This is a genomic window from Bradyrhizobium sp. Ken51, assembly GCF_055807435.1.
In genome coordinates, this window is record NZ_JBVVPB010000024.1 from 57,672 (window position 1) to 112,238 (window position 54,567).

54 protein-coding genes (1 of these 54 cut by a window edge) are annotated in these 54,567 nt (G+C 64.2%); 34 read left to right on the forward strand and 20 right to left on the reverse strand.

Features of this window, described 5'->3' with window-relative positions:
- Positions 1 to 1,125 carry the 3' portion of a glycosyltransferase family 39 protein gene (locus tag AC0L27_RS30595; RefSeq protein ID WP_354209160.1) on the forward strand. 306 nt of this gene lie to the left of the window's left edge, so only the last 1,125 of its 1,431 coding nucleotides appear in the window; the start codon falls outside the window, past its left edge; its stop codon occupies positions 1,123 to 1,125.
- 55 nt (positions 1,126 to 1,180) lie between these two features.
- On the opposite strand, the gene AC0L27_RS30600 is transcribed toward AC0L27_RS30595, so the two are convergent.
- On the reverse strand, positions 1,181 to 1,822 hold the full coding sequence (locus tag AC0L27_RS30600; protein ID WP_354209159.1) for an OmpA family protein: 642 nt from the start codon (positions 1,820 to 1,822) through the stop codon (positions 1,181 to 1,183).
- Between the two features lie 506 nt (positions 1,823 to 2,328).
- Between AC0L27_RS30600 and AC0L27_RS30605 the strand changes: the two genes are divergently transcribed.
- The 3 genes from AC0L27_RS30605 (at position 2,329) to AC0L27_RS30615 (ending at position 4,224) form a co-directional block, all read left to right on the forward strand.
- Entirely contained in the window at positions 2,329 to 2,574 is a 246-nt protein-coding gene (locus tag AC0L27_RS30605; RefSeq protein WP_354209189.1) for a hypothetical protein, read from the forward strand.
- 121 nt (positions 2,575 to 2,695) lie between these two features.
- Positions 2,696 to 2,944 carry a hypothetical protein gene (locus AC0L27_RS30610; protein WP_354209188.1) on the forward strand — a complete coding sequence of 83 codons (249 nt, stop codon included), beginning with the start codon at positions 2,696 to 2,698 and terminating at the stop codon, positions 2,942 to 2,944.
- 116 nt (positions 2,945 to 3,060) lie between these two features.
- Positions 3,061 to 4,224 (forward strand): winged helix-turn-helix domain-containing protein, encoded by a 1,164-nt coding sequence (locus AC0L27_RS30615; RefSeq protein ID WP_354209158.1) that lies wholly within the window; start codon positions 3,061 to 3,063, stop codon positions 4,222 to 4,224.
- Positions 4,225 to 4,316: 92 nt separating this feature from the next.
- On the opposite strand, the gene AC0L27_RS30620 is transcribed toward AC0L27_RS30615, so the two are convergent.
- Positions 4,317 to 4,745 (reverse strand): ribosomal maturation YjgA family protein, encoded by a 429-nt coding sequence (locus tag AC0L27_RS30620; protein ID WP_354209187.1) that lies wholly within the window; start codon positions 4,743 to 4,745, stop codon positions 4,317 to 4,319.
- A gap of 79 nt (positions 4,746 to 4,824) precedes the next feature.
- Here AC0L27_RS30620 and AC0L27_RS30625 point away from each other — a divergent pair, with 79 nt between their 5' ends.
- Positions 4,825 to 6,156, forward strand: coding sequence for an MFS transporter (locus tag AC0L27_RS30625; protein WP_354209156.1), 1,332 nt, complete (start codon positions 4,825 to 4,827; stop codon positions 6,154 to 6,156).
- Between the two features lie 12 nt (positions 6,157 to 6,168).
- Here AC0L27_RS30625 and AC0L27_RS30630 read toward each other — a convergent pair whose 3' ends face one another.
- Positions 6,169 to 6,522, reverse strand: coding sequence for a type II toxin-antitoxin system PemK/MazF family toxin (locus AC0L27_RS30630; RefSeq protein WP_354209155.1), 354 nt, complete (start codon positions 6,520 to 6,522; stop codon positions 6,169 to 6,171).
- Entirely contained in the window at positions 6,519 to 6,758 is a 240-nt protein-coding gene (locus AC0L27_RS30635; protein WP_354209154.1) for an antitoxin MazE family protein, read from the reverse strand. The genes AC0L27_RS30630 and AC0L27_RS30635 overlap by 4 nt, the downstream gene beginning before the upstream one ends.
- Positions 6,759 to 6,960: 202 nt before the next feature.
- Here AC0L27_RS30635 and AC0L27_RS30640 point away from each other — a divergent pair, with 202 nt between their 5' ends.
- Positions 6,961 to 8,067 carry an efflux RND transporter periplasmic adaptor subunit gene (locus AC0L27_RS30640; RefSeq protein ID WP_354209153.1) on the forward strand — a complete coding sequence of 369 codons (1,107 nt, stop codon included), beginning with the start codon at positions 6,961 to 6,963 and terminating at the stop codon, positions 8,065 to 8,067.
- Here the strand turns inward: AC0L27_RS30640 and AC0L27_RS30645 are convergent.
- Positions 8,053 to 8,259, reverse strand: a complete 207-nt coding sequence (locus AC0L27_RS30645) for a hypothetical protein (RefSeq protein ID WP_354209152.1) — start codon at positions 8,257 to 8,259, stop codon at positions 8,053 to 8,055. The two genes, AC0L27_RS30640 and AC0L27_RS30645, sit on opposite strands and share 15 nt — an antisense overlap.
- On the opposite strand from AC0L27_RS30645, the gene AC0L27_RS30650 reads away from it, so the two are divergent.
- The 8 genes from AC0L27_RS30650 to AC0L27_RS30685 all read left to right on the forward strand — a co-directional run bounded on the left by AC0L27_RS30650 (position 8,246) and on the right by AC0L27_RS30685 (position 19,470).
- Positions 8,246 to 11,383 carry an efflux RND transporter permease subunit gene (locus AC0L27_RS30650; RefSeq protein WP_275171470.1) on the forward strand — a complete coding sequence of 1,046 codons (3,138 nt, stop codon included), beginning with the start codon at positions 8,246 to 8,248 and terminating at the stop codon, positions 11,381 to 11,383. The two genes, AC0L27_RS30645 and AC0L27_RS30650, sit on opposite strands and share 14 nt — an antisense overlap.
- A gap of 35 nt (positions 11,384 to 11,418) precedes the next feature.
- Complete coding sequence (locus AC0L27_RS30655) at positions 11,419 to 12,018, forward strand: TetR/AcrR family transcriptional regulator (protein WP_027516353.1); 600 nt, start codon at positions 11,419 to 11,421, stop codon at positions 12,016 to 12,018.
- A 135-nt stretch (positions 12,019 to 12,153) separates the two neighbouring features.
- On the forward strand, positions 12,154 to 12,777 hold the full coding sequence (locus AC0L27_RS30660; RefSeq protein ID WP_027516354.1) for a flavin reductase family protein: 624 nt from the start codon (positions 12,154 to 12,156) through the stop codon (positions 12,775 to 12,777).
- 168 nt (positions 12,778 to 12,945) lie between these two features.
- The gene (locus AC0L27_RS30665; RefSeq protein WP_354256354.1) at positions 12,946 to 15,213 is read left to right on the forward strand and encodes an acyl-CoA dehydrogenase; all 2,268 of its coding nucleotides are present in this window, start codon (positions 12,946 to 12,948) and stop codon (positions 15,211 to 15,213) included.
- Positions 15,213 to 16,496 (forward strand): acetyl-CoA C-acetyltransferase, encoded by a 1,284-nt coding sequence (locus AC0L27_RS30670; RefSeq protein ID WP_354209150.1) that lies wholly within the window; start codon positions 15,213 to 15,215, stop codon positions 16,494 to 16,496. Before AC0L27_RS30665 ends, AC0L27_RS30670 begins: the two co-directional genes overlap by 1 nt.
- A 2-nt stretch (positions 16,497 to 16,498) precedes the next feature.
- Positions 16,499 to 18,595 (forward strand): 3-hydroxyacyl-CoA dehydrogenase NAD-binding domain-containing protein, encoded by a 2,097-nt coding sequence (locus AC0L27_RS30675; RefSeq protein WP_354209149.1) that lies wholly within the window; start codon positions 16,499 to 16,501, stop codon positions 18,593 to 18,595.
- A 50-nt stretch (positions 18,596 to 18,645) separates the two neighbouring features.
- Entirely contained in the window at positions 18,646 to 19,056 is a 411-nt protein-coding gene (locus AC0L27_RS30680) for an acyl-CoA thioesterase (protein WP_247372636.1), read from the forward strand.
- Positions 19,057 to 19,278: 222 nt separating this feature from the next.
- Positions 19,279 to 19,470, forward strand: coding sequence for a hypothetical protein (locus tag AC0L27_RS30685; protein WP_008137732.1), 192 nt, complete (start codon positions 19,279 to 19,281; stop codon positions 19,468 to 19,470).
- A gap of 139 nt (positions 19,471 to 19,609) precedes the next feature.
- Here the strand turns inward: AC0L27_RS30685 and AC0L27_RS30690 are convergent, their stop codons facing one another.
- Positions 19,610 to 20,086 (reverse strand): nuclear transport factor 2 family protein, encoded by a 477-nt coding sequence (locus AC0L27_RS30690; protein WP_354209147.1) that lies wholly within the window; start codon positions 20,084 to 20,086, stop codon positions 19,610 to 19,612.
- A gap of 154 nt (positions 20,087 to 20,240) precedes the next feature.
- Between AC0L27_RS30690 and AC0L27_RS30695 the strand changes: the two genes are divergently transcribed.
- Positions 20,241 to 20,915: an HAD family hydrolase gene (locus tag AC0L27_RS30695; protein WP_354209146.1), complete on the forward strand. Its 675-nt coding sequence runs from the start codon at positions 20,241 to 20,243 to the stop codon at positions 20,913 to 20,915.
- Positions 20,916 to 21,005: 90 nt separating this feature from the next.
- Positions 21,006 to 21,848 (forward strand): DeoR/GlpR family DNA-binding transcription regulator, encoded by an 843-nt coding sequence (locus tag AC0L27_RS30700; RefSeq protein WP_275171480.1) that lies wholly within the window; start codon positions 21,006 to 21,008, stop codon positions 21,846 to 21,848.
- Between the two features lie 3 nt (positions 21,849 to 21,851).
- Here the strand turns inward: AC0L27_RS30700 and AC0L27_RS30705 are convergent, their stop codons facing one another.
- Both AC0L27_RS30705 and AC0L27_RS30710 read right to left on the reverse strand, forming a co-directional pair.
- Positions 21,852 to 22,268 carry a type II toxin-antitoxin system VapC family toxin gene (locus AC0L27_RS30705; RefSeq protein WP_354209145.1) on the reverse strand — a complete coding sequence of 139 codons (417 nt, stop codon included), beginning with the start codon at positions 22,266 to 22,268 and terminating at the stop codon, positions 21,852 to 21,854.
- Positions 22,268 to 22,516 (reverse strand): type II toxin-antitoxin system prevent-host-death family antitoxin, encoded by a 249-nt coding sequence (locus AC0L27_RS30710; protein ID WP_354057328.1) that lies wholly within the window; start codon positions 22,514 to 22,516, stop codon positions 22,268 to 22,270. The genes AC0L27_RS30705 and AC0L27_RS30710 overlap by 1 nt, the downstream gene beginning before the upstream one ends.
- 289 nt (positions 22,517 to 22,805) lie before the next feature.
- On the opposite strand from AC0L27_RS30710, the gene glpD reads away from it, so the two are divergent.
- From glpD to AC0L27_RS30745, 7 genes are all read left to right on the forward strand, one after another.
- On the forward strand, positions 22,806 to 24,356 hold the full coding sequence (gene glpD, locus AC0L27_RS30715; protein WP_354209144.1) for a glycerol-3-phosphate dehydrogenase: 1,551 nt from the start codon (positions 22,806 to 22,808) through the stop codon (positions 24,354 to 24,356).
- Entirely contained in the window at positions 24,353 to 25,492 is a 1,140-nt protein-coding gene (locus AC0L27_RS30720; protein ID WP_354256351.1) for an ABC transporter ATP-binding protein, read from the forward strand. Before glpD ends, AC0L27_RS30720 begins: the two co-directional genes overlap by 4 nt.
- A 12-nt stretch (positions 25,493 to 25,504) precedes the next feature.
- On the forward strand, positions 25,505 to 26,590 hold the full coding sequence (locus AC0L27_RS30725) for an ABC transporter ATP-binding protein (protein ID WP_275171484.1): 1,086 nt from the start codon (positions 25,505 to 25,507) through the stop codon (positions 26,588 to 26,590).
- Positions 26,590 to 27,492, forward strand: coding sequence for a carbohydrate ABC transporter permease (locus AC0L27_RS30730; protein WP_275171486.1), 903 nt, complete (start codon positions 26,590 to 26,592; stop codon positions 27,490 to 27,492). Before AC0L27_RS30725 ends, AC0L27_RS30730 begins: the two co-directional genes overlap by 1 nt.
- Entirely contained in the window at positions 27,492 to 28,298 is an 807-nt protein-coding gene (locus tag AC0L27_RS30735) for a carbohydrate ABC transporter permease (RefSeq protein ID WP_007606994.1), read from the forward strand. The genes AC0L27_RS30730 and AC0L27_RS30735 overlap by 1 nt, the downstream gene beginning before the upstream one ends.
- 10 nt (positions 28,299 to 28,308) lie before the next feature.
- A complete protein-coding gene (locus AC0L27_RS30740; protein WP_211398805.1) occupies positions 28,309 to 28,638 on the forward strand; it encodes a DUF2160 domain-containing protein in 330 nt (109 codons plus the stop codon).
- A 127-nt stretch (positions 28,639 to 28,765) separates the two neighbouring features.
- A complete protein-coding gene (locus AC0L27_RS30745; protein ID WP_275171808.1) occupies positions 28,766 to 30,508 on the forward strand; it encodes an ABC transporter substrate-binding protein in 1,743 nt (580 codons plus the stop codon).
- A 196-nt stretch (positions 30,509 to 30,704) separates the two neighbouring features.
- Here AC0L27_RS30745 and AC0L27_RS30750 read toward each other — a convergent pair whose 3' ends face one another.
- The 3 genes from AC0L27_RS30750 to AC0L27_RS30760 all read right to left on the reverse strand — a co-directional run bounded on the left by AC0L27_RS30750 (position 30,705) and on the right by AC0L27_RS30760 (position 34,063).
- Positions 30,705 to 31,805, reverse strand: coding sequence for an alkene reductase (locus AC0L27_RS30750; RefSeq protein WP_354209142.1), 1,101 nt, complete (start codon positions 31,803 to 31,805; stop codon positions 30,705 to 30,707).
- 184 nt (positions 31,806 to 31,989) lie between these two features.
- Positions 31,990 to 32,493 carry a DUF1993 domain-containing protein gene (locus AC0L27_RS30755; protein WP_354209141.1) on the reverse strand — a complete coding sequence of 168 codons (504 nt, stop codon included), beginning with the start codon at positions 32,491 to 32,493 and terminating at the stop codon, positions 31,990 to 31,992.
- Between the two features lie 268 nt (positions 32,494 to 32,761).
- Positions 32,762 to 34,063, reverse strand: a complete 1,302-nt coding sequence (locus AC0L27_RS30760; protein ID WP_473321452.1) for a lytic murein transglycosylase — start codon at positions 34,061 to 34,063, stop codon at positions 32,762 to 32,764.
- A 249-nt stretch (positions 34,064 to 34,312) separates the two neighbouring features.
- On the opposite strand from AC0L27_RS30760, the gene htpX reads away from it, so the two are divergent.
- Both htpX and AC0L27_RS30770 read left to right on the forward strand, forming a co-directional pair.
- Entirely contained in the window at positions 34,313 to 35,245 is a 933-nt protein-coding gene (gene htpX, locus AC0L27_RS30765; protein WP_354209139.1) for a zinc metalloprotease HtpX, read from the forward strand.
- 134 nt (positions 35,246 to 35,379) lie between these two features.
- On the forward strand, positions 35,380 to 36,021 hold the full coding sequence (locus AC0L27_RS30770; protein WP_354209138.1) for a tetratricopeptide repeat protein: 642 nt from the start codon (positions 35,380 to 35,382) through the stop codon (positions 36,019 to 36,021).
- Between the two features lie 194 nt (positions 36,022 to 36,215).
- Here AC0L27_RS30770 and AC0L27_RS30775 read toward each other — a convergent pair whose 3' ends face one another.
- Together AC0L27_RS30775 and AC0L27_RS30780 are read right to left on the reverse strand one after the other, a co-directional pair.
- On the reverse strand, positions 36,216 to 36,563 hold the full coding sequence (locus AC0L27_RS30775) for a hypothetical protein (protein WP_275171496.1): 348 nt from the start codon (positions 36,561 to 36,563) through the stop codon (positions 36,216 to 36,218).
- Positions 36,564 to 36,727: 164 nt separating this feature from the next.
- A complete protein-coding gene (locus AC0L27_RS30780) occupies positions 36,728 to 37,534 on the reverse strand; it encodes a hypothetical protein (protein WP_354209137.1) in 807 nt (268 codons plus the stop codon).
- A gap of 228 nt (positions 37,535 to 37,762) precedes the next feature.
- Between AC0L27_RS30780 and AC0L27_RS30785 the strand changes: the two genes are divergently transcribed.
- A complete protein-coding gene (locus AC0L27_RS30785) occupies positions 37,763 to 38,056 on the forward strand; it encodes an antibiotic biosynthesis monooxygenase (RefSeq protein WP_007607017.1) in 294 nt (97 codons plus the stop codon).
- Positions 38,057 to 38,165: 109 nt separating this feature from the next.
- Here AC0L27_RS30785 and AC0L27_RS30790 read toward each other — a convergent pair whose 3' ends face one another.
- Positions 38,166 to 39,611, reverse strand: coding sequence for a helix-turn-helix domain-containing protein (locus tag AC0L27_RS30790; protein WP_275171499.1), 1,446 nt, complete (start codon positions 39,609 to 39,611; stop codon positions 38,166 to 38,168).
- 227 nt (positions 39,612 to 39,838) lie between these two features.
- On the opposite strand from AC0L27_RS30790, the gene AC0L27_RS30795 reads away from it, so the two are divergent.
- The 3 genes from AC0L27_RS30795 to AC0L27_RS30805 all read left to right on the forward strand — a co-directional run bounded on the left by AC0L27_RS30795 (position 39,839) and on the right by AC0L27_RS30805 (position 42,440).
- A complete protein-coding gene (locus AC0L27_RS30795) occupies positions 39,839 to 41,470 on the forward strand; it encodes an isocitrate lyase (RefSeq protein WP_354209135.1) in 1,632 nt (543 codons plus the stop codon).
- Between the two features lie 30 nt (positions 41,471 to 41,500).
- Positions 41,501 to 41,707 carry a DUF4170 domain-containing protein gene (locus tag AC0L27_RS30800; protein ID WP_007595122.1) on the forward strand — a complete coding sequence of 69 codons (207 nt, stop codon included), beginning with the start codon at positions 41,501 to 41,503 and terminating at the stop codon, positions 41,705 to 41,707.
- Positions 41,708 to 41,885: 178 nt separating this feature from the next.
- Positions 41,886 to 42,440, forward strand: coding sequence for a hypothetical protein (locus AC0L27_RS30805; protein ID WP_354057305.1), 555 nt, complete (start codon positions 41,886 to 41,888; stop codon positions 42,438 to 42,440).
- Positions 42,441 to 42,565: 125 nt separating this feature from the next.
- On the opposite strand, the gene AC0L27_RS30810 is transcribed toward AC0L27_RS30805, so the two are convergent.
- Positions 42,566 to 43,447 carry a metallophosphoesterase family protein gene (locus AC0L27_RS30810; protein WP_354057303.1) on the reverse strand — a complete coding sequence of 294 codons (882 nt, stop codon included), beginning with the start codon at positions 43,445 to 43,447 and terminating at the stop codon, positions 42,566 to 42,568.
- An 80-nt stretch (positions 43,448 to 43,527) separates the two neighbouring features.
- Between AC0L27_RS30810 and AC0L27_RS30815 the strand changes: the two genes are divergently transcribed.
- From AC0L27_RS30815 to AC0L27_RS30835, 5 genes are all read left to right on the forward strand, one after another.
- Positions 43,528 to 44,019, forward strand: a complete 492-nt coding sequence (locus tag AC0L27_RS30815) for an NUDIX domain-containing protein (protein WP_354209134.1) — start codon at positions 43,528 to 43,530, stop codon at positions 44,017 to 44,019.
- Positions 44,020 to 44,081: 62 nt separating this feature from the next.
- Positions 44,082 to 45,029 (forward strand): glycosyltransferase family 2 protein, encoded by a 948-nt coding sequence (locus tag AC0L27_RS30820; RefSeq protein WP_354209133.1) that lies wholly within the window; start codon positions 44,082 to 44,084, stop codon positions 45,027 to 45,029.
- Between the two features lie 67 nt (positions 45,030 to 45,096).
- A complete protein-coding gene (locus tag AC0L27_RS30825) occupies positions 45,097 to 45,612 on the forward strand; it encodes a GNAT family N-acetyltransferase (RefSeq protein ID WP_354209132.1) in 516 nt (171 codons plus the stop codon).
- A 37-nt stretch (positions 45,613 to 45,649) separates the two neighbouring features.
- Positions 45,650 to 46,351 carry a methyltransferase domain-containing protein gene (locus AC0L27_RS30830; protein WP_354209131.1) on the forward strand — a complete coding sequence of 234 codons (702 nt, stop codon included), beginning with the start codon at positions 45,650 to 45,652 and terminating at the stop codon, positions 46,349 to 46,351.
- A 31-nt stretch (positions 46,352 to 46,382) separates the two neighbouring features.
- Positions 46,383 to 47,555 carry a hypothetical protein gene (locus AC0L27_RS30835; RefSeq protein ID WP_354209130.1) on the forward strand — a complete coding sequence of 391 codons (1,173 nt, stop codon included), beginning with the start codon at positions 46,383 to 46,385 and terminating at the stop codon, positions 47,553 to 47,555.
- Positions 47,556 to 47,566: 11 nt separating this feature from the next.
- On the opposite strand, the gene AC0L27_RS30840 is transcribed toward AC0L27_RS30835, so the two are convergent.
- The 5 genes from AC0L27_RS30840 to AC0L27_RS30860 form a co-directional block, all read right to left on the reverse strand.
- A complete protein-coding gene (locus AC0L27_RS30840) occupies positions 47,567 to 49,924 on the reverse strand; it encodes a TonB-dependent receptor (RefSeq protein ID WP_354209129.1) in 2,358 nt (785 codons plus the stop codon).
- Positions 49,925 to 50,072: 148 nt separating this feature from the next.
- Positions 50,073 to 50,477 (reverse strand): DUF2946 domain-containing protein, encoded by a 405-nt coding sequence (locus AC0L27_RS30845; RefSeq protein ID WP_275171809.1) that lies wholly within the window; start codon positions 50,475 to 50,477, stop codon positions 50,073 to 50,075.
- A 158-nt stretch (positions 50,478 to 50,635) separates the two neighbouring features.
- A complete protein-coding gene (locus AC0L27_RS30850; protein ID WP_354256342.1) occupies positions 50,636 to 51,562 on the reverse strand; it encodes an alpha/beta fold hydrolase in 927 nt (308 codons plus the stop codon).
- 374 nt (positions 51,563 to 51,936) lie between these two features.
- Positions 51,937 to 54,000 carry a hypothetical protein gene (locus AC0L27_RS30855; protein WP_354209127.1) on the reverse strand — a complete coding sequence of 688 codons (2,064 nt, stop codon included), beginning with the start codon at positions 53,998 to 54,000 and terminating at the stop codon, positions 51,937 to 51,939.
- 7 nt (positions 54,001 to 54,007) lie between these two features.
- On the reverse strand, positions 54,008 to 54,567 hold a 560-nt coding region (locus AC0L27_RS30860), incomplete at its 5' end, for a DUF4159 domain-containing protein (RefSeq protein ID WP_473321457.1).

Below are 54,567 nucleotides of genomic sequence, written 5' to 3' on the forward strand. Positions count from 1 at the left end.
GCGGTGTCGCAACCGATGCTCAATCCGATGCATCCGCCATTGGCGAAAGAGCTGATCGCGCTTTCGATTGCGGCCTTCGGCGACACCGCGCTGGGCTGGCGCTATCCCTCGACGTTGTTCGGCGCGCTCGCGATCGTCGCGATCTATCTGTGCGGCCTCGCGCTGTTCGCCGCGCAAGGGCCTGCGATCGCCGCCGCGCTGATCGCCGGCTGCAACCAGATGCTGTACGTGCAGGCGCGCGTCGCGATGCTCGACATTTTTGCACTCGGCTTCGGCCTGCTCGCGATTGCCGCCTTCATGCACGGCTTTCGAAAGGATCGCCCCCACGCATTGTTCGCGGCTGCCGGCAGCCTGTTCGGCTGTGCTGCGGCCTGCAAATGGAGCGGCCTGTTTCCGCTCGGAATCTGCATCGTCATCGTCGGGGTGATCCGCCTGATGCAGGGCTGGCGCACTCTGTTTGCCGACGCGAAGCCGGGGGATTGGTACCGACCCGATCTCTGGCTCGATTTCAGATTACATCATGTCGTGCTCTGCTTCACCGTCCTGCCCGCGATGACATATCTTGCGGCCTTCGTCCCGCTCTACGGCGTGTCGCTGCAGGATCTGGTCGAGGCGCAACGCCGGATCTTCGCCGACAACACCACCACTGCCATCGCCGGCCACACGTATATGAGCCCCTGGCCGTCATGGCCGCTGCTCGCGCGCCCGGTGTGGTTCCTGTTCGACAAGACTGCGGACGACAATGTCTCCGCGATCGTCTTCCTCGGTAATCCCCTGGTGCTGTGGCCGGCGCTGCCCGCGCTCGCCGTCGTGCTGCGCGACTTCGTCGTTGCGCGTCGCTGGGATGCGTTCCTGATCGCGGTCTTCTATTTCGGGTGCTGGCTTGCCTGGGCGTTGCTGCCTCGTACGCTCGCCTTCATCTATTACTATCTGCCGGCTGCGACCGTGGCGTCGCTCGCGCTGGTCTACGTGCTGCGCCGGGGCGGTCTGCCACGCTGGCTGTTGTGGGCCTATGTCGCGCTCGCGGCGGCAGGCTTTGCCGCCATGCTGCCGATCTCGGCGGCCTTCGTCGGCACGACGATGCAGACCTTCAACCGGCTGATGCTCTTCCAAGGCTGGATATGATATCGCCGCCTGCCGGGGGAACGGCAGGCGGCGTCTTTATTGGCGTGACCGAGAATTACTTCGACGCGGTCTGGGTGTCCATGTTCACAACCTGGACGCGGCGGTTGATCGGGTCGGCGCCGTTGGCGGTGTCTTTCAGCTTGGTCTTGCCGTAGCCGACGGTGACGAGATCGGTGCCGGTGAGGCCGTAGTTCTGCACCAGGTACTTCTTGATGGTGTCGGCCCGCCGCTCGGAGAGCCCCTGATTGTATCCCTCCGTGCCAACCGCGTCGGTGTGGCCGGCGACCACGAAGGTCGAGCCCTTCAGCGAGGGATCAGACAGCGCCTTGCCGAGCGCCTGCACCGACGGCACCGACGTCTTGGCGATGTCGGCCGAGTTGTAGTCGAACTGGATCTCCAGATCGATCTTCGGCTTGGTCGCGGCGAGCTCGGCAATCTGCTCGCGCTCGCCCGTCGACAGCGACCGCGTCGAGCGGTTGCGCACGGTGTTCAGGAACGTCGATTCCTTGGCCTGCACCGCCGGATCGACCTGCGGGCCTGCGGACAGGCCGCGGGTCGCCGGCTTCGGCTTCAATGCATCCAGGATCTGGTTGGTAGAGACATTGCCGTCGCCGGCCATGGCCAGGCCGGCCGTCATCGACAGAACCGTCGAGAGGGTCATCGCCTTCAGTGCAAAAGACTTATTGAAACTAGTCATTGTCGTATCCTCGTTGTGACGCCTGATGGCTATTTGATGCTGCAAGCATAGGGCAGGTTCAAAAGCCTTGGTGTGATCTTGGTCACGGGGGAAGCCGGGCTTCCGGGGCCACGGCAGCGAATTTCAAGCGGTTTCGGGCTCACGGAGGGCCGACCCGCGGTCCACTCCGAGGACGGACGCTAACGCGTGAAGAGAGTGGTTGCACGCTGCCCGGCGAGCGTTCGAGCCGTCGCAGTCCTGTCGTGATCCGCATCACTGAGGATCACCGCGCCTAGGTGCCGCTCGGGGGCGGGGCCTGGTTCACTCAGGGAAACCTGCGCTGACCGATCGTCGCAAAGCCGTCGCCTGATGGCCTGTCTGCGGACAATTTTTCGGCCAGATGGACGCCTAGGGCGGAGCCTCCGACAAGCGCAACGAAGGGAGCCGAGTTCCATCCAGTGCCGAGGCCAAGTGATTACCAGTTCTATCGCAGTGGCCCGCCGGATCGGACCGTGTCCCTGAACTCCATGCCCATCTACATCGGCGCGGCGATGATCGCGGTGGCGATCCTGCTGTCGACGCTGATCACGGGACTGACCTCCCGCTATGTCGGGCTTGGAGGGCCGACCGACGAGAACATGTGGCTGGTCGATCGTCTCACCGGTAGCGTCTATCGCTGCCAGGCGGAGGAGCGCGGCAAGGCCTCGTGCGAACCCGATGTCGCAACAGGCAGCGTTGGCGAGCGGTCCAAAGCCCCGAAAGCTGGCCGCTGAGCTGTCCGCCTTCGCACCGCAGCAAGAAAATTGTCTTCTCCACGAAACGTCTTCGCCAGAGAAATACGTAATTGCGAAGGCCGGCATGACGCCGGTTTCGTCTTACGGAGGAGACTTTTCGATGAAAATCTTGCTCACAGCAGCCGCTTTGGTCGCGTTCGCCGTTTGCCCTGCATCGGCCGCCATGATGGCGTGCACCAGCGATAATATGATGAAGTCCGCCGCCATGATGGGCGGCACGGCGGATACGCCGGCCAAGACGGCCATGAACAAGGAAATGGCCATGGCCAACACCGACATGAGCAACGGCAAGATGAAAAGCGCCTGCATGCATTACATGAAGGCGCAGAAGGCGATGTCGATGAAGTAGGCACGGGTAGCGCACCTCCCGACCGCGCTGTCAGCAGATGGCAGCGCGGTTTTTCCTTGTCCGCTCCTGGATCGGCTTCTTGCCTGGATGCGAATCCCGCTACACTGCATTCCGCAATGTCCCGCGCGCCCAAACCAATTCCACTCACCACGACACAGGCCCGGCAAATCTGGCTTCATGCCCAGCGGCTAGACGAGCGCGCGCCGTTCGGTGACGGCGCGCAAGCCGTCGCCGACGCGGTCGCCCATCTCGGCTATGTGCAGATCGACACCATCAACGTGATCGAGCGCTGCCATCACCACATCCTGTTTAGCCGGATCCCGTCCTACCGCCGCGCCGACCTGCGCCACGCCCAGAGCATCGACCAGAGCGTCTTTGAATATTGGACGCATGCGCTCTCTTATGTGCCGGCCGGTGACTTCCGCTTCTTCCTGCCCGCGATGCGCGAGCACCGGCGTGAGGGGCACAAATGGTTCGCCTCGGTGAAGCCTGCCGACATGCGCAAGGTGATGCGGCTGGTGCGCGCCGGCCCGCTGACGATCCGCGACATCGAGGACGACGTGCTCACCGAGAAGGAGCATCTCTGGCAAAGCCGAAAACCCTCGAAGCGCGCGTTGCAGCTCGCCTTCTATACGGGTGCCGTGACCGTCAGCGAGCGCCAGGGCATGCTCAAGACCTATGAGCTGATGACGCGCCATTTCGGCTGGGACAAGCTGCCGAAGCCCGCGTCGGCAAAGGACATTACGGCCTATCTGCTCGATCGCGCGCTGCGATCGCAAGGTGTCGTGAGCCTCGATTCGGTCTGCCATCTCGACGCGCCGCGCAAGACGGCGGTGGCTGCGCTGATCGCCTCGCGCGTCCGCCGTGGCGAGCTCGTGCCTGTCGCCATCGACGGGGCCGGCAAGCAGGCGCACTGGGCACCGCCGGCTGTGCTCGAGCCCGGCGAGCGCGCGCCGCCGGATCTCGTCCACATCCTCTCGCCGTTCGATCCGCTGATCATCCAGCGCAAGCGCACCAATCTCATTTTCGGCTACAACCATTTGTTCGAGGCCTATGTGCCGAAGGCCAAACGCAAGCTCGGCTATTTCGCGCTGCCCGTACTGGTCGGCGATGAGATCGTCGCCGCGCTCGATCTGAAGACCGACCGCCAGGCGAAGAAGCTGTTGATGCAGAAATGGACCTGGGTCGGCGAGGGGAAGAAGACCGTGCGGCGCAAGGAGCTGAAACGGAAGATCGAGGAGGAACTCGATCGTTTTGAGAAGTTTCAATTGGCGGAGTGAGATGCGCCCTCGTCGGTCTGTAGGGTGGATTAGCGAAGCGTAATCCACCTCTTTCACTTCCGCGGAGACAAACAGTGGTGGGTTACGCTGCGCTAACCCACCCTACGCACCTTGGCGAGCCGATCAATCCAAACGCCGAACGCGATCCCGGCCGCATAAGCCAGCAAGTTCCACGGCGAGAAGATGCGCCCCAGCAGCAGCGCACCGGCCGTCGTTAGCCGGAACGCATCGAGCCATGGCGTATGGACGAGCCGGGAAAACTCAACAGCGACCGCGATCGCCATTGCGATCGCTGCGATCTGTGTCCGTGACAGCCGTGGCAGTAAAACCCCGACCAGCAGAAACACCATGGTCGCCCATAGCAGCGAGCCGCCATACTTCACCACGAAGGCGGGGAGCCCGAGCGGAAAGCCGTACCAGCGCAACGACAATCCACATGCGATCACGACCAGCGCCAGCCCGGCGCGGATCAGCGATGTCCGAAGCGGCGCAATGGGTTTGACCGGTTGCGCCTGATGCATTGCTTGCTCCATTGACTCTTTCGCGGCGATCCTCAAAACCCCGCATCAGCCCATAAAAGCAACAACCCCGGGGGAAGCCATGAACCAGACTACGACCTATGCCGGTTCGACCGGCGCAGCCAAGTCGGAAATCGAGACCTCGACGATCCGCGCCATCTCGTGGCGCCTGATCCCGTTCCTGGTGCTGGCCTACTTCTTCTCCTATCTCGACCGCGTCAATCTCGGCTTCGCCGCGCTGACCATGAATGCCGAGCTGAAATTCACGCCGCTGATCTTCTCCTGGGGCGCCGGCATCTTCTTCATCGGCTATTTCATCTTCGAGGTGCCGAGCAATCTGGCGCTGGAGAAGTTCGGCGCCAGCCGCTGGATCGCCCGCATCATGGTGACCTGGGGCATCATCTCGGCGCTGATGGCGCTCACGAGCGGCGTCACGAGCTTCTACGTGCTGCGCTTCCTGCTCGGCGTCGCCGAGGCCGGCTTCTTCCCCGGCATCATCCTCTATCTCACCTATTGGTATCCGGCCGAATATCGCGCCCGCTTCCTCGCGGCCTTCGCCATCGCCGTGCCGGTCTCCACCGTGATCGGCGCACCGGTCTCGGGCCTGCTGCTCGGGCTCGACGGCGCCATGGGCCTGAAGGGCTGGCAGTGGCTGTTCATCATCGAGGGCATTCCCTCGGTGCTGCTCGGCATCGTCACCTGGTTCTATCTCACCGACAGGCCGGAGAAGGCGGATTGGCTCTCGGCCGATCAGAAGGCGTGGCTTAAGACCAAGCTCGATGCCGAGATCGCGGCCAAGCAGGCGGTGAAGCATTTGTCGCTCAGTGAAGCGCTGACCTCACCGAAGGTGATCATGCTCGCCCTGGTCTATTTCGGCTTCGTCGGCGCGCTGTACGGCATGCAGTTCTGGCTGCCGCAGATCGTCAAGGCGTTCGGCCTCACCAACGCCCAGACCGGCTTCGTCACCGCGATCCCGTATTTGTTCGGCACTATCGCGATGATCCTGTGGGCGCGGCATTCCGATGCCACGCGCGAGCGCGTGATGCATGTCGGCGCGCCGTTGCTGCTCACCGCCGTCGCGCTCGGCGTCTCCAGCTATCTCACCGACCCCACCCTGACGATGATCGTGCTGACGGTCGCCGCGATCGGCGTGTTCTGCTGCTTCGGCGTGTTCTGGACCTTGCCGACCGCCTGGCTGTCCGGCACGGCGGCGGCCGGCGCCATCGCCTTGATCAACTCGATCGGCAATCTCGCCGGCTTCGGTGGGCCGTATCTGATCGGCTGGGTCAAGGAAGCCACCGGCCAGACCTCGACCGGACTGCTCGTGCTCGCGGTGCTGCCGTTGATCGCCGGCATCCTGGTCTTCATCGGCGGCCACGACAGCAAGCACGAGTTTGTCGAGCAGGGGCTGTGATCGACTAGTTCGTCATTCCCGGTCGGCTGTCCTCGGTGAACCAGCCAATCCCAAAAAGACGACGATTGCGCGATTGAGTCGTAGCACATCCTCGTCATCGAGGCGTCCGACCAGACTCCCGATCTTGGCTTTCGGTACGGTAGCGATCTTGTCCACCATCAGGCGGGAGGGTACCCGCAGACCATTGCGTTCCGTTTGATTGATAGGCAGGCGAAACAGGGGCGCTTCGGTCTGGTTGGTCGTTAAGGCGCAGACGGTGACTGAGTTCGTGATGTTAAAGCTGTCATCCTGCACGATGACTACAGGACGCGGCTTTCCCGCGTAGTCTTTGCCGCCGGCCAGTGTCCAGATCTCGCCGCGCTTCATTCGTCAATCAGGATCGAGACGGAGTTGATGAAGGCCTGATCGTCATGTTCTTGAGCGCTCGTCGCGACCGCCAGCGACTGACGATGAGCTTCCGCTTTGAAGGACGCGGAGCGAACATCCGGAACCCAAATCTGGATTGGCCGGAGCCCTTGCGCACGCAGGCGCTCGCGATGCTCTCGCACCTTGACGCGTGAAGGCTTTGACTTTGAGGACTCGCGCTTCGAGGAAGAGGTCATATGTCCCTCCGTATCGTTACATGTAACTTATAGCAGATAGTGGGTTCGCGCCAGCCACCGCGACCATTGCAGCCCAGAGCCAACCCTCTGAAAAATCCTTACCACCCCTTAACGATCACGCTTTCCTGATGACTGACGATTATTGACTTTTATCAGTGATTAGTCGACATTCCTCTCATTGCAGCCGAGGGAGTGTCCTCCGATGTTCGTCCGAACTGTTTTGTCCAGCTATTCCAAGCTCTTCGCCGGTGTTTCGCTGGCGTTGATGGCTGCCGCTCTCGCTGGGTGCAATGACACCGTCGCTGAAAAGGCCGAGCCGCCGCGGCCGGTTCTCGTCGCCACCGCCCACTACGATGCCGAAAAGCCCGAGCGCAGCTTCGTCGGCACCATCAGGCCGCGGATCGAGAGCGATCTGGGCTTTCGGGTGGCCGGCAAGGTTGCCAAGCGTCTCGTCGAGGTCGGCCAGACGGTAGAGATCGGTCAGCCGCTCGCCACACTCGATGAAGTCGACTTGAAGCTCCAGGCCGAGCAGGCCGTCGCGGAGCAGACCGCTGCGACCGGCGTGCTGGCTCAGGCCGCCGCCGCCGAGCAGCGCGCCAAGGATTTGAAGGCCAAGGGCTGGACCACCGACGCGCAGCTGGATTCGAGCCGCGCCGCCGCCGACGAGGCCCGCGCCCGCCTGAACCGGGCTGAGCGCTCGGTCGAGCTGACCAAGAATTCCCTTTCCTACGCGACGCTCAACGCCGACGCCCGTGGCGTCGTCACCGCAACGCTGATCGAGCCTGGCCAGGTGGTCTCCGCGGGCCAGACCTCGATCCGTGTCGCCCGCTTTGCCGAGAAGGAAGCGGTCGTCGCGATCCCTGAGACGCTGGTCGGACGTGCCAAATCGGGCGCCGCCAGCGTCACTCTTTGGTCGGAGCCGGGCAAGAAATATACGGCCAAGCTGCGCGAGATCGCGCCCACCGCGGATCCTGCCACGCGCACCTATCTCGCAAAGTTCTCGCTACCCGAGGCCGACGACAAAGTCTCGCTCGGCATGACCGCGACGCTGACCTTGTCGGACGCCGCAACCGAGCGCGTCGCGCGGCTGCCGCTGTCGGCACTGTTCAACGAAGGCGGCAAGCCGTCCTTCTACGTCGTCGACGACAACGGCGCGGTCACGCTGAAGCCGGTCGCGGTGAAGTCCTATGAGAGCAACGACGTCGTCATCACCGGCGGTGTCGAAGAGGGCGCCAAGATTGTCGCCCTCGGCGTTCAGAAGCTCGATCCGGGCCAGAGGGTGCGGATCGTCTCGTCACTGTCCTTTTAAGTCTCGTTTACGAGTTACGTCGTGTGAGGTGAGTTTCGGCCCAAGCGCAAATGCTTTGGCTGAAGCGGCGAAGCGATCCAGAACCTGCCCAGCCCCCTGGATTGCTTCGCTGCCTCGCGACGACGCGTTGAACAGAGTGGCTGTCGTTTTTTGCAAACGGATCTCTTTGGAGAGTGCGATGAAGCGCTTCAATCTTTCGGCCTGGGCCGTCAGCCATCCGACGCTGATCCTGTTCCTGATGCTCATTCTCGGCGTGGCCGGGTTCTTCTCCTATCAGAAGCTCGGCCGCGCCGAGGATCCCTTCTTCACGGTGAAGGTGGTCAACGTCTCCGTGCTGTGGCCGGGCGCGACCGCGCAGGAAATGCAGGCGCAGGTCGCCGATCCCATCGAGAAGAAGATCCAGGAGCTGCCTTACTTCGAGAAGGTCCAGACTTATTCCAAGCCGGGCTTCACCGCGCTCCAGGTGACCTTCCGCGATTCCACGCCGCCGAAGGACGTGCCGTATCTCTTTTATCTGTTGCGCAAGAAGCTGGCCGACGTGCAGGGCCAGCTGCCCTCGGGGATTTTGGGACCCGTCGTCAACGACGAGTTCTCCGACGTCGATTCCATCCTCTACATGATGACCGGCGACGGCGCCGACTACGCCCAGCTCAAGAAGGTCTCTGAGGGTTTCCGTCAGCGCCTCCTGAAGGTGCCGGGCGTGACCAAGGTCGACGTCTACGGCAACCAGGATGAGCGCATCTTCGTCGAGTTCAGCCATGCCAAGCTCGCCACGCTCGGCATCACGCCGCAGGCGCTGTTCGATTCGCTCGCCAAGCAGAACAATGTGACTCCGGCCGGTACGGTCGAGACCTCGTCGCAGCGCGTGCCGCTGCGCGTGACCGGTGCGCTTGACGGCGCCAAGGCCGTCGCCGAAACCCCGGTCGAGAGCAACGGCCGCGTGTTCCGTCTCGGCGACATCGCCACCGTCACCCATGGCTATGTCGACCCGCCGAGCTTCATCGTGCGCCAGGAAGGCAAGGCCGCGATCGGCATCGGCGTCGTCACCGCCAAGGGCGCCAACATCCTCGATCTCGGCAAGGAGGTCGAGAAGGCGACGGCTGAATTCATGAAGGCGGTGCCGCAGGGCGTCGACATCAAGCTGATCGCCGACCAGCCTAAGGTGGTCGAGCACGCCGTCAGCGAGTTCGTGCACTCCTTCATGGAAGCCCTCGTCATCGTGCTGTTCGTGTCGTTCCTGGCACTCGGCTGGCGCACCGGCATCGTGGTCGCGCTGTCGGTGCCCCTGGTGCTCGGCATCGTCTTCGTCGTCATGAACACGATGTCGCTCGACCTGCACCGCATCACGCTCGGTGCGCTGATCATCGCGCTCGGCCTGCTGGTGGATGACGCCATCATCGCGGTCGAGATGATGGTGGTGAAAATGGAGCAAGGCTGGGACCGCATGCGTGCGGCGTCCTTTGCCTGGGAATCCACTGCGTTTCCGATGCTCACGGGAACGCTGGTCACGGCCGCTGGCTTCCTCCCCATCGGCTTTGCCAATTCCGCGGTCGGCGAATATGCGGGCAGCATCTTCTGGATCGTGGCGATCGCGCTGGTCGCGTCCTGGTTCGTGGCGGTGATCTTCACGCCCTATATCGGCGTCATGCTGCTGCCCAACATCAAGGTGCACCACAATCACGATCCGCACGCGGTCTACGAGACCCGCATGTATCGGGGCCTGCGCGCCATCGTGCAGTGGTGCGTCAACCACCGCATCACCGTGGTGGCCGCGACCGTCGGCGTCTTCATCGCCTCGATCGTCGGCTTCGGCCACGTCCAGCAGCAGTTCTTTCCGCTGTCCGAGCGGCCCGAGCTGTTCCTGCAGCTTCGCCTGCCCGAGGGCACCGCCTTCAACGTCACGGAAAAGGCGGTGAAGAAGGCCGAGACCATGCTCAAGGACGACAAGGACATCGAGACCTACACGGCCTATGTCGGGCAGGGCTCGCCGCGCTTCTGGCTCGGCCTCAATCCGCAGCTTCCGAACGAGGCTTTTGCCGAAATCGTCATCGTCGCAAAGGGCGTCGAGGCGCGCGAACGCATCAAGGCCAAGCTTGAAAACGCCGTCGCCGACGGCGCGCTCAACGAGGCCCGCGTGCGCGTCGACCGCTTCAATTTCGGTCCCCCCGTTGGTTTTCCCGTGCAGTTCCGCGTCATCGGCCCCGACGCCAACAAGGTGCGCGAGATCGCCTACCAGGTCCGCGACGTCATGCGGCAGAACAAGAGCGTCAAGGACGTCCAGCTCGACTGGAACGAGCAGTCGCCTTACCTCAAGCTCGTCGTCGACCAGGACCGCGCCCGCGCCATGGGCCTGACCCCGCAGGACGTGTCGCAGGCGCTGTCGATGCTGATCTCGGGCTCACAGGTGACGACCGTGCGCGACGGCATCGAGAAGGTCGGCGTGGTCGCGCGCGCCGTGTCGTCCGAGCGGCTCGACCTCGGCGCAGTCGGCGATCTCACCATCACCTCGCGCAACGGCGTTGCCGTGCCGCTGCAGCAGATCGCCAAGATCGAGTATGCCCACGAGGAGCCGATCATGTGGCGGCGTAACCGCGACATGGCGATCACCGTGCGCTCCGACGTCGTCGACGGCGTGCAGGCGCCCGACGTCACCGGCCAGATCGCGCCGAAGCTGAAGGCGATCAAGGACAATCTCGAGCCGGCCTACCGCATCGAGGCGGGCGGCGCGTTCGAGGAATCCGCCAAGGGCAACGCCTCGATCTTCATTCTCTTCCCGCTGATGGTCATGGTGATGCTGACGCTGCTGATGTTCCAGCTGCAGAGCTTCTCGCGCCTGATCCTGGTGTTCCTCACCGCGCCGCTCGGCATTGTCGGCGCCTCCTTCGGGCTCAACATCGCCAACGCCCCGTTCGGCTTCGTGGCGCTGCTCGGCCTGATCGCGCTCGCCGGCATGATCATGCGCAACGCCGTGATCCTGGTCGATCAGATCGAGACCGACGTCTCGCACGGCCTGACCCGCCGCGAGGCGATCGTCGAGGCCACCGTCCGCCGGGCCCGCCCGGTGGTGCTGACGGCGCTCGCCGCCATCCTCGCCATGATCCCGCTGTCGCGCTCGGCGTTCTGGGGGCCGATGGCCATCACCATCATGGGCGGATTGTTCGTTGCGACCTTCCTCACGCTGCTGTACCTGCCGGGCCTCTACGCCCTCTGGTTCCGCAAGAGCCTGGATGAGGCGGGCACGCCTGAGCAGCCTGCCGCGCCGCAGCATGGGAGCGATGACCAGCACGCAATTCCGCTTGCTGAGGCGGCTGAATAAGTGAAGATAAACTGCTGATTGACGAGTCCTGACAGATGACACTGGTTTCGGAACATATCGAAGGCGACACCCGGGATCGTATTCTCGAGGTGGCTGAGCGGCTGTTCCGCCAGATCGGCTATCTCAAGACCACGGTCGGCGACATCGCCAAGGAGCTCAAGATGAGCCCCGCCAACGTCTATCGTTTCTTCGAATCGAAGAAGGCGATTCATCAGGCGGTGGCCCGCTCGCTGATGGGCGAGGTCGAGCTGGAAGCGCAGCGGATCGTGGCGAGGCCCGGTCCGGTGCTGCCGCGCTTCCGTGAGCTGCTCACCACCATCCATCGCATGAACACCGAGCGCTATGTCGGCGACAATAAGCTGCACGAGATGGTCGAGATCGCGATGCAGGAGGACTGGGACGTCTGCGTCAACCACATGGAATGCATTGCCGGAGTCATCGGCCAGATGATCGCGCAAGGCGTGGCCTCCGGCGAGTTCGAGGCGCCGGACCTGCAACTGGCCGCGCTGTGCGCCTGCACGGCGATGATGCGCTTTTTCCACCCCCAGATGATCGCCCAGTGCGCTACCAAGCCGGGCCCGACCATCGACCAGATGATCGATTTCGTCATCGCGGGATTGTCCCCGCGGCACTGACGCGCCCAGGAATTTCCCCCTATAAGCGGATCTGCCGTCGTTCCGGGGCGCGCAAAGCGCGAACCCGGAATCTCGAGATTCCGGGTTCGGTCCTGCGGACCGCCACGGAACGACGGGCAGTGGAGAAGCAAGCGCGTGACCGACAAAGACCTGCACTTTTACGAGCCCGCCAAGGGCCACGGCCTCAAGCACGATCCCTTCAACGCCATCGTCGCGCCGCGGCCGATCGGCTGGATTTCGTCGCGCGACACCAAAGGCCACGTCAATCTCGCCCCCTACAGCTTCTTCAACGCGTTCTGCTATGTCCCCCCGATCATCGGCTTCTCCTCCACCAACTGGAAGGACACGGTCGAGAACATCCAGCAGACCGGTGAGTTCGTCTGGAATCTCGCCACCATGGACCTGGCGAGGCACATGAACGCGACGGCGGCGCACGTTGGCCCTGAGGTTGACGAGTTCGAGGTCGCCGGCCTCACCGCTGTGCCCGGCAGGCTCGTCAACGTGCCGCGCGTCGGCGAGAGTCCCGTCGCCTTCGAGTGCAAGGTGTCCGACATCGTCCGGCTCAAGGGCGCCGACGGCAAGGAGGCCAATGCCTGGCTGACGCTCGGCGAGGTCGTTGCCGTTCACATCGACAAGGCTATGATCAAGGACGGCGTCTACCAGACCGCCGCCGCCCGCCCGATCGTCCGCGCCGGCCGCAGCGGTGATTATTTCGAGATCAAGCCGGAAAATATGTTCGAGATGGTGCGGCCGGATTAGATCGGCCGACCTCCGTACTCCCGGAACTGCCACCACGCCTCGGCCGTTATGGCCCTGGGCGGCTGCCCGGCCGCGTCAATTCGCGTCTTTTCGCAGGTGAAGTGTTCACCGCCGCCGGCCACTTTCCGCTAAAATGCCCGATCACCGCGCCGATGCATGAGGTCCGCCATGAGCTTCCGCCGCGACAGCCTGACAAAGCCGATCTTCTCCTGGGCACGCGGCGTGCTGCCGGCGATGTCGGACACCGAGCGTGAGGCGCTGGAGGCCGGCGACGTCTGGTGGGACGCCGATCTCTTTACCGGCAACCCTGATTGGTCGAAGCTGCTGAAGGTCAAACAGGCAACGCTGACTGAAGAGGAGCAGGCCTTCCTCAACGGCCCCGTCGATGAGCTCTGCGCCATGCTCGACGAGTGGAAGATCTTTTGGGAATGGCTCGACCTGCCGCCCGATGTCTGGCACTTCATCAAGCGCGAAAAATTCTTCGGCATGATCATTCCGAAGGAGTTCGGCGGCCTCGGCTTCTCGCCTTATGCGCACTCGGAAGTGGTGCGCAAGATCTCGACCCGCTCGATTGCCGCCGCGGTGACGGTGATGGTGCCGAACTCGTTAGGCCCTGGCGAACTCCTGATGCACTTCGGCACCAAGGAGCAGCAGCAGCGCTGGCTGCCGCGTCTTGCCGACGGCCGCGACATTCCCTGCTTCGGCCTCACCAGCCCCGAGGCCGGCTCTGATGCCGCCTCGATGGTTGACACCGGCATCATCTGCAAGGGCACCTTCGAGGGCCAGGAGGTGCTAGGTCTGAAACTCAACTGGCACAAGCGCTACATCACGCTCGGTCCGGTCGCGACGCTGCTTGGCCTCGCCTTCAAGGCCTACGACCCCGATCATCTGGTGGGAAGCCAGGAAGAGCTCGGCATCAGCGTGGCGCTGATCCCGACCAACCTTCCCGGCGTCGAAATCGGCAAACGCCATCTGCCGTCGATGCAGGTGTTCCAGAACGGCCCGAATTGGGGCCGCGACGTCTTCATTCCGCTCGACTACGTCATCGGCGGCCAGGCGCGGCTGGGGCAGGGCTGGAAGATGCTGATGACGGCGCTCGCCGCCGGCCGCGGCATCTCGTTGCCGTCGCTCTCCGCCGCCGGCGCCGCCTATGCCGCCCGCACCACCGGCGCCTATGCCCGCATCCGCGAGCAGTTCGGCATTTCCATCTCCAAATTCGAAGGCATCGAGGAGCCGCTCGCCCGCATCGTCGCGACCGCCTATCAGCTCGATGCGGCCCGCCGGCTGACCTGCGCCGCGCTGAATGCCGGCATCCATCCGGCCGTTATCTCCGGCATCATGAAGCTGCACGCGACCGAGCGGATGCGCACCGCGGTCGATGACGCCATGGACATCCATGGCGGCAAGGCCGTGATCGACGGTCCGCAAAACTATCTCGGCAATCTCCACCGTGCCGTACCTGTCGGCATCACCGTCGAGGGCGCCAATATCCTCACCCGCAATCTCATCGTGTTCGGACAGGGCGCCATCCGCGCCCATCCGTATTTGCTCGACGAGATGAATGCGCTCGCGGATGCCGATCGCGAGCGCGGGCTCACTGCCTTCGACAAGGTGTTCTGGAAGCATGTCGGCCACAGCTTCGAGACACTCTTGCGCGCGTTCGGCCGGAGCTGGAGCTTTGGCATCTTCGCGCTTGCCCCGGATGCAGGTGACGCCAGGCCATTCTATCGTCAGCTCTCGCGCTACTCCGCTGCGTTTGCCCTCTGCGCCGATATGGCGCTGCTGACGCTCGGCGGCGCGCTCAAGCGCAAGGAGATGCTGTCGGCGCGCTTCGGCGACATCCTGTCCGAGCTGTACCTGCTCTCGGCCGCGCTCAAACGCTGGGAGGACGAGGGCCGGCAGAAGGAGGACTTTGCCGCGCTCGAATGGTGCATGGCGACGGGCTTTCGGACCATCGAGAACCGGCTTGCGGAGATTCTCGCCAATCTGCCGAACCGCTTCGTCGCAGGCATCCTCAAATTCGTGGTCCAGCCATTCGGCGCCCGCGTGCTGGGTCCCTCGGACCGGGTTGTGCATCAATGCGCGAGCTTGGTGCTGGAGCCGTCGGCCGCGCGCGACCGCCTCACGCCCGACCTCGCTTATGTCGACGACGATGGCGGCTTCGCCCGGCTGGAGCGTGCGTTCAACCTGGTCGCAGGTACGGACGCCATCGCCAGGCGAATGCGCGCGGCGCATATGAGCGACTGGAAGGATGCGGTGGCCAAGGGTGTGATCACGCAGGCCGAAGGCGAGCAGCTGGCCGCGGCCCGCGAAGCCGTCACTGAAGTGATCGAGGTCGACGATTTTGCGCCGGAGGCGCTGTCGCCGATTTACAAGAAAACCGGCGACGTGCATCAGTTCTTCCAGGAACTCGGTGAACAGAGGGCGGCGAGCTGATGGCACGACCGGTTTTCATCGTCGACGGCAGCCGGACGCCGTTTTTGAAGGCGCGTTCGGGGCCGGGGCCGTTCACGCCGGTCGACCTCGCCGTGCAATGCGGCCGGCCGCTGTTGGCACGTCAGCCGTTTCCGCCTGATACCTTCGACCAGGTCATCCTCGGCTGCGTCAACGTGATCGCGGACGAAATGAACCCGGCCCGCGTCGCCGCGCTCCGGCTCGGTATGGGCGAGGACATGGTCGCCTTCACCGTGCAGATCAATTGCGGCTCGGGCATGCAGTCGATCGACACCGCCTACCGCTACATCCGCGAGGGCCATGCCGACATGATTCTCGCCGGCGGCACCGAGGCGCTTAGCCACGCGCCGCTGGTCTGGCCCAATTCCGGCGTGCGCTGGTTCGCCGGCCTTGCCACCGCCAAGGGCGTCGCCGCGAAGCTCGCTGCCGCCTTCAAGCTGCGGCCGCGCTATCTCAAACCGATCATCGGCCTGGAGCGCGGGCTGACCGATCCCATTACCGACCTGAACATGGGCCAGACGGCCGAAGTCGTCGGCCATCTCTTCGGCATCACCCGCGCGCAGTCCGATGCCTATGCCGCCGAGAGCCATCGCCGGCTCGCGCATGCGCAGGCGGAAGGTTTTCTCAAGGGCGAAGTCGAAACGGCGTTCTCCCGCGACGGAAAATTCTTCGACCATGACGATGGCGTGCGTCCGGACTCGACGGCCGAGTCGCTGGCAAAACTGAGGCCGGTGTTCGAGCGTCCCTGGGGCCAGGTCACTGCCGGCAATTCCTCTCAGATCACCGACGGCGCGTCCTGGGTGATCCTGGCGTCCGACGAAGCGGTCGCCAGGCACGGTCTGACGCCGAAGGCCGTCATCGTCGACAGCAACTGGGCCGCACTTGATCCAAGCATCATGGGTCTCGGTCCCGTGATGTCTGCGACGCCGCTGCTGAAGCGCAACGATCTCACCATCCAGGACGTCCAGACCTGGGAGCTGAACGAGGCCTTTGCCACCCAGGTGCTCGGCTGCCTCGCCGCCTGGAATGACGACAAGTTCTGCCGCGAGATTTTGGGGCTGGACGGCGCTGCCGGTGAGATCGACCGCGAAAAACTCAATGTCGATGGCGGCGCCATCTCGCTCGGGCATCCCGTCGGCACCTCCGGCAATCGCATCGTGCTGCATCTCGTCAACACCATGAAGCGGCTCGGCACGCGGCGCGGCGTTGCCACCGAATGCATCGGCGGCGGGCTCGGCGGCGCCATGCTGATCGAGGCGGTGTGACCATGGATTCCAGGATCATGACCGCGCTCGGCGATCGCGTGCTGGAGCTCGGGCCCAAGCCCGCTGCCTATAGTCCCTACAAGCACTTCAAGCTGACGCGCGACGCCGACGGCGCCGCCTGGCTGCTGTTCGACCGCACTGACGCCAGCGCCAACACGCTGTCCTCGGACGTGATGGAGGAGTTCGACGCCGTGCTGGCGGCGATCGAGACCGAGCGCCCTGCCGGCCTCGTGATCCGCTCCGCAAAGCCGTCCGGCTTCATCGCTGGCGCCGACGTCAACGAATTTCGCGGCGCCAGTGATGCCGGGATGGTGGAGACGCGGATCCGCGCGGCCCATGCGGTGGTCGACCATCTGGAAGCGCTGAAGCTGCCGACGGTCGCGGTGATCCATGGCTTCTGCCTCGGCGGCGGGCTCGAAGTCGCGCTGGCCTGCCAGTCGCGCATCGCCATCGACGGCGCCCGCTTCGGCTTCCCTGAGGTGATGCTGGGGCTACATCCCGGTCTCGGCGGCACCGCGCGCTTCACCGCGCTGGTCAATCCGACCCAGTCGATGGCCCTGATGCTGACCGGCCGCACTATCGATGCCCGCCGCGCCAAATCGCTCGGCCTCGTCGACACCGTGACGCAGGAGCGCCACGTTCGCAATGCGGTGAAGGACGCACTGTTTGGCCGGCTAAAGCGGGTACGGCCGGGGATGCTCACGCGCGCAGCCAATTTCGGCCCGGTGCGCGGGCTGCTGGCCAGGCGCATGCGCTCGGAGGCCGCGAAGGCCGCGTCCCGCGAGCATTATCCGGCGCCCTATGCCTTGATCGATCTCTGGGAGACCCATGACGGCCGCAAGGCCGCGATGCTCAAGGCAGAGCAGGCCTCGTTCGCCAAGCTGATGGTGACGCCGACTGCGCAGAATTTGATCCGCGTGTTCTTCCTGCGCGAGCAGATGAAGAAGGCGGCAGGCTCCGGCAACACGATCAAGCATGTCCATGTCATTGGCGCCGGCGCCATGGGCGGCGACATCGCGGCCTGGTGCGCGGGGCAGGGGCTGCGCGTCTCGCTCGCCGACATGAAGGCGGAGCCGATTGCGGGCGCGGTCAAGCGCGCCGCCGAGCTCTATGGCAAGATCATCCGCAAGCCGACCGAGGTGCGCGACGCGCTCGATCGCCTGATCCCCGACGTGACCGGGGAGGGCGCCCGCAACGCCGATCTCATCATCGAGGCGGTCCCGGAGAAGCTCGAGCTCAAGCAGAAGGTCTATGCCGCTCTCGAGCCGCGGATGAAGCCGGGCGCGATTCTCGCGACCAACACGTCGAGCATTCCGCTCCAGGATTTGCGCACCACGCTGGCGCGGCCGGAGCGGCTGGTCGGCCTTCACTTTTTCAACCCGGTGTCGCGGTTGCAACTGGTCGAAGTCGTCAGCCATGACGGCAACGATGCGCAGGTGCTGAAGCAGGCACTCGCCTTCGTCGGCGCGATCGATCGGCTGCCTTTATCGGTGAGGAGCTCGCCGGGCTTCTTAGTCAACCGCGCGCTGACGCCCTACATGCTGGAAGCGATGGTGATGCTGGACGAGAAGATCGACCAGCGCCTGATCGACGCTGCCGCGGAGCAGTTCGGCATGCCGATGGGGCCGATCGAACTGGCCGACCAGGTCGGGCTCGACATTTGTCTCGATGTCGGCGACATGCTGCGCACCAAGTTCGGCGATCTGCTGCCGCCGACCCCGGCCTGGCTGCGCGAGAAGGTTGCGAAGGGCGAACTCGGCCGCAAGACCGGCAAGGGCTTTTACGTCTGGCGCGACGGCAAGGCCGAGAAGGCGCCGTTACCCGAGACCGGTCCGCGCGTCACCGACCAGATGATCGACCGCCTGGTGCTGCCGATGTCCAACGTCTGCGTTGCGGCGCTTCGCGAGGGTATCGTCGATGATGCCGACATGGTCGATGGCGCCATGATCTTCGGCACCGGTTATGCACCGTTCCGTGGCGGCCCGTTGAACTATGCGCGCACGCGTGGCGTGGATCACGTCGTATCCACTCTGCGCGCGCTGGCCGGCAGATTCGGCGAACGCTTTGCACCGGATCCGGGCTGGGATAATTTCAAGTGAGCAGTTTCAAGTGAGCGATTTCAAGTGAGCAATCTTCGAGTGAGAGAGGCATGAACGAACAAGCCAATGCCGGGCCGGGCGGCGATCTCTGCATCCGCACGCTGGCGATGCCTGCCGACACCAACGCAAACGGCGACATCTTCGGCGGCTGGCTGCTCAGCCAGATGGACGTCGGCGGCGGCGTGTTTGCGTCAAAGGTCGCGAAGTCGCGCACGGTGACCGTCGCCATCGAGGCGATGAATTTCCGCAAGGCTGTCTATGTCGGCGATCTCGTGTCGGTTCACGCCCACCTCGTCCGCGTCGGGCGTACCTCCATCACCGTGCATCTGGAAGCGTGGGCGCTACGCCGCGGCGAGCAGCAACCGTTCCTCGTCACCGACGGCAATTTCACCTACGTCTCGATCGACGAGCACGGCCGCCCGCAGCCGGTTCGCCCGACCGACACCGCGATCGCGACGTAATCGCGCGCGGCGTTGCGCCTCATCTGTCTGATGCGTGCGGCACCGCCAAACGCGGCGCGACTGAGTCACGACGCCGCGGCTTTGCCAAGAACCAGTCATAAAACGGATGAGGTCCCGGCGTACTCAGTTGCCTGTCGATTCGGGGTGGAAACGGCCTCATATGCCCTAGGAACCTTTGGGCAGAGCTGCCGTTATTTGCCCGCACTGAGGAATCTACGGGCCATGCCGGACAGCTACATCATCGAAGTTAATTCAGAGACCGCGGGAATCGTTGTTCGTGGCCAGGGCGGCTATTGCTTCTTCGCCTCGTCCCACCAATTCAACCGTCTCGAAGGCCAGCTCTTCCGCAACGCCCGCGAAGCCGAGCGCGCCGCGCGCAAGCTGGTTAACGGTGATGTGAAGGAAGCGGCGTAAGCGCAGCTGTCATTCCGGGGCGCGTAGCGCGAGCTACGATGCGCAATTGCGCATCTGAGAATCCGTTTTGCCGCAGAGAATGTCGACGAACGAATTCCGGGCCCGCGCCTTTCGGCGCGTCCCGGAATGACACCGTCAATCACAACTTCGTCGCCGCCCGTGAGAGCAGCTTCCAGTCGTCGCCCTGCTTCTGCCAGTTCATCAGGATGTGAAGGTTGGTAGGCACTTTTTTCCCATCGGCCGCCATCTCCTGTTCCGCCACCCAGTGGAAACGCACGATCGCGGCGGGGCCGACGACCTTGATGGTCGGGTCCTTGTACTCGATCGACAGGAATTTGGATTTGCCGTCGGTGGCGTTGGTGACGAAGGTCGCCTTGTCCTCGACCTTGCCGCTGGAATGGCTGTAGCTCACCTCGTCGGCGCAGAGCGCGCCGAGCGCCTTGGGATCGGCCGCGATCTGGGCGAGACGGAACGCCTCGACCTTTTTCGCCACGGCTTCCTCGTCCGCCGAGGCTGCCAGCACCGGTGTCGTGAGCGCTGAGACTGCAAGAGTGGAGACGGCAAGAGCTGGCACGGCAAGAGTCGAGAGAGCCAGATCGCGTCGGTTGATCGTCATCGTTTCCTCCTTTTTGATCTTGCATGGAGTGTTGCAGCCGCGCGCGACTTTGTCGAGTGTCGCGTCGTGGTCATTCACGTGCGTCATTGCGCGATTGCCGCTGTATTGATACGGCTTTCGTATTGATGCGTCATATATTCGGGAAAGTACGGACATGATCGAGGCTATCGGCAGGGCGTTGCTGTTCGACATCGACGGTACGCTCGCCAACACCGATCCGCTGCACCTGAAGGCCTTCAATCAGGTGTTCGGCCCTCGCGGCCATGTCTTCGATCACGCACGCTTCTCCAGGGAGCTGCAAGGCTTCGCGAACGTATCGATCGGTGAGCGCTTTCTGCCCGACGAGGCGCCGGAACGGCGTGCCTTGATCCTAGATGAGAAGGAGGAAGTCTTCCGCGAGCTCGTCGCTGGGCAGATCGAGCCGCTGCCGGGCCTGATGGCGCTGCTCGACAGGGCGGATGCGGCCGGTATTCCCATGGTTGCCGTGACCAACGCCCCGCGGCTCAATGCGGAGATGCTGCTGTCCGGCCTCGGCATCACGGACCGCTTCAAGGCGCTCGTGATCGGCGCCGAGCTGTTGCACGGCAAGCCGCATCCGCTGCCTTATCAGGAAGGGTTGCGCTTTGCCGGCGCCAGCGCGATGGCCTCGATCGCGTTCGAGGACTCCCGCACCGGCGTGCAATCGGCCGCGGCGGCCGGCATTCCGACCATCGGCATCCGGACCAGCCTCAGCCACGCCGATCTCGTCGCCGCCGGGGCTATCGCCTCCGCCAGCGCCTTCGACGATCCGGACCTGCTCGCGCGCCTCACCGCCGCAATGGCGTGGTGAGACCTTCGTCCGTTAACCGTGATCGGCGCGCGCATTGACCGGGCGCGCGAACCGCCGCACCATGCAGCTTCCTGACCTAAGGCCATCGCCGTGACCGGACTGACTCATCGCCAAGCCGAAATCCTCAACATCGCGCGAGCCTCGGGCCGCGTCATGGTCGAGGAGCTGGCGCGCCGGTTCGAGGTCTCGGCGCAGACCATCCGCAAGGATCTCAACGATCTCTGCGAGCGGAGATCGCTGACCCGCATTCATGGCGGCGCCATCATCGCCTCCGGCGTGGAAAACCTCGCCTATGAGGCGCGGCGGTTCGTCGCCGCCGACGAGAAGAAGGCGATTGGAGCCGCGGCCGCCTCACTGATTCCGAATGGCTGCTCGCTCTTCATCAACATCGGCACCACGACCGAGGAGGTCGCGAGCGCGCTGACCTCGCACGAGGACCTCCTCGTCATCACCAACAATCTGAACGTCGCCATGCTGCTGTACCGCCATCCCCGCATCGAGGTGGTGGTCGCCGGCGGCACGGTGCGGCGCGCCGACGGTGCGGTGGTCGGCTCGACCGCGACGCAGCTGATCGGCCAGTTCAAGGTTGACTACGCCATCATCGGGGCGTCCGCGATCGACGAGGAGGGCGCGCTGCTCGACTTCGACTATCGCGAGGTGCAGGTGGCGCAGGCCATCATCGCCAACGCCCGCAGCGTCATGCTGGTCGCTGATTCCACCAAGCTCCGGCGCAGCGCGCCGGTCCGCATCGCGCATATCAGCCAGATCCAGACCTTCGTCACTGACCAGGAATTGCCCGAGCGCCTCGCCACCATCTGCCACGGTAAGGGCATCGAGGTGATGGCGGCGATGCCGAAGGCGGCGGATGTCGATGATGCCCAAGCCGAGGCACAAGAAGCGCCCGAGGCGGCGCCGGTGGTGCGGCTGAGGTAGAATTCATGCGGCGTCCCATGGATTGAGTAGCGGGACGCCCGTTGGTTCGAAATCCCCCACATTGCGCGTGACAACCGTCAAGCCGTGAACAAGCGCGGTCGCTGCGATGAGAGCATCGCGTTCCGCCCGGGGGTTGGGAACGTGAAGTTGCGCACAGCGCTGCGCCACGGCTGTATCGATGGCCAGGATTCGCCCCTCAAAGCGAACCAGAATTTGGCCATCGATCCAGGTGCGCAGGACGGCACCTTGCGCCGCGTCTTTGCGCTCGATCAAGCGCGCGCCCAGCTCAATTTCGAGGATCGAGATGGCAGACATGAAGAAATTCGCCGCGGGAATTGCATTGGCCCATGCGACGACGTTGCGATCAGCTTTATCTGGCCGCCTCAGTTCGGAAATGACATTGGTGTCCAGCAGAAACATCAGTCGAGATCGGCAGCCCTAATCTCACCTGCCATGCGAGGCGGATCGAAATCGAACTCCGCGCTCACTTGCCCAAGAGCCTCGGCAAGGCTCATGTGCCCGCCGCTCAGACGCAAATATTCCTCGATTGAGAGCAGGACGTGGGCCGGACGGCCGCGGTCCGTAATGAAGACGGGCCCCTGCGATGCGGCCTTTTTCGCGCCGCTGGTGTCTTGATTGAATTCCCGACTGGTCAGGGTGGTCACCATCGTCAGCGCCTCCTCGCCGTGGCAGTGCCATACCGCCAAGTATATGTAGACATGTTGCTACATTCAAGGGGTTGAGCGCTCTGGTTGATGCGAGCCATGCCCGCATGCGATTCGATCGAGCCCTTTGCCCTCAAATGCGGCGCTCGGTCTGGCAATTTCTCACCTCATTGGCGCCGACTAAGTTCCGCTTTCACTTCCTTCCGCCTCTCTTTCATCTTGCTTTCGTTTCTCGGTGTGATCTAATCAAAAACGAAAGTAACCGCTCGATTGAACGGGCGGTCGCCGGGGGATGCGTCTGTTGGAGCGTATTTTCGACCTCGCCATTATCGGAGGCGGTGTTAACGGCTGCGGCATCGCGCGCGACGCGGTGGGCCGCGGCAACTCCGTTTTCCTGTGCGAAATGAATGATTTGGCGAGCGGGACGTCGTCCTGGTCGACCAAGCTGGTGCATGGCGGCCTGCGCTATCTCGAATATTACGAGTTTCGGCTGGTCCGCGAGGCGCTGATCGAGCGCGAGATCCTCTGGGGCATCGCGCCCCACATCATTCGCCCTCTGCGTTTCGTTTTGCCGCACCATGCGGGCTTGCGGCCAGCCTGGCTGCTGCGCCTCGGCCTCTTCCTCTATGACCACATCGGCGGCCGTCATCTGTTGCCGGCGACCCGCTCGGTCGACCTTCGGCGTGACGAGGTCGGCCGCCCGCTGATCCCGAACCGCTATGGCCGTGGGTTCGAATATTCCGACTGCTTCGTCGATGATGCCCGTCTGGTCGTGCTCAACGCACGCGACGCCGCCGACAAGGGCGCCGAGATCCGCACCCGCACTCGCGCGACAGATATCAAACAGTCAGACGGCATCTGGACCGTCAGCATGATCGACACGCTGACCGGCGCGCGTTCGTCGATCCAGGCCCGTGCGCTGGTCAATGCCGGCGGTCCCTGGGTCGAGGATGTGCTCGGCCGCGGCGCCGGCGTCAACGCCAAAGCCAAGGTGCGCCTGGTGCAAGGCTCGCACATCGTCGTGAAAAAGCTCTACGACCACGACCGCGCCTACATGTTCCAGAATGCCGACGGCCGCATCATCTTTGTCATTCCCTATCAGGACGATTTTACGCTGATCGGCACCACCGACCGCGACTATGACGGCGATCCCGCCAAGGTGAAGGCGACGGCCGAAGAGATTCAGTATCTCTGCACGGCGGCAAGTGAATATCTGGCCAAGCCTGTCACGCCCGATGACGTGGTCTGGACCTATTCCGGCGTCCGTCCGCTCTACGACGACGGCGCCAGCGAAGCCAAGGCCGCGACGCGCGACTATGTGTTCGAGCTCGACACGCCTGGCGGCGTGCCGCTGCTGTCGATCTATGGCGGCAAGATCACGACCTACCGCCGCCTCGCCGAGGAGGCGCTGGAGCGGCTCGGGCCCTATCTTCGCAGTGCGAAAGCGCGCGAAGGCTGGACCGGCAAATGGCCGCTGCCCGGCGGCGACATGGGCGTGTCCGATGTCGACGGTCTGATCGCCGAGCTTCAGCGCGGCTATCCCTTCCTCAGCCACGAGCATGCGCGGCGCCTCGCGCGCGCCTATGGCACGAGGGCGATCAAGCTGCTTGGGGATGCGAAATCGGCGGCCGATCTCGGCCAGGCCTTCGGCGCGACGCTGACCGAGCGCGAAGTCCGCTATCTCATGGCCCACGAATGGGCCGTTACCGCCGACGACGTCGTCTGGCGCCGTTCCAAGCTCGGCCTGCGACTAAGTGCCGATGAGATCGCGGCGCTTGACGACTGGATCAGGACCCACGCCGTGCAGCAAAGTCCCCTGCTGGAAGCGGGAGGACGCTCATGACCGTGACACTCGATCACATGACCCGGACTGTCGACGGTATCCCACACATCCGTGACGTCTCGCTGACGCTCGAGAGCGGCACGCTCAACGTGCTGCTCGGGCCGACGCTGTCGGGCAAGACCTCGATCATGCGGCTGCTCGCTGGCCTGGACAAGCCGACATCGGGCAAGTTGCTGGTCAATGGCAAGGACGTCACCGGTGTTGACGTGCGCCAACGCTCGGTCGCCATGGTCTATCAGCAGTTCATCAACTACCCCTCGCTGTCGGTTTACGAGAACATCGCTTCGCCCTTGCGCGTGCAGGGCAAGCCGCGGGCCGAAATCGAGGCGCGGGTCGCGGAAGCGGCCCGGCTGCTCCGGCTCGAGCCGTTCCTGAAGCGCACCCCGCTCCAGCTTTCCGGCGGCCAGCAGCAGCGAACCGCGATGGCGCGCGCGCTGGTGAAGGGCGCCGACCTCGTCCTGCTCGACGAGCCGCTCGCCAATCTCGACTACAAGCTCCGCGAGGAGCTGCGCACCGAGCTGCCGCGCATCTTCGAGGCGTCCGGTGCGATCTTCGTCTATGCCACCACCGAGCCGACCGAGGCGCTGCTGCTCGGCGGCAATACGGTGTGCATGTGGGAGGGGAAGGCGCTCCAGATCGGCGAGACGCCGAAGGTCTACCGGCGGCCCCAGACCTTGCGCGTCGCGCAGGTGTTCTCCGATCCGCCGCTCAATCTCGTCGGCATCGAGAAGAAGAACGGTTCTGTGCAATATGCGGGTGGCATCGCCGCGCCGGCGTCCGGTCTTTATTCCTCGCTCGCCGACGGCGCCTATCGCGTCGGATTTCGTGCCCATCAGCTCGCGCTTGCCAATGGCGAGACTGACCGCCACGCCTTCCATGCCACAGTAACGGTGACCGAGATCACCGGTTCGGAGAGTTTCGTGCATCTGACCCGCGATGGATCGAATTGGGTGGCGGTGTTGCACGGCGTGCACGAGTTCGAGCCCGGCCAGACGCTCGATGCCGTGCTCGATCCCAACGACGTTTTCGTGTTCGATGCTGCCGACCGGCTGGTCGCGGCACCCGCCATAGCGTTTTCAAGCGAAGTGCGTAGCGGTTCGCGTGAAGAAAACGCGTCAACAAATAAAGTTTCTTGAGGGAGGTGCGACATGGCCCGCATTGACCTCGTCGATCTCGCCCACTCCTACGGCGGCAATGATGCGCCGCAGGACAGCTTTGCTCTCAAGCCTGTCACCATGACGTGGCGGCAGGGCGGCGCCTACGCGTTGCTCGGGCCGTCCGGCTGCGGCAAGACCACGCTGCTCAACGTCATCTCCGGCATCATCACGCCCTCGCGGGGGAAAATCCTGTTCGACGGCGAGGACATCACACCGCTGTCAACCCAGAAGCGCAACATCGCCCAGGTGTTCCAGTTTCCGGTGATCTACGACACCATGACGGTGGGGCAGAATTTGGCGTTCCCTCTGAAGAACCGCGGCGTGCCGAAGGTCGAGATCGACAAGCGCGTCGCCGAGATCGGCCGCCTGCTCGACCTCGAGCCCTATCTGAACCGCAAGGCGACACGGCTCACGGCCGATGCCAAGCAGAAGATCTCGCTCGGCCGCGGCCTCGTCCGCTCCGACGTCGCCGCCGTGCTGTTCGACGAGCCGCTCACCGTGATCGACCCCGAGCTGAAATGGCAGCTCCGCTCCAAGCTGAAGGCGCTGCATCGCGAGCTCGACCTTACGATGATCTACGTCACCCACGACCAGACCGAAGCGCTGACCTTCGCCGACACCGTGGTGGTCATGCATGACGGCCGCGTGGTGCAGAGCGGTACGCCGGCCGAGCTGTTCGACAAGCCGGCGCACACCTTCGTCGGCTATTTCATCGGCTCGCCCGGCATGAACATCCTGCCGGCCGAGGTGAGGGGCCGCGAGGCCAGGATCGGCGGTCACGTCATCGCGCTCAACCGTAGCTACGACAAGCTGCCTGATGGCGCGAAGATCGAGATCGGCGTCCGTCCAGAATTCGTTGAGGCCGTCGCGCCTGCGCCCGGCCTGCTCAGTGCGAAGATCGAACGCGTGGACGACCTCGGCCGCATCCGCTTCGCGCGGGCGCGGCTCGGTGACGCAAAACTCGCGGCACGCGCGCCGGCCGGCTTCACCAGCCCGGACGGCACGGCCGGCCTGAAATTCGACCCGTCGCACGTCCACGTTTATGTCGACAGCCTTCTGGTGGAGGGAGCCGCCTGATGGACAAGACCGTCAACCAAAAAGCCTGGTTCCTGGTGCTGCCGGTGTTCCTGGTCGTCGCCTTCTCGGCAGTGCTGCCGTTGATGACGGTAGTGAACTATTCGATGCAGGATACCTTCGGCAACAACCAGTTCTTCTGGAACGGTGTCGGCTGGTTCAAGGAATTGCTCGATCCTTCGACCGATCTCGGCGGCCGCTTCCTGGCTTCGCTCGGCCGCAATCTGTTCTTCTCGCTGGTGATCCTCGCGATCGAGGTGCCGCTCGGCATCGTGGTCGCGCTGTCGATGCCGCGCCAGGGCTGGACGGTCGCGGCCTGCCTCGTCATCCTGGCGCTGCCGCTGCTGATCCCCTGGAACGTGGTCGGCACGATCTGGCAGATCTTCGGCCGCCCCGATATCGGCCTGCTCGGCTATGTCCTCAACGCCATCGGCATCGACTATAATTACGTCTCCAACGAGATCGACGCCTGGGTCACCGTCATCGTGATGGACGTCTGGCACTGGACGAGCCTGGTCGCGCTGCTCTGCTACGCCGGCCTGAAGTCGATTCCCGAAGCCTATTACCAGGCGGCGCAGATCGACGGCGCCTCGCGCTGGGCGGTGTTCAAGGCGATCCAGCTACCGAAGATGAACCGCGTGCTGCTGATCGCGGTGCTGCTGCGCTTCATGGACAGTTTCATGATCTACACCGAGCCGTTCGTGGTGACAGGTGGCGGTCCCGGCAATTCGACGACCTTCGTGTCGATCGAGCTGGTCAAGATCGCGCTGGGCCAGTTCGACCTCGGCAAGGCCGCCGCATTGTCGCTGGTCTACAACCTCATCATCCTGATCGTCTGCTGGATCTTCTACACCGTCATGACCAATGCCGGCGCCGAGCGGAAGCCGCAGGAAGGAGCCGCGTGATGCACTCGATCCCCGGCCGTCGCCTCATTATGGCGCTGTTCTTGATCTTCCTGCTGTTGCCGATCTACTGGCTCGTCAACATGAGCTTCAAGACCAACGCCGAGATCGTCTCGACGATGACGCTGTGGCCGCACGCCCCGACGCTCCAGCATTACAAGCGCATCTTCACCGACGAGAGCTGGTATTCCGGCTATATCAACTCGCTGGAATATGTCGTCCTCAACACCATCATCTCGATCTCGGTGGCGCTGCCGGCGGCCTATGCGTTCTCGCGCTACCGTTTCCTCGGCGACAAGCATCTGTTCTTCTGGCTGCTGTCGAACCGCATGGCGCCGGCCGCGGTCTATGCACTGCCGTTCTTCAACCTCTATTCGGCGATCGGGCTGTTCGATACGCCCTGGGCGGTCGCGCTCGCGCACTGCATCTTCAACGTCCCGCTTGCGGTGTGGATCCTGGAAGGCTTCGTTTCCGGCGTGCCGCGCGAGATCGACGAGACCGCCTTTCTCGACGGCTATTCCTTCCCGCGCTTCTTCATCAAGATCCTGGTGCCGCTGATCGCGAGCGGCATCGGCGTCGCCGCCTTCTTCTGCTTCATGTTCTCCTGGGTCGAGCTGCTGCTCGCGCGCACGCTGACCTCGGTGCAGGCCAAGCCGATCGCGGCGATCATGACGCGTACGGTATCGGCCGCGGGTATGGACTGGGGCCTGCTGGCCGCTGCCGGCGTGTTGACGATCATCCCGGGCGCGCTCGTGATCTGGTTCGTCCGCAATTATATCGCGAGCGGTTTCGCGCTCGGTCGGGTGTAGGGAGGCATCAATGGAATCTATTGCATGGATGGCCTGGACGCCGCCGACGGCGATCTTCTTTGTCGCGCTCGCCTGCACGTTGGCCGTGATGACCTGGCTTGGGGTGGCCTATCCCGAAGCCGAGCGAGTCGGCGTGCTGCGCATCCCGACCACGCGCGGCGACCGTCTGTTCATCTCCCTGATCACGGCGGCGGTCATCCACCTGCTCTGGATCGCTTTCGCCGGCACTGACGCCCTCGCCACGCTGCCGATCGGCGAGGACGGACTTGAAATTTCGCGCCTTTGGATCGCATCAGGAATTTCGCTGGCCACGGCCGTACTCATTTTCCGCACGGTCTAGCCCGCGAAGGAACGGCCAGATCCGGGACCAACCCGGGCCTGTAAAAAGTTTGTCGCTGCAACGGAGGAATAACATGCGGCAGTTTAGGAGAAGGGAACGTCCATTGACCAAGAATAGCTTTCTGACGATGTCCAGCGTCGCCGCCATCGTCGCGGTGTCGCTGGCCGTCTCGGCGCCGGTGCGCGCCGCCGACGACGCCGCGATCCAGAAGTGGATCGCGGAATTCCAGCCCTCGACGCTGTCGAAGGAAGACCAGAAGAAGGAGCTGGAGTGGTTCGCCAAGGCCGCCGAGCCCTTCAAGGGCATGGAGATCAACGTCGTCTCCGAGACCATCACGACCCACGAATACGAGGCGCAGACGCTGGCCAAGGCGTTCTCCGAACTCACCGGCATCAAGCTCAAGCACGACCTCATCCAGGAAGGTGACGTCGTCGAGAAGCTGCAGACCCAGATGCAGTCCGGCAAGAACGTGTACGACGGCTGGATCAACGATTCCGACCTGATCGGCACCCACTTCCGCTACGGCCAGACCATCGCGCTGTCGGACTACATGACCGGCGAGGGCAAGGACGTCACCGATCCCATGCTCGACGTCAACGACTTCATCGGCAAGTCGTTCGGCACCGCGCCGGACGGCAAGCTCTACCAGCTGCCCGACCAGCAGTTCGCCAACCTGTACTGGTTCCGCTACGACTGGTTCACCAACGCCGACTACAAAGCCAAGTTCAAGGCCAAGTATGGCTACGAGCTCGGCGTGCCCGTGAACTGGTCGGCCTATGAAGACATCGCCGAGTTCTTCACCAACGACATCAAGGAGATCAACGGCGTCAAGGTCTATGGCCATATGGACTATGGCAAGAAGGACCCGTCGCTCGGCTGGCGTTTCACCGACGCCTGGCTGTCGATGGCCGGTAACGGCGACAAGGGCATCCCGAACGGTCTGCCGGTCGACGAATGGGGCATCCGCATGGAAGGCTGCCGTCCGGTCGGCTCCTCGGTGGAGCGTGGTGGCGACACCAACGGTCCGGCCGCGGTCTACTCGATCACCAAGTACCTCGATTGGATGAAGAAGTATGCTCCGCCGCAGGCCCAGGGCATGACCTTCTCCGAATCGGGTCCGGTGCCGGCGCAGGGGAACATCGCCCAGCAGATGTTCTGGTACACCGCCTTCACCGCCGACATGGTGAAGCCGGGCATCGCCGTGATGAACGCGGACGGTACGCCGAAGTGGCGTATGGCTCCGTCGCCGCACGGTTCGTACTGGAAGGAAGGCATGAAGCTCGGCTACCAGGACGCTGGCTCGCTGACGCTGCTGAAGTCGACCCCGGCGGATCGCCGCAAGGCAGCCTGGCTCTATCTCCAGTTCATCGTCTCCAAGTCGGTGTCGCTGAAGAAGAGCCATGTCGGCCTCACGTTCATCCGTGAATCCGACATCTGGGACAAGTCGTTCACGGAGCGTGCGCCGAAGCTTGGCGGCCTGATCGAGTTCTACCGCTCGCCCGCGCGCGTGCAGTGGACCCCGACCGGCAACAACGTGCCCGACTATCCGAAGCTGGCGCAGCTGTGGTGGCAGAACATCGGCGATGCGTCGTCCGGCGCGAAGACGCCGCAAGCCGCGATGGACTCGCTTGCCGCTGCGCAGGACTCCGTCATGGAGCGTCTGGAGAAGTCCGGCGTGCAGGGCGCCTGCGGTCCGAAGCTGCACAAGAAGGAAACGGCCGAGTACTGGTTCGCCAAGGCCCAGAAGGACGGCACGATTGCTCCGCAACGCAAGCTCGCCAACGAGAAGCCGAAGGGCGAGACGGTCGACTACGACACCCTGATCAAGTCGTGGCCGGCACAGCCCCCGAAGCGCGCGGAAGCGAAGTAAGCGCCGCGTCGAGCGACATCAAAAAACGAAAGGCCGGGAGCAATCCCGGCCTTTTTCCTTTTTATTGTCGTGGATTTGCTTCCACACCGTCATTGCGAGCGAAGCGAAGCAATCCAGAGTCTTTCCACGGAGGTAGTCTGGATTGCTTCGTCGCTTCGCTCCTCGCAATGACGGAGGATGGAGCGACGACGACGCCTTACTCCGCCGGTTCGGCCGCCAGCGTCGGGTAGTCCGTGTATCCCTTCGCGCCGCCGCCGTAGAACGAGTTCTTGTCCCAATCGTTCAGTGCCGCGCCCGTCTTCAGCCGCTCGACCAGATCGGGGTTGGAGATGAACGGCTTGCCGAAGGCGATGAGATCGGCCGCGTTCGCGTCCAGAACCTTGCTGGCGAGATCGAAATCATAGCCGTTGTTGGCGATGTAGGCGCCGGGGAAGCGCTTGCGCAGGGCCGCATAGTCGAACGGGGCGATGTCGCGCGGACCGCCGGTGGCGCCTTCGACGACGTGGAGATAGACGAGCTTCAGCGCGGCGAGCCCGTCGACGATATGGTCGTACAAGGCTTGCGGGTTCGAATCCGAGATGTCGTTGGCCGGCGTCACCGGCGAGATGCGGATGCCGGTGCGCTCGGCGCCGGCTTCGGCCGCGACGGCCTTGGAGACTTCCAGCATCAGCCGCGCCCGGTTCTCGATCGAGCCGCCATAGGCGTCGGTACGCTTGTTGGTGCCGTCCTTGGCGAACTGCTCGAGCAGATAGCCGTTGGAGCCGTGGATCTCGACGCCGTCGAACCCGGCCTCAAGTGCGTTCCTCGTGGCGCGCTTGAAATCGTCGATGATCCCTGGAATTTCGGAGAGCTCGAGCGCGCGGGGCTCGGAGACGTCGGCGAAGCCGCCGTTGACGAAAGTCTTGCCCTTGGCGCGGATCGCGCTCGGCGCCACCGGGGCTGCGCCATTGGCCTGAAGGTCGACGTGCGAGATGCGGCCGACATGCCAGAGCTGGATGAAGATCTTGCCGCCGCGCTGGTGCACCTGATCGGTGACCTTGCGCCAGCCGGCAACCTGCTCCTTGGAGTAGATGCCGGGGGTGTCCTGGTAGCCTTGGCCCTGCTGCGAGACCTGGCTTGCTTCGGTAATCAGAAGCCCAGCCGAGGCGCGCTGGGCGTAATAGTCGGCGGCGAGCGCGCCCGGTACGAAGGTGCCGGGAACGGCGCGGTTGCGCGTCAGCGGCGCCATCACGAAACGGTTCGCCAGCGTGATCGGGCCGAGCTTGTAGGTCTCAAACAATTTGGTCGAACGGCTCATGAGAATGCTTCCAGGCGGTGAGAGATCCGGAACACTTGTGCATTGCGACACGAGGCGCAAGGGAGGAGCCATACGGAAAGCGCAGGCGAGCTGCGCACGGGCGTTGCGCAGCTTAATTGATGTGCAATTGCGGGCCGCGCCAGTGGATTTGATCTCCCTGCCGCGGTCGCACGAGTTGGAAAACTCAGTTCGCGCCCATGTAGTCGCGCTTTCCGATTTCGACGCCGTTGTGACGCAAGATCCCGTGGGCGGTCGCGGCATGGAAATAGAAGTTCGGCAGCGAGAACGCGCTCAGGAATTGCTGGCCCTTCATGGTGATGGACTTGTCGGGGCCGGCCGGGAAGGTGACATCCTTGGTGTCGGCGCCCTCGAACTGCGCCGGCTTGAACGATTGCACATAGTCGATGGTCTTCGCCAGGCGCTGCTTCAATTCGGCAAAGCTGGTCTCGGTGTCCGGTGTGGAGGGCACTTCGCTATGGGTCAGCCGGGCGCAGCCCTTGGCTGCGAAATCGCTGACGAGCTGGATCTGCTTCGAGAGCGGCAGCATGTCCGGAAACAGGCGGGAGCCGAGCAGGACGGCGGGATCGACCTTCTTGGCCGCACAATGCGCCTCGGCTTTCGTGAGCAGGCCGGTCAGGCTGTTCAGCATTTGCAAATAGGCGGGAACGACGGCGTCGTGGAAGGACATGTGATGCTCGCTCTGTGGTGGGAAATCTCAGGAGAAAAACCTGAGCCACTCACATGGGAACCTCATGGAAAAATACAATCGCGCGAGCGGCTTGTGCAGTGCGAAAATTCTACCGAGCGGGCTTGCGGTGCTATCGGCGCCATACCCCCCCGCTGTCATCGTTAGGCTTGACCGGACGATCCAGTACTCCGAGGCAGCTGTGATTGTATCGATAGGCCGCGGCGTACTGGATGCCCCGCTTCGCGGGGCGTGACAGCGATTCTAGTGCTTAGCGGATCGTGGCCGCCGGCTGTGCCTGCGCCGTGCCACCGCGCATGCGGGCGAGCAGCTCGGCCGTCGGCCAGGAATCGGCCGGCAGACCGTATTTGATCTGCATCGCCTTCACCGCGGCGCGGCTCTGCTGGCCCAGCACGCCGTCGACCTTGCCGACGTTGAAGCCGGACTGGACCAGAAGCTGCTGCAATTGCTTGAGCTCGTTGAACGGCAGCTGCGCGACCGGTGTGGACGGCTTTCGCATCGGAGCCGCGCCCGCGATGCGGGTGGCGAGATAACCCGCGGTGGTCGAATAGATCAGCGAGTTATTCCACTCGGTGTAGGCCGCGAAATTCGGGTACGCCATGAAGGCCGGACCGAAGCGTCCCATCGGCAGCAGCACGGATGCCGCCAGGTTGTCGTTCGGCAGCGGTCGGCCGTCGGGATAGGTGACGCCGAGTTGTGCCCATTTCGAGCGCGGCTCTCGCACCGTGAGATCGGTCTGATCCCACGGCAGGTTTTGCGGCACCCTGATCTCCTCCAGCCACGGCTCGCCGCGCCGCCACTTCAAGCCATTGGCGATGTAGTTCGCGGTCGAGCCAATCACGTCGTCCTCGCTGCGGAGGAGGTCACGCCGTCCGTCGCTGTCATAGTCGACGGCATAGTTGACGTAATGCACGGGCAGGAACTGGGTTTGTCCGAGCTCGCCCGCCCAGGAGCCGACCATCTCGTCGGGATGCAAATCACCGCGATCGATGATCTTCAGCGCGGCGATGGTCTCGTTCACGAACATCTCCGAGCGGCGGCAATCATAGGCCAGCGACACCAGCGATTTCAGTGTCGGCAGATTGCCCATGTTGACGCCGAAGTCGCTCTCCAGTCCCCAGAACGCGGCGATCACCGCCGGCGGCACGCCGTATTCCTTTTCCGCGCGGGCGAATGCGGCCGCATGTTGCTTGATGTGCTGTTGGCCGTTCTGCATGCGATAGGGCGCGGCCATGCGGCCGGCAAATTCGGTAAAGAGCTGGCCGAACACGCGCTGACCACGGTCGCGGTTGACGATGCCCTGGTCGTAGACGAGGTAAGGCGAGGCCGCCGCGATCGTCCGCTGCGACACGCCGGCGGCAACAGCCTGCTGTTTCACATCGGCCAGGAAGCGATCGAAGTTCGCGCCGTTATGGCACGACGCCGCGTGCGGTGAGGGCGCGGTGGCCCTGGGGGCCGCCGGCTTTGCGGGTGGCGGAGCGAACTGGGCGGAGGCGGGAAGGGCGAGCGTGAGCAGGGCGGCGGCCGCGATCGCAAATCGGGTCTGGAGCATGAGGTTTCCGGCGGGGAAGGGGCGTGGGGAATCTTGCCAAAGCTTAAGGGAATTGAGCGCCTCAAACCATCCCTTCGTCATGACCGCGCAGGCGGGACAAGCCCGGGCATGACGGAAAGGCAATGTTGGGCCAGTGCCGCGTCTCCGCGACGCACCCTGAAACCTTGCACGTGGACGGGGGTCATCCCTACCTCATGCTCGCCGGCCCGCAACGCCTCCAGCGGCCACGGCCGGCCTCGGGAGACGGCCATGAACTATCTTCGTACCGCAATGCTGCTCGCAGGCCTCACCGCCCTGTTCATGGGCGTCGGCTATCTGATCGGCGGCGCCGGCGGCGCCATGATTGCGCTCGTCATTGCCGCGGCGACCAATCTCTTCACCTACTGGAACTCCGACCGGATGGTGCTGTCGATGTATGGCGCCCATGAGGTCGACCGCAGCAGCGCCCCGGAGCTGGTCGGGCTCGTGGCCGAGCTTGCGAGCCGCGCCGGCTTGCCGATGCCGCGCGTGTTCCTGATGGATGAGCCGCAGCCCAACGCGTTTGCCACCGGGCGCAATCCCGAGAATGCCGCGGTTGCGGTCACCACCGGGCTGATGCGCCAGCTCAGCCGCGAGGAGCTCGCCGGCGTGATCGCGCACGAGCTCGCCCATATCAAGCACCACGACACGCTGCTGATGACTGTGACCGCGACCATCGCGGGCGCGATCTCGATGCTGGCGCAGTTCGGCATGTTCTTCGGAGGCAACCGCGACAACAACGGCCCGGGCATCGTCGGCTCGATCCTGATGATGATCCTTGCCCCGCTCGGCGCCATGCTGGTGCAGATGGCCATCAGTCGTACGCGCGAATATGCCGCGGACAATCTCGGCGCACGCATCGCCGGTCAGCCGATGTGGCTGGCATCGGCGCTGGTGAAGATCGAAGGCGCGGCGCATCAGGTCCCGAATGTCGAGGCGGAACGAAATCCCGCCACCGCGCACATGTTCATCATCAATCCGCTGTCGGGCCATGGCGTGGACAATCTGTTCGCCACCCATCCCTCGACGCAGAATCGCATCGCGGCGCTTCAGCAGCTAGCAGCCGAGCTTGGCGCGCAGGCGGCGCCATCGGTCGGCGCCAATGAGAACTATCCGCCGCGAAGCCCGTGGGGCCGCTCGTCCTCGCGCGGTCCTTGGGGTTGATGCAGACGCGGCCCTAATTTGCGCGCTTTGTGACCTGTCGCACACAGGGCGGTCCCGGCCGGTGTTAACACCCTGCCGTGACAGTTCCTGCGAAAGGGGATGCGTGGCCGGCCCTTTGCCTGCCGCCGTCGAAGATGACCAAAGCTGCGGTACCATTGTTGATTGTCCTGGGCGTGCTGATTGGCCTGTCCACGCACACCGTCGTCAATTGCGGGGACGAGGACGACCCGGACATCTGCTCGGCGGTGATCGGCTTCTCGCCGCTGCGCGGCTCGCTGATCGCTTTCGCCTATGAGGGGCGCGGACGGATCGCGCTGCGCCACGGCGACTGGCGGCGGGCGATCGCGGATTTCGACGAGGCCATCCACCTCAATCCCAACCGCGCCTCGCTCTATCGCGATCGGGCGCTGGCGCGCCGGCAGAACGGCGATCTCGAACTTGCCATCGAGGATTATGACGAGGCGATCGCGCATGATCCCAGGCACGCCGCGCCCTATCACCAGCGCGGTCTCGCGCTCGCCGCCACCGGCGATCTCGATCGCGCGATTCTGAGCTACAACACCGCGGTCCGCGTCGACCCGTCGGATGCGCAGTCTCGGCTCGACCGCGGCCTCGCCTTCCTTGCCCGCGGCCAAGCGGATGAGGCACGCGCCGATTTCGAGGCCGCGCTGGCACTGCCCGCCGGCAAGGATGCCCACACCCGCGATGCGGCGCGCGCTAAGCTCGCCGAACTGGCAAGCGCCGAGCCGACCCGCCTCGCCGCGCCAGGAAGGTAGAGATATCTGGAGCTGCGTGCGCCGCTGCAACCCTCTCCCCTTGTGGGAGAGGGTGGCTCGCCGGGAAGCGGCGAGACGGGTGAGGGGTATCTCTCCGCGCGTGAGCCTGCTGCGGTTGAAATCCGCGGAAACAACCCCTCATCCGGCGCTTCGCGCCACCTTCTCCCACAAGGGGAGAAGGAAGAAAGTGAGCGCTACTTCGCCTTCTTGGCTTTGGCCTTCTTCGCCTTCTTCACCGGCTTTTCCTTGGGCGCCTTCTTCTCCACCTTCACCGCGACCGGTGTGCTGGCGGCGATCCGCATCGACCGCGCGTAGCTGTCGGCGACGTTGTCGGCGGACATCTGCAGGCGCTTGGCGGCGGCGATGGCCTGCTCCATGGTGGTCTTGGCCATCATCTTGAAGCGGTCGCCAGTCTCCTTGCTCTTGGCCTTGGCCGCAAGGCCGTTGAATCGATCCCGCCGCTCCTTGGCGCGGGTCATCAGGCCCGTATGCAGCTGTCTGGCCAGTTGCCGGATCACGACATCCAGGTCGGCGTCCGCCATGTTGTTCTATCCTCTTCGAAAACAGTATCGATGCGGGCGGGACTATGCAGATCGGCCCCCACCTTGGCAATTCCCGGCCACGCGTCATCCGCAGCTTCCGGTGACCAAAACAAAAGAGCCGCGCTGTGCGCGCGGCTCTCGGGCTTGGTTTGGCGTTTTTAGCCTTACTTCAGCGAGGCGACTGGGCCGCTTGCCGCTGCCGGATCGGGGTCGAAGCCGAACACGCCGACCAGATATTTGTAATAGTCCGGCAACTTCTCCTTGAGCGCCTCGCGCGACTTCGGGTCGTGGAATTCGCTCTTCCCGGCCAGGAAGATGCTGGCGGTCACCGCAAAGAATTCCATGTGATTCTTCAGCGCATAGGATTCCTTGGGCAGGAGATCCTTGGACTTGGCGTAGGCGTAATAGCCGATCACGCCCTTGTTGGCGTAGCCGTCCGGCAACAGCCGCGCGTGGTAGGCGTGCAGCAACTCGTGCAGCAGCACGGCTTCCTTTTCGTACCGCATCATGTCCGGCCGCAGCATGATCACGCCGAGGCCGGAATCGACCGCGAGGTCGACGGCGTTCGGATTGCTCCAGCGCTGCTTGTTGGGGTCCCAGACCGTCAGCGTGCGGGGAGCGGTGCGCTGGATGTCAGGCGTGACCCGGCCGTAGCACGCGGTCGCGGCGCCTTCGTCGAGGCAGGCGAGTTCGCTGGCGATGATCGGGACGGTGCGGAAGAAGCGCAGCACGCGCGGCGAAAGGCCGGCTGCCTCGACCACGTCGATCTGGCTCTTCACATTGTCGGTGAGCTTGTCGACATCCTGGCGGTCGGAATTCTCCGACAGGTCGAACATGTAGCCGCGGTAGCTCTGGAAGCCCGGCGGTAACGCCTGCGCTGCGCCGGCGGACGCATCAAGCGGTCCGGCATGGGACGGATTGGCAAAGAGCGCGCCGACAATGGTCGCGGTCAGCAGCAACGCAATGCGCATGATGAACCCCCTGATGTCACTTCACGCGGCAGAATAAGCCGCCGTTGTTTGCGAAAAGTGAGTGGGGCGAGACTAAGGCAGCGATGTTGAGGCGTGCTTAACCGATGGTTGCAGATCGCTGAAGTCAATTAGTGCCGGGTTAACCAAGCGTGGATTGCCCGCGCGGTTCGGCGTAGCATGCGATCCGGGCACCGAGCCCCAAACCAGATAGCCGGAAGGGAGGATGCCATGTACGCCGCCATCCGTCAGGCCAAAGCGAAAAGCGGGAGCGCCGAAGAGCTGGCGCGCCGTATCAAGGAAGGCGCCGTTCCGATCATCAGCGACGTCGACGGCTTCCGTGCCTATTACGTCGTCTACGCCGGCGACGACACGGTCACGGCGATTTCGATCTTCGACAAGTTCGAGCAGGCGGAGGAGGCGAACAGGCGTGCGATCGCCTGGATCGAGAAGGATCTGGGCGCGCTGCTTGCAGGCGACGCCCGCGCCGCCGCGGGTCCGGTGATCGTGCATACGCTGGCGTGAAGCCTTCGTCATTGCGAGGAGCGGAGCGACGAAGCAATCCAGGCTGTCACTGCGGAGACAGTCTGGATTGCTTCGCTTTCCCTCGCAATTACGAGGAGGTTGTGCCCTCTCACAACTCCCGTGCATTCGAGAACGCAAAGCTCGACACCCGCCGCGTCGTCTCATCCAAAATCAGCGTGCGCGTGATCGGCGGCTCGGCGCGCTGGGCGCAGTTTTCCCGTTCGCAGAGACGGCAGTTGACGCCGATCGGCGTGCCCTCCGTTTTCTCCAGATCGATGCCGGCAGCATAGACCAGGCGCGCGGCGTGACGGATCTCGCAGCCGAGGCCGATGGCGAAGCGCGGCTGCGGCAGCGGGTGCGGCGCGACGGGGCGGCGCACCATCTGCGCGATCGAGAAATAGCGCGTGCCGTCCGACAGCTCGATGACCTGCTTCAGCAGGCGATCAGGCGTGTCGAAGGTCGAGTGCACGTTCCACAACGGACAAGTGCCGCCGAATTTCGAGAACGGGAACGTGCCCGATGAAAATCGCTTCGACACGTTGCCGGCATTGTCGACACGAAGCAGGAAGAACGGGATGCCGCGCGCGTTCGGCCGCTGCAGCGTCGTGAGCCGATGGCACACCTGCTCGAAGCCGGAATTGAAGCGCTGCGCCAGCAGATGGATGTCGTAGTTCAGCGCTTCCGCCGCAGCCAGAAAAGCCGGGTAAGGCATCATCACGGCGGCCGCAAAGTAGTTGCCGAGCGTGATGCGGAACAGGCGGCGCGGTGTGTCGTCGAGCGGCCCGGCGCGGCCGATGATGGTCTCCAGATGCTGCGCGCATTCAACCAGGCCGAGCTGAAAGGCGAGCTGGAACGCGCGGCCGGGCGGGTCGACCAGCTCGGAGATCAGGAGCTGGCGGCGGTGGCGGTCGAAGCGCCTCAGCGTCTCGCGCATCACGTCCACCGGCATGATGCGGGTCTGGATTGAATGCTTTTCGCGCAGCCGTGCCGCGAGCGCCGCGTAAAGCTCTTCGGCCGGCACGTTGAGCTCGTCGCGCAGAGTCTCCGCGGCCTGCTCGAGTTCCGGAAAGTAGTTGCGGTTGGCCTCGATCAACTCGCGGACGCGCTCGACCGGATTGGCCTCATAGCGGGTGCCGACGTCGCGGTCGGCCATTTGTGCCGCGGCCAGCGTCTCGCCCTGGCGGGCCTCGGTATAGGCGGCATAGAGCCGTTGCAGCGCATGGGTGACGCCGGGGCAAAGCTCGGCGAGATCGCGCAATTCCTGCTTGGGAACGTCGATCTGGCGGAACAGCGGGTCGGAGAAGATCTCGTTGAGTTCGGCGAAAAAGCGGTCCTCGTCGGCGGTCGCGAGGTCGCGCAGGTCGAGGTCGTAGGTTTCGGCCAGCCGCAGCAGGATCTGGGCGGTCACCGGACGCTGGTTACGCTCGATCAGGTTGACATAGCTCGGCGAGATCCCGAGCCCCTCGGCGATCTGGGTCTGCGACAGCCCCAATTGCTGCCGGATCCGCCGGAAGCGGGGGCCGACGAAGAGCTTCTTGCTGGAACCGGCGGGCATTCTCAGGTCTCCGGAGGTGGATCGAAGGCAGTCTTGCTGACCTATTTATTACAAGATTTACAAAGTGACATCTATTACAAGTACCGATGTTACATGACATCACCATTCAAATACAAGCCTACTATACGAGCTGAGCTTTCTCGCGTTTAGCTTCTGACACGCATCTCGCAATGCGTTGTCAAGAATGTCGATGGCTGGTGGCCATCGTCAGCGAAAGGATCAGGCACATGAACTACCAGCCCCGCGGCATCAGCACCCTCCAGGCCCCCGCCTCCTACCAGAGTGAGGTCGAGGCGGCCCGGTCGCTCCTAGAGACCCAGCCGACCTGGAACGGGGTGTCGGCCGAGGCCGTCGCCCGCATGCGCCTGCAGAATCGCTTCAAGACCGGCCTCGACGTCGCCCGCTACACCGCGGCGCTGATGCGGGCCGACATGGCCGCCTATGACGGCGACCCCACCAAGTACACGCAGTCGCTGGGCTGCTGGCACGGCTTTATCGCCCAGCAGAAGCTGATCTCGGTCAAGAAGCACTTCGGCAAGACCGATCGCACCTATTTGTATCTGTCCGGCTGGATGATCGCGGCGCTGCGTTCCGAGTTCGGCCCGCTGCCGGACCAGTCGATGCACGAGAAAACCTCGGTGCCGGCGCTGATCGAAGAGCTCTACACCTTCCTGCGTCAGGCCGATTCGCGCGAGCTGAACGATATCTTCCGCAACCTCGATAAGGCCCGCAAGGAAGGCGACAAGACCCGAGAGAAGGAGTTGATCGAGAAGATCGACAACTTCCAGACCCATGTCGTGCCCGTCATCGCCGACATCGACGCCGGCTTCGGCAATGCGGAGGCGACCTATTTGCTCGCCAAGAAGATGATCGAGGCGGGTGCCTGCGCGCTCCAGATCGAGAACCAGGTCTCGGACGAGAAGCAGTGCGGCCACCAGGACGGCAAGGTCACCGTGCCGCACGAGGTGTTCCTGGCCAAGATCCGGGCCTGCCGCCACGCCTTCCTCGAACTCGGCGTCGAAGACGGCATCGTCGTGACCCGTACCGACTCGCTCGGTGCCGGCCTGACCCAGCAGATCGCCGTCAGCCACAAGCCCGGTGACCTCGGCGACCAGTACAACAGCTTCCTGGATTGCGAGGAAGTGACGGCGGAGAACGCCCGCAATGGCGACGTCATCATCAACCGCAACGGCAAGATGATGCGTCCGAAGCGGCTGCCCTCCAATCTCTATCAGTTCCGCCCGGGCACCGGCGAAGACCGCTGCGTGCTGGACTGCGTCACCTCGCTGCAGAACGGCGCCGACCTGCTCTGGATCGAAACCGAGAAGCCGCATATCGAGCAGATCGCCAAGATGGTCGACCGGATCCGCAAGGTGGTTCCGAACGCGAAGCTGGCCTACAACAACTCGCCCTCGTTCAACTGGACGCTCAACTTCCGTTGGCAGGTCTACGACGCGATGAAGGAAGCCGGCCAAGACGTCAGCAAGTACAATCGCGCCGAGCTGATGAAGCCGGAATATGACGATACGCCGCTGGCGAAGGAAGCCGACGAGCGCATCCGTACCTTCCAGGCGGATTCGGCCAAGCGTGCCGGCATCTTCCACCACCTGATAACGTTGCCGACCTACCACACGGCGGCGCTCTCGACCGACAATCTGGCGAAGGAATATTTCGGCGACCAGGGCATGCTCGGCTATGTCAAGAACGTCCAGCGCGCCGAGATCCGTCAGGGTATCGCCTGCGCCAAGCATCAGAACATGGCCGGCTCCGACATCGGCGACGACCACAAGGAATACTTCGCCGGCGAGGCTGCCCTGAAGGCGGGCGGCGCCCACAACACGATGAACCAGTTCGGCTAACGCATCACGCTAATCGACAGGAGACTGACAATGACCAACAGCAATTTCTGGGTGATCGGCGGCGAGTTCGGCTCGATGAACTTCCACAAGCTGGTGGAAGGTTCGGCCCAGGTGCAGGGTCCGTTCAAGACCCGCAAAGAGGCCGAGGACGCCTGGCGCTCGGTCTCGGAAGAGAACCGCCACAAGGCGGGCGTCCGCTTCTCGATCGTGGAAGAGCCGTCGCGGGTCTCGGCCTGATAACCTGAATAAGACGTCCAAGGACGGAGGGTCCCATCCGGCGCAAGCCGGGTGGGACCGTCTGTTTTTGGCACAGGTGAACGGCCTGTGGGCACCGTAAGTAACTGGAATTGTAGGGCCTTTGCGGACACTTTGGTTGCTGATAGGTTAATCCGGCCAAGTGAGGACGAGGCCGCCAATGTCAGAGCCCGAGACCAGCGGGATCCATCCCAGCCAGCCGCGCCCGGTGCGGCTGCGCGATGCGCTGTTGCGGGCGCGGATCGAGGCCGCGGACCGGACCGGCGTCGTCGTCGATTTGCGCGATGCCGAGGTGGCGCGGCTCGAGATCCTCAACGATTCGCTCGATCCCCTGTTTGCGCAGGTGCCGGAGCAGATCGACCTGTTCGACCGCGGCATCAGCCAGGGCGATACGCCCAGGCTCTGGATCGACGTCGTCGCGCACATCTTGATGGGGCGCGACAAGCGGATGTACCGCTTCGTGCAGGACACCCGCTTCGGCCGCATCGTGCTCGCCGAATCGCACGACACGTCTGTCATCGTCGAGGCCGTGACCGATTACGTCGCGCGCCGCATGATCGAGCGCGAGCATGCGATGGTGGTCCCGCCCGAGCCGAAGCCCGACGTCGCGCCGCCGCGGCGCCGCTCGCGCCTCTGGCCATTCGTGTTCGGTTTTGTGCTCGGCGCCGCTGCGCTGTTCGGCGTTGCCGTGCTCGCGGCCCTGCGGAGCTGGTGAGGCGTCGTCATTGCGAGGATCCCGCGACAAAATTGCGAAGCAATTTTGCGCTGGCGACGAAGCAATCCAGGCTGCCTCCGCGGAGGGACTCTGGATTGCTTCGCCGCGCTCGCAATGACAGCGGTTTAAATCAACTTCACATGCTTGATCTGCCCGATCTGAAATCCGGCCCCCAGGCTCCGCACCGTCTGCTCGCAACGCCAGCCGATGTTGTCCTTCTCGATCGTGAACAGATTGTACGCCGCAGCCGGGGTGTGCCCGTGCGCGAGCGCGGAGGCCGAGGGCACGCCGATTGCGGGAATGTTGCCGTTGGATCCCTCGAACCACATCGTCGAATGAATGTGGTCGTGTCCGTGCAGGATCAGCTCGACGCCGTGGCGTTTCAAGACCGTCAGCAGCCCGGCCGAGTCAGTCATCCGCTTGTGACGCGCGCCGGACTTCAATGGATGATGCACCAGCAGCACGCGAAAGACGTCCTCGGCCGCGAGCTGCTCGAGCACCTCTTCGAGCGATGCGAGCTGATTGCGTCCGAGCGTGCCTGTCGCCATCAACGGCAAGGTGGGCACCGCCGTGGACAGGCTGATCAGCGCGAGCGGCCCGCGCCGGCGCAGGCTCGGAAAGCCGATACGGCCATCGTCACCCGCAAGATAGGGCGCGAATGTTTCGCCGAAGCGATGAGAGGTGGCGCGGACATAGGCGTCGTGATTGCCGGGAATCGTGGTGACGCGGTCGGGCGGACCGACGCCCTCGAGCCAGGCGCGCGCCGGCGCGAACTCCGCCTCCAGCGCGAGATTGACGAGATCGCCTGTGACCGCGATGTGGTCGGGACCTTGCGCCTTCACGTCGGCGACGAGTGCGTCGAGCACCTCGCGGCGCTGGTACTTGTGACGGTTGCGCGTCCAGTTGACGTAGCCGAGCGCGCGCTTGCCGGCGAGCTCGATCAACCGCGGCTTCGGCAGCGGCGGCAGATGCGGGTCGGATAGATGGGCGAGCGTGAAGGGGGCCATGGGGCGCGATTGCCTCGCTATTCGCCCGCTGTAATGGCAAGGTCGCAGGCTACGTGCAAGCGCGGCATCGAGGGAGCCCGATGGCGGAACGTCTGAACAGCGTCCGACGGAGATTCGAGCCGCTGCTGCGGCGAATCTTCCACGCCTATTTCCTGCTGGTCCGCGGCATGACGCTCGGCGTCCGCGCGGTGGTGCTGGATGCCGACACTAGGGTGTTCCTGGTCAGGCACAGCTACGTCACGGGCTGGTATCTGCCCGGCGGCGGCGTCGATCTCGGCGAGACCATGGAGCAGGCGCTGCGGCGCGAGCTCAAGGAGGAGGGGGATATCGATCTCACCGGCGACGCCGTGCTGCACGGCATCTTCCTCAACAGTCACGTCTCCCGCCGCGACCATGTCGCGGTCTACGTCGTCAGGCAGTTCAAGCAGGATCGCCTGCCCGCGCCCAACCACGAGATCGCCGAGTGCGGGTTCTTCGCGGTCACCGCGCTGCCCGAGGGGACCACGCCCGGCACGCGGCTGCGGATCGCGGAAGTGCTGGACGGCAAGCCCTTGATTGCGACGTGGCGATGATGGCGGCCTGTGCTAGTAAATCGCCGCGCCTGCGGTGTCGGCGCAGGGACGAGGGATGAAGATTGTCTGAATCGACAAGGCCATGGCCGTTTCGGGTCGCCGTGCTGGTGCCCTGCTACAATGAAGAAGCCGCCGTCGCGACGGTCGTCGCCGATTTCCGCAAGGCGCTGCCTGCGGCCGAGGTCTACGTGTACGACAACAATTCGACCGACCGTACCGCGGCGGTCGCGCGCGAGGCCGGAGCGATCGTGCGCAGCGAACGGCGCCAGGGCAAGGGCCACGTCGTACGCCGCATGTTCGCGGACATCGAGGCCGACATCTACGTGCTCGTCGATGGCGATGCGACCTACGACGCGCCGAGCGCCTCGCGCATGATCGACCAGCTCCTCGATGAGCATCTGGATATGGTTGTCGGTCTGCGTGTCGATCAATCGCAAGCGGCCTACCGGCGCGGTCATCGCATCGGCAACCGGCTGTTCACCGGTTTCCTGGCATCGACCTTCGGCCACGCCTTCAAGGACATCCTGTCCGGTTACCGCGTGTTCTCGCGCCGCTTCGTCAAATCCTTTCCGGTCCTGTCCGGCGGCTTCGAGATCGAGACCGAGTTCGCGGTCTATGCGCTGGAATTGTCGCTGCCGGTCGCCGAGGTCGAGACGCCCTATTACGCGCGCCCGGAAGGCTCCTACTCCAAGCTCAATACGTGGCAGGATGGGTTGCGCATCTTCAACACGATGCTGAAGCTCAACCGGTCGGAGCGGCCGCTGCGGTTCTTTTCGGCGATCGGCATCGTCTTCGCGCTGCTGTCGATTGCTTTCGGGCTGCCGGTCGTGATCACCTTCCTCGAAACCGGCCTCGTCCCGCGCCTACCGACCGCCGTGCTCTCCATGGGTCTGATGATCATGGCGCTGCTTTCGGCTTCGTCGGGGCTCGTGCTCGACACCGTGACGCGCGGGCGGCGGGAAATGAAGATGCTCGCCTACCTGTCCCAGCCGCCGCTCGGGAGGACTTGAAATTGCCCCCGGGGCCGAGCGCAATCCCATGGACCGCTGCCCTCCAAGGTGATATCCCGCCGACGCGATGAACGATCTCTCCCTCACCATCCGGTCCGAAGCCGCCGGCGATGCTCAGGCGATCGAGCGGCTGCACGAACGCACCTTCGGGCCCGGCCGCTTCGTGCTCAGCGCATACCGCATCCGCGAGCATGTGGATCATGTGCTCGATCTATCCTTCACCGCCCGCGTCGGTACGTTGCTGGTCGGATCCGTCCGGCAATTGCCGATTTGCGTCGGCGACACGCCGGCGCTGCTGCTCGGGCCCCTGACGGTCGAGCCTCCGTTCCGCAGCCGCGGCGTCGGCCGGCTGCTGCTCGAGCGCGCGCTGAAGGATGCGAAGGCGCAGGGCCATCGCCTGGTGCTGCTGGTCGGCGACGAGCCCTATTACAGTCGCGTCGGCTTCAAGCAGGTCGCCAAGGGGCGCGTCACCATGCCGGGCCCGGTCGATTACAGCAGGCTCCTCGTCATCGAGCTCGTCGAGGGCGCGTTCGAAGGGGTATCGGGTCCGGTCGGCCCCGACTGGAGCAAGGCGCGAACCTGACGCGCCATCGCTTCGAAGCTCACATGAAGGTAGGGCAGTGCCGGTCGATCAGCAATATTACCGGGAGGTGGCGTCCGGGAGCACGGCGGAAAAGCTGCTGATCGCGGCGCGCGACCGCATCTTCCAGGATTTCATCGCCCGGATGCAGCCGTCTGCCTCGGACGAGATCCTGGATGTCGGCGTGTCCGACGTCATCAACGACGGCGCCAACGTGCTAGAGCGAAGCTACCCGCATCAGCACAAGATCACGGCCTGCGGGCTTGGCGAAGGAATCGAATTCAAGGCGGCTTTTCCGCTTTGCCGTTACGTGCAGATCGAACCGAATACACGGCTGCCGTTTGACGACAATGCGTTCGATGTCGCGACGTCCAATGCCGTGCTCGAGCACGCCGGAAGCCATCGAAATCAGGTGCTCCTGGTCGAGGAGCTTTGCCGCGTCGCACGGCGGGTGTTCATCACGGTGCCCAACAGGTTCTTTCCGGTCGAGCACCACACGGCCATCCCGCTGGCGCACTATCTGGATGGCACCTTCAGGATCGCCTGCAGGATCGCCGGCAAGTCGGAATGGACCGACCACCAAAACCTGATTCTGATGACGCGAAAACGGCTGCTGGAGCTCGCCGCGCTGGTTGCCAAATCTGCGAGTGCCAAGTCGTCCAACTCTAAGTCCGCGGCCGTGGGCTACACCGGTCTGTCGCTCGGCCCGCTATCGTCCAATCTCTATCTTGCATTCCGCTGAAGCAGCGACGCCTCCCCGCAGCATGATCCCGATGAACAAAATCCACGCCAGCAAAGCCGTCTTCGCCGTCTTGTTTCTCGCGGTGCTGGTCGGCCATTTCTGGACCATGATGCGATGGAATGAGGCGCGCGGCGTCTATGACGACATCTGCTACCTCAGGCAGGCGCATCTGTTCCAGAGGTTCGGGCTTGTGGAGGGCTTCGACACCAGCCTCGCCCGCGACGACGACGGCTATCAGAAAGCAAAGCTGAAGGAGATCGGCTACCCCGACTGGAACGATACGACCGCTGCGCCCTGTCACAATCTGATGCCGGCCACGGGGAAGGTCGTCATTCAATACCCGCCGGGTGTCGGCCTCGTCTTGGCGTTGTTTCCGCCGGGTCACCAGGTCGTGCCCATGTACATGCTGGCGACCATTGTCGTCCTCGGCTTGGCGCTGTTTGCCCTTTCTCTCGCGCGCAGCATGAGGTCGGTCTTGATGGCCGGGACGTTCGGCTGTCTTGCGATCTACCTGATGGTCAATCCGGTCAAGGCGAGCTATTCGATGGCCCCGACCGTCGTCGTGTGCGCGCTCGCAGGATGTCTCACGGCGCGATGGCTGGCGGGCCCGCGATCCCAACCTAATATCTGGCTGCTGGCGCCCATCGGTTTCCTGCTCGGACTGACCGTCGATTTCCGGTTGGCCAATCTCTTCCTGGCGTCCGGCTATGGCCTGTTTCTCCTCGTCGCGTTCCTTTTGGATCGGACGTTGTCCCGGTTCTTGCAAGGGGTCGTGTTCGGCGTCGCATTGCTGGCCGGCGTGATCCCGACCATCGTCTCTTACGCCGTCAACGCCGGCAGTCCATTCGCGTCGACCTATGGCAACAACCCCGATGTCAGGCCGCTGGATTTTTCGTTCGCGGTGGTCCGGGACTACCTCGCCGATCCGCTCCAGACTTTGCTGATCGTCATCGGAATTGTGGGCTCGATCTGGCTGTTGCGGCAGGCGAACGGCATTCGTCGCGTCGTCGCGCTGCTCACGTTGGCCAATCTGGCGCTCAACCTCGCCTTCTTCTTCACCTATCCGATCGCGACGCCATACTACACGATCCCCATTTCTCTCCTGACATTGTGGACCCTGCTGTTTGCCGTGCTGTTTCAGGAGGCGGCAGAGCACGCCCCTGAAACAGCCGCTTTCAGCCAACGCGCGATGAAGTCCGGCTAGCTATCGCGCTTTCAGAACTTGAAGTTCGCAAACGCCCGCACGCCGATGCCGGGCATCAACACCTCGTCCTTGGTGTAGGACACCGAGTTGCGGATGTTCTCGTTGAGGAGATTGTTGCCGACGAGGCCGGCGATCATCTCGCGCGCACCGAATGCATTCGGATTGAGCTTGGTCTTGTAGCTGACCTCGGCCTTCAGCAAATTGTAGCCCGCCGTCGGCGTCTCCGCGATCACGGCGACGTTGTTCTGAGCGAAGGCGTGCAACAGATTGACGCGCATCAGCCAATTGCCGTCGCGCCAGAACACGCCGCCGCCCAGTCTCACCGGCGGAATTCGCGGCACGTTGGTGCCGTCGGTGAAGGTGGCACGGACCACGTCGAACTGGTTCTCGATGCCCCAGATGCCGCCCTGGAATGCACCGACGTCGAGCTGCGACTGGAATTCGCCGCCGCGGAAGTTCGCGTCCCGCTGCGAATAGACCGCCTGGTTCACCTCGGCGCCGGGTGTGCCGCATGAGGCAAAGTCGTCGTCGCACATCACGCCGGTGAGACGGCGATAGATGAAGTTGTTGAAGTGCGTGTAGTAAACGGTCGCCTCGAACCGGAACGGCCCCGTCGCCTTGCGCAGGCCGACCTCGGCGGACTTCGCGGTCTCGATGCCGAGGTTGGGGTTGCCGATGTCGAAGGTCGCGGTCGCATCATGCGCGCCGCGCGAGAACAGCTCGGCCGCCTTCGGCGCGCGCTCGACATATTGCGCGGTGATGCTGCCGACCAAGCCGCCCGGCAGGTCCTGCAACAGGCCGATGCTGCCGCTCTTCGGCGTGAAGGACGGATTACGGCCGATACCCGCCTGCGGCGTGCCGTCGGGCAGGAAGTCCGCGGGAAAATCCGGCGTCGTGCCGTGCAGCTCGACATGTTCGATGCGGCCGGCGATCTGCGCCCGTGTCGCGTCCGTGAACTTGAACTCGTTGAAGGCGTATCCAGCAACGCGCGTGCTGTTGTTCGGGTCCCACAGGCCGTTGAACAGCGTGCCCGGATTGTCCGGGCTCGGCGCGCTCAATTCCTGATGGCCGACCTGGAAGCCCAGCGCCGTCGTCACCTCGGCGAAGCGTGCGTTGAACGGCATCAGCTGCACCTCGGTGCGGATCTCCTGCTCCTTGTTAGTGAAGGTCTGCCGCACGCCGTCGCTGGTGGGATCGGCAGGATCGGCAAGCCCAATCTCGTTGTGCCGATAGTCGGTCGCACCGGCCCAGAAGCGAACGACGTCGATCGCCGTAGCGTCGGGATGGTACTCGCCCTTGACGTTGATCTTGGTCTGGTGACCGTCGATCCGCGTGTTGTGGTCGGCGCCGTCGATGCCGGGAATGTGGTAGAGCGAGTCGTTCTGCGTGATCGCCGCGCCGATATAGCCGCCTTGGAAAAAGTAGGAGCCGCCGATCGAGGCGCCGTCCGAGCGTGTCGCCGAATTGGGCTGGCGTCCGTTGGCGACGGTCCGCGTCTGGTCATTCAGGTACGGGTAGCTCGGGATGCTGTAGTCGGTGGTGTTGCGCCCGTAGACGTCGGCATGGAACGCAAAATTGCCGCCGCCGGTGTCGAGCAGCACGCCACTTTCGACGCCGCGGTCGACCGAGCTGAACGCGCTACGGGTCTCGGCGGTGACGCAAGGCGACGTCGCGGCCGCTGCGAGCGGCGCCTTGGTTGGCATGCCGTAGGTCTGGAACGACGGAGCGCAGTTCGGCAGCGCGTCGGGAATCCGGTTGTTGGTGGCGCTGACGACGCCGCCGATCGAGGTCGAACCGTAGCGCAGCGCAGCCGGCCCGCGCACCACCTCGACCTGGTTGGTCGCGAGCGGATCGATCGGGACGAAGTGATCCTCGCCGAGGTCGGAGGCGCCGCCGGAATTGGTGCCGTTCTCGACGATGCCGACGCGGTTGACGTCTAACCCCCGGATGATCGGCCGGCTGGAGGCGCCCGGCGCAAAGCTCGAGCCGGTGATGCCGGGCTTCGAGAACAGGAGATCGCCGAGCTGGCCGCCGCCTTCGCGGCGGATCTCCTCATTCGGCACCACCGTGACCGTCGCGAACTGGTTGGTGACGATCGGCAGCACGCCCTGCTGAGGTGCGGCCGGCGTGGAGGCTGCCGGCGTGGCGTCCGCGGTGCGCTCGTGGCTGCGGGCTCGCGCGGTTCGCGTGGGGCGGCCCGGATTGCGGTTCGGCACCACGGCCCTGCGTACGATGGGGCTCGGAGCCGTCACGGTGACGGCGGGGATCTCGGTCGATGATTTATCCTCGGCGAGCGCCGAGGTGGCGGCGCCGAGCAGGAGCAGGCTTGCTCCACCTAGACGCTGCGCGCGCCGCAATTTGAATGACATGGTCCTGATTCCAGTCAGGCGCCGTCCGCAAGTTCGTCTGCTGATCGGAGGCGGCCTGCCGTCGCTGCGCGACGGAATTCGACTTCAACGTCTCCCGGGCATGCGCCTGAAAGCGGCGAGCCTGGGCGTGATCAAGCGATGTTGGAAGTCAGGACGCGGGAGGGGCGCGCGGCTGGAATGCCGTGCCGGCCGATTTCAGATGGACGAATTCGGCGTCGGTGGTGCGGTAGAGCAGGTCAATTGCCTGCGGCAGCAACAACACAGGCGGCGCCGCGAACATGACGGTGCCGGCCATCGCAACCAATGCGCAGATCGCGCAATTGTCCTCGCCCGGGTGCTCCCTGTCCGGAGCCAACGGCGATTGCCTCTCGATCGCAGCGCGGTCGATCGAAGCGAGACTTTGGTTGCTGTCGGTCTGCTGCAGCGAGGATTGGGCAAGGGGAGCGGCCTGGGCGAACCAATGGCTGTGGCCGAACGTCAGCGCGAACTGCACCAGCATCGCGAAGATCGCGAGCCGGGCGCCGTGCCTGATATTCGACCGGAACCATTTCATCCGAAAACGCCACCCCACATCGCGAGGCATCATCCCCTGATCCCGCGACGTTATAATGTAACATCGCCCGATCGGTCTGCGGATGTCAACTGCTGTCGAGCCGACCTGCGCCAGCCGGCTCCTCGATGTGTTGTGCGGGCAACTGAAGGCCTACGGCATCAGAGCTTTTTGCTCTGGAGCCAGGTGCGAATGGCCTCGATGTGTTCTGCCTTGCGCTCCAGCGGCAGCCAATGTCCTGCGGGCATGCTCGTCACGGTCAGGTTCGGGCAGGCGGCGCGCATCGGGTCACCTTGGCGATTTCCGGTGATGCTGCAGATCTGATCAAAGTCGCCGTTAACGAACAGCACCGGCTGCGACAGGCGGCCGCCATTGGGTGCCTTGCGCGCATAGGCGATGTTGGCGTCGTCGTTCAGGTACCACGCGCAGGATGGGCGGAAGCCATGAGCCTTGAACGTCTGCACCAGCACGTCGAAGTCCGCCGGCGGCCAGAGAGCCGGATCGGGCTCAGTCGGCGGAGCGCGGTGCACGGCGCCAAAGCGTCCTCCATTGCGCGTGACCATCGCATTCGGCGAAACCTTGCCGATGCCGGCGGGGTCGCCTGGCCGAAAGATCGACGCCAACGATGCTGCCAGATCTGCATCGAGATCGGCGACTGCCGCCTCGAAGTGCGTGTTGTAGTAGCGGTAGTAATCCCATTGGCCGTCCGGATATTGGTCAACCGGATAAATCGTTCGGTCGACCAGCGGGACGACTGTGCGCATGGCGTGCCCGTCGGGTTGATACGCCAGTGAGGTCAGCACGACGCCGCGGCTGCGCCTTGGCTGATGCGCGACCAACTGACCAACCACAACACAGCCCCAGTCGTGACCGACCCAGATCGCAGGCTTGCCGCCAAGGTGATCATGGAGTTCGACCATGTCCGTCACGATTTCCTCGATGGTATAGGCGTCGTTGGCTGCAGGCGTGGAAGAGCCGCCGTAGCCGCGCAGATCGGGAGCGACGCAGTGCCAACCGTCGGCGGCAAACGCGTCCATCTGAGCGCGCCACATCAAACCGATGCTCGGCCAGCCATGGACGAAGATCATCAACGGTCCGTCGGCCGGCCCGCACTCGATGTAGCGCGTTGTCTGACGAGGCGAGCTGAACGTGCGCTGATCGAGCGTTAGTTCGGCTCCAGAACCGATCGGTTGAAGTGGGTCTGTCATTGTCGAACTCCGCTTCTCACCGAACGCTCGCACTCTTTGAGTGCTGCGAAGGCTGCGTCCAGAACTGCTCTTGCCGCGGGGGCGATGCCTGGACAGGGACACGCCTGCCCAGGGCCGAGGAAGAACCGCCTCCAGATTTCACAACGCGCTACATTCGACCGAGTTCGGGGGCGAAGGCGCTCTGGAGCTTCCGGCGAAGAAGGGGCGATGGGGGTTATCCGACTAACGGAAGCGAAGGGAGGCGCGTAAGCCGCCTAGCGCCCCTCGCGCATCCACGTCGCAGCAAACGCGCCAAGCAGCAGCAGCAGCCCGATCAGGCCGGCAAAGATCGGCAGCACGCCGACGCCCTTCACGACGCTGGCGTCGCGCATCCGCACGCCCATCCAGCCGTCACCATGGAAGACGCTCGCCGAGCGGACCGGCAGGATGCGCGGCAGCTCGACGCTGGCGCCGTCGACCACGCGCACGGCGTCACCGCCGGTCGCCTGGGTCAGCGGCTTCAACGTGTCGACGGTGGAGGTGACTTCCGAAAACTCCTTCGGATTGGTCGGGCCGACATTGATCAGCGCCTTCAGCGTGCCGTCGGTGGCCTGCCACAGGCCGAGCTCGCTCGCCGGCAGGCTGGCGCGCCATTCGCCGGGATCGCCGGCTGCAAGCGTCAGGTCGCGCGACACGCCCGACGGCGAGGTCACGCTCACCGGCTGAACGCTGTCCGCCATGGTCTGGCGCACCACCACGAGATTCTTGCCCTGCACCTGCAGGCGCAACGCTTCCTCGTCCAGATCAGGCTGCTTCATCAGCCAGTGCGACATCCGCCGCAACAGGTCGAGATGCGGGCCGCCGCCTTCATAGCCGCGCGCCCACAGCCAGATGTGGTCGGAGAGCAGCAGTGCGACGCGGCCCTCGCCGAAACGCGACAGGAACAGCAGCGGCTTACCGTCGACGCCCGTCATGACGGGCGGGTTGACCGCATTGCGGGTGTCGACGGTGCGGAAGAATCGGCTCCAGCGCGGCGGCTCGGAGGCCGAACCCTCGAGGCCGCGCGTGACGGGATGGCGTTTGCCGACGTCGGACAGATGCGCGTAGAACGGCTTTTCCGTCACCCCGACCGGTTCGGCCGGCAGCACCGAATCCAGCGGCGTGCGCCAGATGCTGGTGTTGGAGGCGTAATCGGGGCCGGCCGAGACCAGCACCGCGCCGCCGGAACGCACGTAGCGTGCGATGTTGTCGAAATAGGCGATCGGCAGCACGCCCTGGCGGGCATAGCGGTCGAAGATGATCAGCTGGAATTCGTTGATCTTCTGCTGGAACAGCTCGCGGGTCGGAAACGCGATCAGCGACAATTCGTTGATCGGCGTGCCGTCCTGCTTCTCCGGCGGCCGCAGAATGGTGAAGTGGACAAGATCGACGCTGGCATCGGATTTGAGCAGGTTGCGCCAGGTGCGCTCGCCGGAATGCGGCTCGCCCGAGACCAGCAGCACGCGCAGCTTGTCGCGCACACCGTCGATGGCGACGACGGCGCGGTTGTTCACCGGCGTCAATTCCCGCTCGAGCGGCGAGGCCTCGATCTCGACGATGTTCGGCCCGGAATGCTTGATGTCGACTTCGACGCTTGCCGCCTGGCCGCTCGAAAGCGTGCGCTCGTTGATGACCTCGCCGTCCCTGCGGACCGTGACCTTGGCGCGCTCGCCGCTGACGCCCTGGTCGTCGAGGCGGTAGGTGATGGTCTGGGGCTGTCCGACGATGCCGAAGCGCGGAGCAGCGATGACCGCGATACGGCGGTCGCGCTCGTCTTTTTGCCCGGTGATCAGCGCGTGCACCGGCGCCTGGAAGCCGAGCCCGGCAGCGTTGGCCGGAATGTCGTGAACGCGGCCGTCGGTGATCAGGAACGCACCGGCGACGCGGTCGACCGGCACGTCGGACAAGGCCGAGGCCAACGCCCCGAACAGCTTTGTGCCGTCGGTCTCGCCGTCGGCCTGTCCGGCATCGACGACGCGGACCTCGAGCCCCTTGATCTTCTTCAGGCTGTCGACCAGCGCTTCCTGCGCCTGAGCGGCCTCGCGATTGCGATTGCCGAAATTCTGGCTCGGGCTCTTGTCGACGACGATGGCGGCGACCGAGGTGAGCGGATCGCGGTCCTCGCGGGTGAAGGAGGGGTTGGCGAGCGCCAGCAGGAACAGCGCCAACGCGGCCACGCGCACGGCAGCGCCGCGCGCCCGCGCCAGCAGCAGCACGATCGCGATGACGACGATCGCGGCCAGCGCGATCCACAGGACGATCGCGGGAACCAGCGGCGTGAATGCGATGCCGTAATTCATATAGATCCTACTGCCCCAGCCGTTCGATCAGAGCCGGTGCGTGCACCTGGTCGGCCTTGTAGTTGCCGGTCAGCGTGTACATCACGATGTTGGCGCCGGCGCGGTAGGCGAATTCGCGCTGGCGGGGGTCGCCGCCGGTCACCGGCAGCATGGCCTGGCCGTCGGGCCGCACGGCCCAGGCGCCGGCAAGGTCGTTCGAGGTGATGATGATCGGTGAGACGCCGTCGCCGCCGCGCGCCGGCCGCTGCGCGCTGTCCTCGTCCTCTTCGCGCGGCAAGGTCTCGACCCAGGTCTGGCCGGTGGTGAAGCGGCCGGGGAAGTCGCGCAAGAGGAAGAAGGTCTTGGTCAGCACGTGCTCGCGCGGCACCGGCTCCAGCTCGGGGACGTCGAGCGAGGACAGGATCTCGCGGAGCGTCTGCATGGCCGGGGTCTGCGCGGCGCCGTTGGCGCCGGGCGGCGCTTCGACCGCGTCGCGAGTGTCGAACAGCACGGTGCCGCCCTGCTTCATGTAGGCGTCGATCTTGTTGATGGCGTCCCGCGACGGCTTGGGCGCGCCGGGCACGATCG

Excerpts from the sequence above, each read along its gene's own strand:
- AC0L27_RS30810 (WP_354057303.1), bottom strand. The coding sequence starts at position 43,447 with ATGGCCCCCTTCACGCTCGCCCATCTATCCGACCCGCATCTGCCGCCG.
- AC0L27_RS30730 (WP_275171486.1), top strand. The coding sequence starts at position 26,590 with ATGGACAAGACCGTCAACCAAAAAGCCTGGTTCCTGGTGCTGCCGGTG.
- AC0L27_RS30710 (WP_354057328.1), bottom strand. The coding sequence starts at position 22,516 with ATGGTGACCACCCTGACCAGTCGGGAATTCAATCAAGACACCAGCGGC.
- AC0L27_RS30800 (WP_007595122.1), top strand. The coding sequence starts at position 41,501 with ATGACCAACAGCAATTTCTGGGTGATCGGCGGCGAGTTCGGCTCGATG.
- AC0L27_RS30775 (WP_275171496.1), bottom strand. The coding sequence starts at position 36,563 with ATGGCGGACGCCGACCTGGATGTCGTGATCCGGCAACTGGCCAGACAG.
- AC0L27_RS30675 (WP_354209149.1), top strand. The coding sequence starts at position 16,499 with ATGGATTCCAGGATCATGACCGCGCTCGGCGATCGCGTGCTGGAGCTC.
- htpX (WP_354209139.1), top strand. The coding sequence starts at position 34,313 with ATGAACTATCTTCGTACCGCAATGCTGCTCGCAGGCCTCACCGCCCTG.
- AC0L27_RS30760 (WP_473321452.1), bottom strand. The coding sequence starts at position 34,063 with ATGCTCCAGACCCGATTTGCGATCGCGGCCGCCGCCCTGCTCACGCTC.
- AC0L27_RS30635 (WP_354209154.1), bottom strand. The coding sequence starts at position 6,758 with ATGACCTCTTCCTCGAAGCGCGAGTCCTCAAAGTCAAAGCCTTCACGC.
- AC0L27_RS30685 (WP_008137732.1), top strand. The coding sequence starts at position 19,279 with ATGCCGGACAGCTACATCATCGAAGTTAATTCAGAGACCGCGGGAATC.
- AC0L27_RS30655 (WP_027516353.1), top strand. The coding sequence starts at position 11,419 with ATGACACTGGTTTCGGAACATATCGAAGGCGACACCCGGGATCGTATT.
- AC0L27_RS30720 (WP_354256351.1), top strand. The coding sequence starts at position 24,353 with ATGACCGTGACACTCGATCACATGACCCGGACTGTCGACGGTATCCCA.
- AC0L27_RS30845 (WP_275171809.1), bottom strand. The coding sequence starts at position 50,477 with ATGAAATGGTTCCGGTCGAATATCAGGCACGGCGCCCGGCTCGCGATC.
- AC0L27_RS30630 (WP_354209155.1), bottom strand. The coding sequence starts at position 6,522 with ATGAAGCGCGGCGAGATCTGGACACTGGCCGGCGGCAAAGACTACGCG.
- glpD (WP_354209144.1), top strand. The coding sequence starts at position 22,806 with ATGCGTCTGTTGGAGCGTATTTTCGACCTCGCCATTATCGGAGGCGGT.
- AC0L27_RS30855 (WP_354209127.1), bottom strand. The coding sequence starts at position 54,000 with ATGAATTACGGCATCGCATTCACGCCGCTGGTTCCCGCGATCGTCCTG.
- AC0L27_RS30680 (WP_247372636.1), top strand. The coding sequence starts at position 18,646 with ATGAACGAACAAGCCAATGCCGGGCCGGGCGGCGATCTCTGCATCCGC.
- AC0L27_RS30835 (WP_354209130.1), top strand. The coding sequence starts at position 46,383 with ATGAACAAAATCCACGCCAGCAAAGCCGTCTTCGCCGTCTTGTTTCTC.
- AC0L27_RS30735 (WP_007606994.1), top strand. The coding sequence starts at position 27,492 with ATGCACTCGATCCCCGGCCGTCGCCTCATTATGGCGCTGTTCTTGATC.
- AC0L27_RS30640 (WP_354209153.1), top strand. The coding sequence starts at position 6,961 with ATGTTCGTCCGAACTGTTTTGTCCAGCTATTCCAAGCTCTTCGCCGGT.
- AC0L27_RS30615 (WP_354209158.1), top strand. The coding sequence starts at position 3,061 with ATGTCCCGCGCGCCCAAACCAATTCCACTCACCACGACACAGGCCCGG.
- AC0L27_RS30790 (WP_275171499.1), bottom strand. The coding sequence starts at position 39,611 with ATGCCCGCCGGTTCCAGCAAGAAGCTCTTCGTCGGCCCCCGCTTCCGG.
- AC0L27_RS30785 (WP_007607017.1), top strand. The coding sequence starts at position 37,763 with ATGTACGCCGCCATCCGTCAGGCCAAAGCGAAAAGCGGGAGCGCCGAA.
- AC0L27_RS30690 (WP_354209147.1), bottom strand. The coding sequence starts at position 20,086 with ATGACGATCAACCGACGCGATCTGGCTCTCTCGACTCTTGCCGTGCCA.
- AC0L27_RS30625 (WP_354209156.1), top strand. The coding sequence starts at position 4,825 with ATGAACCAGACTACGACCTATGCCGGTTCGACCGGCGCAGCCAAGTCG.
- AC0L27_RS30610 (WP_354209188.1), top strand. The coding sequence starts at position 2,696 with ATGAAAATCTTGCTCACAGCAGCCGCTTTGGTCGCGTTCGCCGTTTGC.
- AC0L27_RS30705 (WP_354209145.1), bottom strand. The coding sequence starts at position 22,268 with ATGTTTCTGCTGGACACCAATGTCATTTCCGAACTGAGGCGGCCAGAT.
- AC0L27_RS30695 (WP_354209146.1), top strand. The coding sequence starts at position 20,241 with ATGATCGAGGCTATCGGCAGGGCGTTGCTGTTCGACATCGACGGTACG.
- AC0L27_RS30750 (WP_354209142.1), bottom strand. The coding sequence starts at position 31,805 with ATGAGCCGTTCGACCAAATTGTTTGAGACCTACAAGCTCGGCCCGATC.
- AC0L27_RS30780 (WP_354209137.1), bottom strand. The coding sequence starts at position 37,534 with ATGCGCATTGCGTTGCTGCTGACCGCGACCATTGTCGGCGCGCTCTTT.
- AC0L27_RS30840 (WP_354209129.1), bottom strand. The coding sequence starts at position 49,924 with ATGTCATTCAAATTGCGGCGCGCGCAGCGTCTAGGTGGAGCAAGCCTG.
- AC0L27_RS30605 (WP_354209189.1), top strand. The coding sequence starts at position 2,329 with ATGCCCATCTACATCGGCGCGGCGATGATCGCGGTGGCGATCCTGCTG.
- AC0L27_RS30745 (WP_275171808.1), top strand. The coding sequence starts at position 28,766 with ATGTCCAGCGTCGCCGCCATCGTCGCGGTGTCGCTGGCCGTCTCGGCG.
- AC0L27_RS30600 (WP_354209159.1), bottom strand. The coding sequence starts at position 1,822 with ATGACTAGTTTCAATAAGTCTTTTGCACTGAAGGCGATGACCCTCTCG.
- AC0L27_RS30740 (WP_211398805.1), top strand. The coding sequence starts at position 28,309 with ATGGAATCTATTGCATGGATGGCCTGGACGCCGCCGACGGCGATCTTC.
- AC0L27_RS30725 (WP_275171484.1), top strand. The coding sequence starts at position 25,505 with ATGGCCCGCATTGACCTCGTCGATCTCGCCCACTCCTACGGCGGCAAT.
- AC0L27_RS30670 (WP_354209150.1), top strand. The coding sequence starts at position 15,213 with ATGGCACGACCGGTTTTCATCGTCGACGGCAGCCGGACGCCGTTTTTG.
- AC0L27_RS30755 (WP_354209141.1), bottom strand. The coding sequence starts at position 32,493 with ATGTCCTTCCACGACGCCGTCGTTCCCGCCTATTTGCAAATGCTGAAC.
- AC0L27_RS30620 (WP_354209187.1), bottom strand. The coding sequence starts at position 4,745 with ATGCATCAGGCGCAACCGGTCAAACCCATTGCGCCGCTTCGGACATCG.
- AC0L27_RS30850 (WP_354256342.1), bottom strand. The coding sequence starts at position 51,562 with ATGATCTTCGTCCATGGCTGGCCGAGCATCGGTTTGATGTGGCGCGCT.
- AC0L27_RS30665 (WP_354256354.1), top strand. The coding sequence starts at position 12,946 with ATGAGCTTCCGCCGCGACAGCCTGACAAAGCCGATCTTCTCCTGGGCA.
- AC0L27_RS30770 (WP_354209138.1), top strand. The coding sequence starts at position 35,380 with ATGACCAAAGCTGCGGTACCATTGTTGATTGTCCTGGGCGTGCTGATT.
- AC0L27_RS30825 (WP_354209132.1), top strand. The coding sequence starts at position 45,097 with ATGAACGATCTCTCCCTCACCATCCGGTCCGAAGCCGCCGGCGATGCT.
- AC0L27_RS30815 (WP_354209134.1), top strand. The coding sequence starts at position 43,528 with ATGGCGGAACGTCTGAACAGCGTCCGACGGAGATTCGAGCCGCTGCTG.
- AC0L27_RS30795 (WP_354209135.1), top strand. The coding sequence starts at position 39,839 with ATGAACTACCAGCCCCGCGGCATCAGCACCCTCCAGGCCCCCGCCTCC.
- AC0L27_RS30805 (WP_354057305.1), top strand. The coding sequence starts at position 41,886 with ATGTCAGAGCCCGAGACCAGCGGGATCCATCCCAGCCAGCCGCGCCCG.
- AC0L27_RS30650 (WP_275171470.1), top strand. The coding sequence starts at position 8,246 with ATGAAGCGCTTCAATCTTTCGGCCTGGGCCGTCAGCCATCCGACGCTG.